The sequence below is a fragment of the Verrucomicrobiia bacterium genome, assembly GCA_035946615.1.
Taxonomy (GTDB): Bacteria; Verrucomicrobiota; Verrucomicrobiia; order Limisphaerales; family UBA8199; genus DASYZB01.
In genome coordinates this window covers 1-57,671 of the sequence record DASYZB010000114.1, presented here as the reverse complement: position 1 = coordinate 57,671, position 57,671 = coordinate 1, and the positions used below count along the sequence as shown (strand labels likewise).

Annotated in this window: 53 protein-coding genes and 1 tRNA gene (1 of these 54 running past the window's edge); 36 read left to right on the top strand and 18 right to left on the bottom strand. The window is 57.9% G+C overall.

From position 1 onward, the window contains the following. On the bottom strand, positions 1–416 hold the 5' portion of the coding sequence (locus VG146_16575; protein HEV2393969.1) for a gamma carbonic anhydrase family protein. 133 nt of this gene lie to the left of the window's left edge; 416 of the gene's 549 nt are visible here — the first part of the coding sequence; the start codon lies at positions 414–416; the stop codon falls past the left edge of the window. A 49-nt stretch (positions 417–465) separates the two neighbouring features. On the opposite strand from VG146_16575, the gene VG146_16570 reads away from it, so the two are divergent. The 5 genes from VG146_16570 (at position 466) to VG146_16550 (ending at position 5,844) form a co-directional block, all read left to right on the top strand. Further along, the gene (locus tag VG146_16570; protein ID HEV2393968.1) at positions 466–1,395 is read left to right on the top strand and encodes an MBL fold metallo-hydrolase; all 930 of its coding nucleotides are present in this window, start codon (positions 466–468) and stop codon (positions 1,393–1,395) included. 260 nt (positions 1,396–1,655) lie between these two features. Next, entirely contained in the window at positions 1,656–1,889 is a 234-nt protein-coding gene (locus VG146_16565; protein ID HEV2393967.1) for a hypothetical protein, read from the top strand. A gap of 260 nt (positions 1,890–2,149) precedes the next feature. Further along, positions 2,150–2,905 (top strand): 3-deoxy-manno-octulosonate cytidylyltransferase, encoded by a 756-nt coding sequence (kdsB, locus tag VG146_16560; GenBank protein ID HEV2393966.1) that lies wholly within the window; start codon positions 2,150–2,152, stop codon positions 2,903–2,905. Positions 2,906–2,908: 3 nt separating this feature from the next. Beyond that, a complete protein-coding gene (locus tag VG146_16555; protein HEV2393965.1) occupies positions 2,909–4,528 on the top strand; it encodes a CTP synthase in 1,620 nt (539 codons plus the stop codon). A gap of 20 nt (positions 4,529–4,548) precedes the next feature. Further along, positions 4,549–5,844, top strand: coding sequence for a folylpolyglutamate synthase/dihydrofolate synthase family protein (locus tag VG146_16550; GenBank protein HEV2393964.1), 1,296 nt, complete (start codon positions 4,549–4,551; stop codon positions 5,842–5,844). Between the two features lie 245 nt (positions 5,845–6,089). On the opposite strand, the gene VG146_16545 is transcribed toward VG146_16550, so the two are convergent. Both VG146_16545 and VG146_16540 read right to left on the bottom strand, forming a co-directional pair. Further along, positions 6,090–6,716 carry an aquaporin gene (locus VG146_16545; GenBank protein ID HEV2393963.1) on the bottom strand — a complete coding sequence of 209 codons (627 nt, stop codon included), beginning with the start codon at positions 6,714–6,716 and terminating at the stop codon, positions 6,090–6,092. A 26-nt stretch (positions 6,717–6,742) separates the two neighbouring features. Further along, complete coding sequence (locus VG146_16540) at positions 6,743–9,079, bottom strand: oligopeptide transporter, OPT family (protein ID HEV2393962.1); 2,337 nt, start codon at positions 9,077–9,079, stop codon at positions 6,743–6,745. A gap of 112 nt (positions 9,080–9,191) precedes the next feature. Here VG146_16540 and VG146_16535 point away from each other — a divergent pair, with 112 nt between their 5' ends. Next, positions 9,192–10,340: an alcohol dehydrogenase catalytic domain-containing protein gene (locus VG146_16535; protein ID HEV2393961.1), complete on the top strand. Its 1,149-nt coding sequence runs from the start codon at positions 9,192–9,194 to the stop codon at positions 10,338–10,340. Positions 10,341–10,367: 27 nt separating this feature from the next. Here the strand turns inward: VG146_16535 and VG146_16530 are convergent, their stop codons facing one another. Then, entirely contained in the window at positions 10,368–10,811 is a 444-nt protein-coding gene (locus tag VG146_16530; protein HEV2393960.1) for a DUF5069 domain-containing protein, read from the bottom strand. Between the two features lie 18 nt (positions 10,812–10,829). After that, a complete protein-coding gene (locus VG146_16525) occupies positions 10,830–11,306 on the bottom strand; it encodes an OsmC family protein (protein ID HEV2393959.1) in 477 nt (158 codons plus the stop codon). Between the two features lie 301 nt (positions 11,307–11,607). On the opposite strand from VG146_16525, the gene VG146_16520 reads away from it, so the two are divergent. The 4 genes from VG146_16520 (at position 11,608) to VG146_16505 (ending at position 13,812) form a co-directional block, all read left to right on the top strand. Next, complete coding sequence (locus VG146_16520) at positions 11,608–12,348, top strand: cytidylate kinase-like family protein (protein ID HEV2393958.1); 741 nt, start codon at positions 11,608–11,610, stop codon at positions 12,346–12,348. A gap of 71 nt (positions 12,349–12,419) precedes the next feature. After that, positions 12,420–12,872, top strand: a complete 453-nt coding sequence (locus VG146_16515) for a hypothetical protein (protein ID HEV2393957.1) — start codon at positions 12,420–12,422, stop codon at positions 12,870–12,872. Beyond that, positions 12,872–13,297, top strand: coding sequence for a TIM barrel protein (locus tag VG146_16510; GenBank protein HEV2393956.1), 426 nt, complete (start codon positions 12,872–12,874; stop codon positions 13,295–13,297). Before VG146_16515 ends, VG146_16510 begins: the two co-directional genes overlap by 1 nt. Before the next feature lie 206 nt (positions 13,298–13,503). Continuing rightward, positions 13,504–13,812, top strand: a complete 309-nt coding sequence (locus VG146_16505) for a Cyclin D1-binding domain-containing protein (protein ID HEV2393955.1) — start codon at positions 13,504–13,506, stop codon at positions 13,810–13,812. 8 nt (positions 13,813–13,820) lie between these two features. Here the strand turns inward: VG146_16505 and VG146_16500 are convergent, their stop codons facing one another. From VG146_16500 to VG146_16490, 3 genes are all read right to left on the bottom strand, one after another. Next, positions 13,821–14,744 carry a DUF6807 family protein gene (locus VG146_16500; GenBank protein ID HEV2393954.1) on the bottom strand — a complete coding sequence of 308 codons (924 nt, stop codon included), beginning with the start codon at positions 14,742–14,744 and terminating at the stop codon, positions 13,821–13,823. A gap of 276 nt (positions 14,745–15,020) precedes the next feature. Further along, positions 15,021–16,811, bottom strand: coding sequence for a hypothetical protein (locus tag VG146_16495; protein ID HEV2393953.1), 1,791 nt, complete (start codon positions 16,809–16,811; stop codon positions 15,021–15,023). 94 nt (positions 16,812–16,905) lie between these two features. Next, complete coding sequence (locus VG146_16490; protein HEV2393952.1) at positions 16,906–17,292, bottom strand: hypothetical protein; 387 nt, start codon at positions 17,290–17,292, stop codon at positions 16,906–16,908. 173 nt (positions 17,293–17,465) lie between these two features. Here VG146_16490 and VG146_16485 point away from each other — a divergent pair, with 173 nt between their 5' ends. Further along, entirely contained in the window at positions 17,466–17,903 is a 438-nt protein-coding gene (locus VG146_16485; GenBank protein ID HEV2393951.1) for a DoxX family protein, read from the top strand. Between the two features lie 34 nt (positions 17,904–17,937). Here VG146_16485 and VG146_16480 read toward each other — a convergent pair whose 3' ends face one another. Together VG146_16480 and VG146_16475 are read right to left on the bottom strand one after the other, a co-directional pair. Further along, positions 17,938–19,542 carry a serine hydrolase gene (locus VG146_16480; GenBank protein HEV2393950.1) on the bottom strand — a complete coding sequence of 535 codons (1,605 nt, stop codon included), beginning with the start codon at positions 19,540–19,542 and terminating at the stop codon, positions 17,938–17,940. After that, positions 19,527–20,273 (bottom strand): ERCC4 domain-containing protein, encoded by a 747-nt coding sequence (locus tag VG146_16475; GenBank protein HEV2393949.1) that lies wholly within the window; start codon positions 20,271–20,273, stop codon positions 19,527–19,529. Before VG146_16475 ends, VG146_16480 begins: the two co-directional genes overlap by 16 nt. Before the next feature lie 294 nt (positions 20,274–20,567). On the opposite strand from VG146_16475, the gene treS reads away from it, so the two are divergent. Further along, entirely contained in the window at positions 20,568–23,939 is a 3,372-nt protein-coding gene (gene treS, locus VG146_16470; GenBank protein ID HEV2393948.1) for a maltose alpha-D-glucosyltransferase, read from the top strand. Between the two features lie 113 nt (positions 23,940–24,052). On the opposite strand, the gene VG146_16465 is transcribed toward treS, so the two are convergent. After that, positions 24,053–24,217, bottom strand: a complete 165-nt coding sequence (locus VG146_16465) for a hypothetical protein (protein HEV2393947.1) — start codon at positions 24,215–24,217, stop codon at positions 24,053–24,055. A gap of 116 nt (positions 24,218–24,333) precedes the next feature. Here VG146_16465 and VG146_16460 point away from each other — a divergent pair, with 116 nt between their 5' ends. The 21 genes from VG146_16460 to VG146_16360 all read left to right on the top strand — a co-directional run bounded on the left by VG146_16460 (position 24,334) and on the right by VG146_16360 (position 48,611). Then, entirely contained in the window at positions 24,334–24,909 is a 576-nt protein-coding gene (locus VG146_16460; GenBank protein ID HEV2393946.1) for an RNA polymerase sigma factor, read from the top strand. A 677-nt stretch (positions 24,910–25,586) separates the two neighbouring features. Then, positions 25,587–26,717, top strand: a complete 1,131-nt coding sequence (locus tag VG146_16455; protein HEV2393945.1) for an efflux RND transporter periplasmic adaptor subunit — start codon at positions 25,587–25,589, stop codon at positions 26,715–26,717. Between the two features lie 166 nt (positions 26,718–26,883). Then, positions 26,884–30,039, top strand: a complete 3,156-nt coding sequence (locus tag VG146_16450) for an efflux RND transporter permease subunit (protein HEV2393944.1) — start codon at positions 26,884–26,886, stop codon at positions 30,037–30,039. A gap of 79 nt (positions 30,040–30,118) precedes the next feature. Continuing rightward, positions 30,119–30,328, top strand: a complete 210-nt coding sequence (locus VG146_16445) for a hypothetical protein (protein HEV2393943.1) — start codon at positions 30,119–30,121, stop codon at positions 30,326–30,328. A gap of 179 nt (positions 30,329–30,507) precedes the next feature. Beyond that, positions 30,508–32,388 carry a glycoside hydrolase family 15 protein gene (locus VG146_16440; GenBank protein HEV2393942.1) on the top strand — a complete coding sequence of 627 codons (1,881 nt, stop codon included), beginning with the start codon at positions 30,508–30,510 and terminating at the stop codon, positions 32,386–32,388. A gap of 66 nt (positions 32,389–32,454) precedes the next feature. Then, on the top strand, positions 32,455–32,679 hold the full coding sequence (locus VG146_16435; GenBank protein ID HEV2393941.1) for a hypothetical protein: 225 nt from the start codon (positions 32,455–32,457) through the stop codon (positions 32,677–32,679). 246 nt (positions 32,680–32,925) lie between these two features. Next, complete coding sequence (locus tag VG146_16430) at positions 32,926–33,591, top strand: cytochrome c3 family protein (GenBank protein HEV2393940.1); 666 nt, start codon at positions 32,926–32,928, stop codon at positions 33,589–33,591. A gap of 29 nt (positions 33,592–33,620) precedes the next feature. Then, on the top strand, positions 33,621–36,779 hold the full coding sequence (locus VG146_16425; protein ID HEV2393939.1) for a TAT-variant-translocated molybdopterin oxidoreductase: 3,159 nt from the start codon (positions 33,621–33,623) through the stop codon (positions 36,777–36,779). Positions 36,780–36,820: 41 nt separating this feature from the next. Beyond that, entirely contained in the window at positions 36,821–38,200 is a 1,380-nt protein-coding gene (nrfD, locus tag VG146_16420; GenBank protein HEV2393938.1) for an NrfD/PsrC family molybdoenzyme membrane anchor subunit, read from the top strand. Then, a complete protein-coding gene (locus tag VG146_16415; protein HEV2393937.1) occupies positions 38,197–38,793 on the top strand; it encodes a DUF3341 domain-containing protein in 597 nt (198 codons plus the stop codon). Before nrfD ends, VG146_16415 begins: the two co-directional genes overlap by 4 nt. A gap of 157 nt (positions 38,794–38,950) precedes the next feature. Beyond that, positions 38,951–39,400 carry a cytochrome c gene (locus tag VG146_16410; protein HEV2393936.1) on the top strand — a complete coding sequence of 150 codons (450 nt, stop codon included), beginning with the start codon at positions 38,951–38,953 and terminating at the stop codon, positions 39,398–39,400. Continuing rightward, the gene (locus tag VG146_16405) at positions 39,397–40,623 is read left to right on the top strand and encodes a hypothetical protein (protein HEV2393935.1); all 1,227 of its coding nucleotides are present in this window, start codon (positions 39,397–39,399) and stop codon (positions 40,621–40,623) included. Before VG146_16410 ends, VG146_16405 begins: the two co-directional genes overlap by 4 nt. After that, positions 40,613–41,275 (top strand): hypothetical protein, encoded by a 663-nt coding sequence (locus VG146_16400; protein ID HEV2393934.1) that lies wholly within the window; start codon positions 40,613–40,615, stop codon positions 41,273–41,275. Before VG146_16405 ends, VG146_16400 begins: the two co-directional genes overlap by 11 nt. After that, the gene (locus tag VG146_16395; protein HEV2393933.1) at positions 41,272–42,177 is read left to right on the top strand and encodes an SCO family protein; all 906 of its coding nucleotides are present in this window, start codon (positions 41,272–41,274) and stop codon (positions 42,175–42,177) included. The genes VG146_16400 and VG146_16395 overlap by 4 nt, the downstream gene beginning before the upstream one ends. Then, entirely contained in the window at positions 42,174–43,118 is a 945-nt protein-coding gene (gene coxB, locus VG146_16390) for a cytochrome c oxidase subunit II (protein ID HEV2393932.1), read from the top strand. Before VG146_16395 ends, coxB begins: the two co-directional genes overlap by 4 nt. Positions 43,119–43,127: 9 nt before the next feature. Next, positions 43,128–44,789: a cytochrome c oxidase subunit I gene (gene ctaD, locus VG146_16385; GenBank protein HEV2393931.1), complete on the top strand. Its 1,662-nt coding sequence runs from the start codon at positions 43,128–43,130 to the stop codon at positions 44,787–44,789. Beyond that, complete coding sequence (locus VG146_16380) at positions 44,782–45,420, top strand: cytochrome c oxidase subunit 3 (GenBank protein HEV2393930.1); 639 nt, start codon at positions 44,782–44,784, stop codon at positions 45,418–45,420. Before ctaD ends, VG146_16380 begins: the two co-directional genes overlap by 8 nt. A gap of 7 nt (positions 45,421–45,427) precedes the next feature. Further along, positions 45,428–45,820 carry a cytochrome C oxidase subunit IV family protein gene (locus tag VG146_16375; protein ID HEV2393929.1) on the top strand — a complete coding sequence of 131 codons (393 nt, stop codon included), beginning with the start codon at positions 45,428–45,430 and terminating at the stop codon, positions 45,818–45,820. Between the two features lie 123 nt (positions 45,821–45,943). Continuing rightward, positions 45,944–48,097 carry a prolyl oligopeptidase family serine peptidase gene (locus VG146_16370; GenBank protein HEV2393928.1) on the top strand — a complete coding sequence of 718 codons (2,154 nt, stop codon included), beginning with the start codon at positions 45,944–45,946 and terminating at the stop codon, positions 48,095–48,097. Positions 48,098–48,210: 113 nt separating this feature from the next. Then, on the top strand, positions 48,211–48,417 hold the full coding sequence (locus VG146_16365) for a type II toxin-antitoxin system HicB family antitoxin (GenBank protein HEV2393927.1): 207 nt from the start codon (positions 48,211–48,213) through the stop codon (positions 48,415–48,417). Next, on the top strand, positions 48,414–48,611 hold the full coding sequence (locus VG146_16360) for a type II toxin-antitoxin system HicA family toxin (GenBank protein HEV2393926.1): 198 nt from the start codon (positions 48,414–48,416) through the stop codon (positions 48,609–48,611). Before VG146_16365 ends, VG146_16360 begins: the two co-directional genes overlap by 4 nt. Positions 48,612–48,624: 13 nt before the next feature. Here VG146_16360 and VG146_16355 read toward each other — a convergent pair. The 4 genes from VG146_16355 to VG146_16340 form a co-directional block, all read right to left on the bottom strand. Further along, a tRNA-Met gene (locus VG146_16355) sits at positions 48,625–48,701 on the bottom strand. A gap of 194 nt (positions 48,702–48,895) precedes the next feature. Beyond that, the gene (locus VG146_16350) at positions 48,896–49,510 is read right to left on the bottom strand and encodes a MarC family protein (GenBank protein ID HEV2393925.1); all 615 of its coding nucleotides are present in this window, start codon (positions 49,508–49,510) and stop codon (positions 48,896–48,898) included. A gap of 54 nt (positions 49,511–49,564) precedes the next feature. Further along, complete coding sequence (locus VG146_16345) at positions 49,565–50,923, bottom strand: hypothetical protein (protein HEV2393924.1); 1,359 nt, start codon at positions 50,921–50,923, stop codon at positions 49,565–49,567. Positions 50,924–51,024: 101 nt separating this feature from the next. Further along, positions 51,025–52,308 (bottom strand): glutamate-5-semialdehyde dehydrogenase, encoded by a 1,284-nt coding sequence (locus VG146_16340; GenBank protein ID HEV2393923.1) that lies wholly within the window; start codon positions 52,306–52,308, stop codon positions 51,025–51,027. A 144-nt stretch (positions 52,309–52,452) separates the two neighbouring features. On the opposite strand from VG146_16340, the gene VG146_16335 reads away from it, so the two are divergent. The 3 genes from VG146_16335 to VG146_16325 are packed head-to-tail and all read left to right on the top strand — an operon-like array spanning position 52,453 to position 54,665. Further along, a complete protein-coding gene (locus tag VG146_16335; GenBank protein HEV2393922.1) occupies positions 52,453–53,004 on the top strand; it encodes a hypothetical protein in 552 nt (183 codons plus the stop codon). Continuing rightward, the gene (locus tag VG146_16330; protein HEV2393921.1) at positions 53,005–54,015 is read left to right on the top strand and encodes a glycosyltransferase family 9 protein; all 1,011 of its coding nucleotides are present in this window, start codon (positions 53,005–53,007) and stop codon (positions 54,013–54,015) included. Beyond that, the gene (locus VG146_16325) at positions 54,012–54,665 is read left to right on the top strand and encodes an HAD-IA family hydrolase (GenBank protein ID HEV2393920.1); all 654 of its coding nucleotides are present in this window, start codon (positions 54,012–54,014) and stop codon (positions 54,663–54,665) included. Before VG146_16330 ends, VG146_16325 begins: the two co-directional genes overlap by 4 nt. Positions 54,666–55,267: 602 nt before the next feature. On the opposite strand, the gene VG146_16320 is transcribed toward VG146_16325, so the two are convergent. The 3 genes from VG146_16320 to VG146_16310 are packed head-to-tail and all read right to left on the bottom strand — an operon-like array spanning position 55,268 to position 57,499. Beyond that, on the bottom strand, positions 55,268–56,488 hold the full coding sequence (locus VG146_16320; GenBank protein HEV2393919.1) for a hypothetical protein: 1,221 nt from the start codon (positions 56,486–56,488) through the stop codon (positions 55,268–55,270). Between the two features lie 14 nt (positions 56,489–56,502). Beyond that, positions 56,503–57,048: a prepilin-type N-terminal cleavage/methylation domain-containing protein gene (locus tag VG146_16315; protein HEV2393918.1), complete on the bottom strand. Its 546-nt coding sequence runs from the start codon at positions 57,046–57,048 to the stop codon at positions 56,503–56,505. Next, on the bottom strand, positions 57,035–57,499 hold the full coding sequence (locus tag VG146_16310) for a hypothetical protein (GenBank protein ID HEV2393917.1): 465 nt from the start codon (positions 57,497–57,499) through the stop codon (positions 57,035–57,037). Before VG146_16310 ends, VG146_16315 begins: the two co-directional genes overlap by 14 nt. Between the last annotated feature and the right edge of the window lie 172 nt (positions 57,500–57,671).

The following is a 57,671-nucleotide window of genomic DNA, read 5'->3' as shown; positions in this document are numbered from 1 at the left end:
AGCACGAGCGAGCCGGCAGGAATGCGCGCGCCCTGCGTAACGAGCGCCCGCGCCCCGATGATGCACTGCTCGCCGATAACCGCGCCGTCCAGGATGGTCGAGCCCATCCCAATGAGCGCTTCGTTGCCCACCGCGCACGCGTGCAGGATAGCGCTGTGGCCGACCGTGACGTAATCGCCCACAACGCAAGGGTAGTCGTCGGCGACGTGCATCACACAATTATCCTGGATGTTGGAATGATGGCCAATGACGATGCGATTGATGTCCCCGCGCAAGACGGCATTGTGCCAAACGCTCGAACCATCTCCAAGAGTGACATCGCCGCTGACAACCGCGCCGGTTGCGATAAACACGTTCTGTCCCAGGGTCGGGCGGCGGCGCAAGAAAGTGTCCAGTTGTTTATTAAGCTGTTCCATAAAGGTTTAGATTTTATTGGACGTGAAATGCGGGTACATTGATTTCGTAATGAACAAACCGACGCCATACCGGCCGCCGACTGTGCGCCAACCCTTGCCGCGCTCGTTCAAAGATTTCACGCCGGCCAAGCATTTCAATCCGCGCACCTTTTTTCATGAAATGGTCTGGAAGGCGTTGCTCACCCGGCGCACCGGCCAGCACAAGCGTCCGGCCTTCCCCAAGCTCAGCCGGGGCCAGGTGGCGTTGACCTGGATAGGCCACGCGTCATTCCTGGTGCAGTTCACGGATTTGAACATACTCATCGACCCCAATTTCGCCAATTGGCTCTTCCTGCTCAAGCGCATCAAACGTTCCGGGCTGCGCATCGAACATCTGCCCCCCATCGATGTGGTCCTGCTTACCCACGCTCATTTCGATCATTTCCACAAGCCCACCCTGCGGCGGTTGCCCCACCCCAAAATCGGCATCATGCCCTGGGGCGTCGGGGACCTGGCCTACAATCTGGGCTTTGGCCGGGTGGTCGAGCTGGACTGGTGGGAGAGTTTCTCGCATCGGGATTTGAAGGTGACCCTGACGCCCTCGAAACATTGGGGTGCGCGCGTGCTGCGGGATTGTTACCGGGGCTACGGCGGCTTTGTGCTCGAACACCAGGGCCGGCGCATTTATCACGCCGGCGACAGCGCCTATTTCGATGGCTTTAAAGACATCGGCAAAAATACCCGACCCGAGATCGCCTTGCTCCCGATTGGGGCTTATCACCCCGCTTCCTTCCGCCATCTGCACATGGGACCCGATGAAGCCATCCAAGTGTTCCGCGAATTGCGAGCCCGCTGGCTCATTCCGATGCATTACGGAAGTTTCCGCCTCAGCTTCGAAGATATTGACGAGCCGCCCCGCTGGCTGTGGCAATTGGCCCAGGAGCAGGGACTGACGAAAAAAGTCAAAATCCTCGAAGAAGGCGTGCCTCAGGTCTTTTGAGCCGGGCCCCGACGACCTCTCTCAAATGCACCCCCCCCTCACACCTCTGCGTCTTACCGTCTCTGCCTTGAACCCCTCCGCTCCCATCAGCGTTCATCAGCGTTCCCACCATCCCGGCCTTCCTCACCCCCAGCGACTGCGTCATGGGCCGTGAGGTGAGGCGGCTCTGATCAAAACGAATTCCTACGGAAAAGAATTCCCAAAAGAAAATGAAATAGATTGACTTTATTTGCCTCCTGTGCTAATCGTGCCTTATTGCCATGAGACACAGAATTGTGGATGAGTTTACGGACATGCCGATATCCCGGCAGCGCAAGTATCAATTACGCATGCAGCGCGACAAGCGCTGCACCGAATGCGGCCAACCTGCGGCCGAAGGGTCGCGGTGTGTGAAGCATTTGGTCAAAGCGCGCGAGCGCCAGAGGAAGAAGCGCGGCCTCAAACGCCGCTATTACAATACCCTCAGCTACAAGTTGCAGGGCAAGGCCGCGTAAGCAATTGAATTGAGGCGCGCGCGCCCCTTCGTTTTCGTCCTCGCCTCGTGCTCGTGCTCGAAACCCCTCTGGGCGGCGGGTCTTTTGGCCGGGGCCTTCGTTGGCTCGGCCCTTACAGCCCGCTTCGGGATGCTCGGGCCTCGCTGCCTCGGCCCCGGCCAAAAATCCCTCGCCGCAGGACTCCACGCAATTTTAAAACAGGCTCTAAAGCCCCTTTTCCTCCGTGCAATTCTCTCCCGCGCGGATGACAATGCGGGCCCATGAATGTGGTTGGCATTATCCCGGTCCGGTATGGGTCGAGCCGTTTCCCAGGCAAACCATTGGCGCTGATTGCCGGCAGGCCTTTGCTGGAACATGTGGTCGAGCGCTGCCGGCAGGCCAAAACCCTGGCCGAAGTCATTGTCGCCACCGATGATCAGCGCATAGCCGCCATGGCGCAGAGGCTTTGCCGGGTGGCCATGACGGGAGCCAGCCACCCGAGCGGGACGGACCGGGTTGCGGAGGTTGCCGCCGGGCTTTCTTGCGACGCCGTCGTGAACATCCAGGGAGATGAACCGTTGCTCGACCCCGCCGTGATAGACGGCGTGGCCCACGCGCTGGCAAACGCCCAGATGTCCACCGCCGCCACACCCCTGCGAAACCCGCAAGAATACGACAATCCCAACGTCGTAAAAGTCGTTGTCAATGCCGCCGGCCAGGCCCTATACTTTTCGCGGCGTACGGTTCCGTATCTGCGCGAGGCCGCCAGTCGTTCGGTGGACGAACAGTTGGCGGCGTTTCCATTTTTGAAGCACTTGGGGATTTATGGTTACCGGCGGGAAACCTTGCTGCGCCTGGTGCGCATGCCGGTCTCGCCGCTCGAAACGGCGGAGAAGCTCGAACAATTGCGCGCACTCGAGAACGGCATTTCAATCGCCGTGATCACTGTCGAGTATGACAGCGTTGGGGTGGATGTCCCCGCCGATATCATACGTGTCGAACAATTGCTGAGGGCGCGCCTGGCGGGTGTGATTTAGCCTATGAAATATATCTTTGTAACCGGAGGGGTGGTGAGTTCCCTGGGCAAGGGGCTGACGGCGGCGTCGCTGGGCACCTTGCTCGAGAACCGCGGTCTGAAGGTGACCCTGCAAAAGTTCGATCCCTACCTGAACGTCGATCCGGGCACCATGAACCCTTACCAGCACGGCGAGGTGTACGTTCTGGACGATGGGGCCGAGACAGACCTCGACTTAGGCCATTACGAGCGGTTTACCAACTGCAAGTTAACCCGTCTGAACAACCTCACCAGCGGGCAGGTGTACCAAACGGTACTGAATAATGAGCGTGAAGGGAAGTACCTGGGCAAAACGGTGCAGGTGATTCCGCATGTCACCAACGAAATCCAAAACCGCATCCAACTTTTGGCCGAACAGACCAAGGCCGATGTTGTCATTACCGAGATTGGCGGCACAACCGGAGACATCGAGGGCCTGCCTTTTCTGGAGGCCATCCGGGAATTCGCCTTGGAAGTGGGCACTCACAATGCCATGTTCGTTCACGTCACCTACGTTCCCTTCATCAAAGCCGCCGGGGAACTAAAGACCAAGCCGACCCAGCAATCGGTTGCCAAATTGCGCGAAATCGGCATTACGCCCCATATCCTGGTATGCCGCTGCGAGCGGCCGTTGGACAAAGATTTGCGCCAAAAGATTTCCCTATTCTGCAACGTGCCTTACGAGGCGGTGGTCGAGGAAAAGGACGTGGACCACAGCATCTATGAAGTGCCCCTGATGCTTCAGCGTGAGCGGGTCGATGACCTGGTCTGCCACCAGTTGCACCTGGACACCCCGGTCCCCAACATGGCGCATTGGCAGGAGATTCTGCGCAAGATCATTGCTCCGCAGAACCGGGTGCGCATCGGGGTGGTAGGCAAATACATCGAGCTGCAGGATGCCTATAAATCGGTCTATGAAGCGATTATCCATGGCGGGGTGGCCAACGATTGCGGGGTGGAAATCCAGAAGGTAGATGCCGAAATCATCGAACGCGAAGGGGCTGATAAGGTCCTCAAGGGCCTGGGCGGCGTCCTCGTTCCAGGGGGCTTCGGTGAGCGGGGCATCGAGGGCAAAATCCTCGCCGCGCGTTACGCACGCGAACACAACGTCCCCTACCTTGGCCTTTGCCTGGGAATGCAAATCGCCACAATTGAATTTGCCCGGAACGTGTTGAAATTGCCCAAGGCGCATTCAACGGAGTTCGATCCCAATACGCCGCATCCGGTCATTGCGATGCTGGACGACCAAACCCGAGTAACGAAGAAAGGGGGGACGATGCGGCTGGGAGCGCAGCCTTGCCAATTGGTGGTGGGGACCAAAGCGGCCCGGCTTTACGGCGCGTTCGTGGTCAACGAGCGCCATCGCCATCGCTATGAATTCAACAATACTTACCGCGAGCGTTTCCAGAAGGCCGATTTTGTCCTCAGCGGGTTCACACCGGACGGCAAGCTGGTTGAGGTCATCGAGCTGGCCAAGCATCCGTTCTTCATCGCCTCGCAATTCCATCCTGAGTTTCACAGCAAACCGCATCAACCGCACCCATTGTTCAAGGGCTTCATCGCGGCGGCGCACGCTTCGGCGCATGGCTTTAGCTGGTCGATCTGAACAAACCGTTTTTTTAAGCTCTGACCTATCCAGACGCCATCCAGTTCCTGTATAGCCTCCGCTGGTTTGGCGCCAAGTTCGGCCTCGCCAATAGCTTCAGGCTGGCTGCCCTTTCGGGCAATCCGCAACAAAGACTCCGGTTCATTCATGTGGCCGGCACCAACGGCAAGGGGTCAACCTGCGCGATGCTCGAGAGCATCTACCGCAAGGCAGGGCTGCGCGTGGGACTCTTTACCTCCCCGCACCTGGTTGCCTTCGGCGAGCGCATCCAGTTCGACAGGCGGCCTATTCCCGAAGCGGCCATCATAAGGTTGGTGGCTGAAATGCGCGCGTTGCTCGAAACGGAATGGGGGAAAACAGGCGCGGCCGAGGACCATCCCACATTTTTCGAGGTGGTCACCATCATGGCCTTGCGCTATTTCGCCGCCGAAAATTGCGACCTGGTCATCTGGGAGACCGGCCTGGGCGGGCGGCTCGACGCGACCAATATCGTGACGCCTCTGGCCAGCGTGATCACCAATATCCAATACGACCACCAGAAGTGGCTTGGTGAAACCTTGTCGAGTATTGGCGCAGAAAAGGCGGGCATCATCAAACCCGGCGTTCCGGTTATCACCGGAGCCGCCGCGCCGGAAGCGCTCGAAGTCATTGCTGAAGCCGCTCGAAGCAACCAGGCGCCGCTCACCGTTGTTGAAGCTTCGGCGGCCCACAAGCCCCCCCTGGATACCTTGCGATTAAGTCTTTTGGGAGAACACCAAAAGATGAATGCCGCCGTCGCGCTGGCGACCGTCCGCGCGCTGGCGCCGGTCATTCCCATTGCCGAAGCCACGAGCCGCGCCGGCCTGGAGCGCATTCATTGGCCGGGACGGCTGCAATTGGTCGAGAGGGATTCTGGTCAAAGGGTTCTGCTGGACGGGGCGCATAATATCGGCGGGGCTGAGAGCTTGGCTGCGGGGTTGCGGGAATACTTTCCAGGAGCCAAACCGGCTCTCATCCTGGGCATCTTGCGGGACAAAGACTGGGCAGGGATATGCGAAATCCTCGCGCCTCTGGCTGGCCGGATTCTGCTTGTGCCGGTCCATAGCGAGCGCACGGCCGAACCCCACGGCATGCTCGAGGTGTGCCTCCGAGCCAACCCCCAGGCCCCAGTGGGCGAATATCCGGCCCTGAGCGCCGCATTGGAAAACCTTGCCCAGGCGCGGTTCGTCGCTATCGCGGGTTCCCTTTATCTCATTGGAGAGGCAATGGAGCTGCTGCACCTTTCGCCAGTCGGTCCAAAGAATGAGCGCGGTCTCAATGAGTGGAATCTGAGGTGATTGTTATCTCCTGCGAAACGGGTTATTGGAAGCCTGCCCCCGGGCATCTTCCTGGAAGCGGCAGCCAGATTTGGCGACAGCCTGGAGACGGACGTACGCGCCGCTCGAAAGGCCGGGCTGCAAGCCCTTTGGCTCAGACGCAACGCAGCAACATGGGAGGGCCAAGTTCCACCAGGCCGCGCTCGGTCTTGTTGCGCAGAAATGCGGAGGCTCGCGGAACTCGCCTCTCCGGGCGTGACGGGTTACTAATTATCTGATTTATTCAGGAACTTAAACACAATCCCCGCAACCAATCCGCCACTAAAATTCGCCAGGAGATAAATCCAAAGATTGGCCCACGACGACAGGCCCATCATTGAAATCCCCAGGGCCACTGCGGGATTGAACGCGGCGCTCGAAATGCTGCCTACCGCAAACGCGCCCGAGAGCACCGTGAACCCGATGGCAAGCCCATAAAACGAATTGCCGGCGTTTGCCTTGGCTGTGGCGGTGTTGATAACAACATACACCAGCGCGAACGTGAAGAGAAACTCCGCAAGAAGCGCCGGCCCGGCCCGGAGGACCATCGGTTTGGCCACGGCCTCGCCGCGCAGATAATTGAGCGCCAAGGAGGCAATTACAGCCGCCAAAAACTGGGCGAGCCAGTAGGGCACAACGTCCCGTGTGGGACATCGCCCGCGGTACCAGACTCCCAACGTGACGGCCGGGTTGTAATGGCCGCCAGAAATGTGCCCCCCGGCGTAAATCATCACCATGAGGATCGAGCCGATGCCCAGCGGAGCGATTACCCCTGCCCCGCCTATCACGACGCAGCAGCCGACAGTTAAAACCAAAAAGAAGGTGCCGATGAATTCTGTAATGTATTTATTCATTGTTGCCTCAGTGAGTGTGCGGCATTTTACGAGACTTCGTCCAGCGGTTTGCCACGTGTTCCCGCCAGCAAAACCCCTGTGCCAACTAAATAGAGAAGTGTCACAAGGAGCATGAACGGTATCAGCGCCAGCCAGTCGGAGTTGGGTCCGCTATAAAGCGGGTTATGCGCTTCGGCCCAATTTGTCAAGGCGGTATCCACTTTTTCAAATCCGCCGGCTAAGATGGCAATGATAATGCCTGTGATGGCCCCGCCGGCGATGTAACCACTGGCCAGCAAGACGCCCGGGCTTTTATCGCTCTCGGCGGCTAGTTGGGCCTCGTCGAGATGGTGCTCGCGCAATTCATGTCTTCGCCGATTATCGACCAGCCAGCGCACCAATCCCCCTGCAAAAATGGGAGCAGAGGAGGAAATGGGCAGGTACACGCCCACGGCAAAGGCGAGCGAAGAGACGCCGCACAATTCCAGAACGACGGCGCTCATGATTCCAAACAGCACCAGGCCCCAGGGAAGTTTCCGGTCCAGCATCCCTTTGATGATGTAACTCATCAGCGTTGCCTTGGGCGCATCGAACTTCGTCACCTCGGTGCCATCGGGCCGTTTCTTGAAACTCCCGTTGATGCCGGGATCAACCAGCCAGACCGCAGCGCCGGAATCATTCACCAGATACCTGCCAGGCGGTCCGCCGGCATTATCCGTTTTCTGCCAAACGCGGTAGGGCCTCGTATCCTCGCCGGCCTGCGGTCCGCGCAATCGTTCGGGGCCGGCCAACTGCGCGTCAGCCGGGGCGCGCAAACCGGGCGCGACTTGCGCCGCCGGAACATAAACAGTAGCTGTATTGTTCAACAACAGTAGAATCGGCCCCAGGAGCAGCGCGCTGGCGGCGGCCCCGATCATAATTGCAATCTGCTGATACTTGGGGGTGGCCCCCACCAGGAACCCTGTTTTTAGGTCCTGCGAGGTTGCGCCCGCGTTCGAGGCAGCCACGCAGACGATGCCGCCCACCGAAAGGGCCGTGACGTAATAGGCGCCGCCTGTCCAGCCGGCGATTAAGAAGCACAGGCACGTCAGCAGCAGCGTCGCAACCGTCATCCCCGAAATGGGATTGGAAGAGGAGCCAATCTCACCGGTGAGTCGCGAGGAAACCGTGACAAAAAGAAAACCGAACACGACGATGAGGAGCGCCCCAAACCAATTCATGTGAAGGGAGGGCGCGGCGCGGATGGCGATAATGAGCGAGACAACGCCAATACCGACCAGTTTCATGGACAAGTCCCGGTCGGTGCGCAGCACCGCTGTGGTTGCAGAGGCAGCCCCTCTAAAATCAGCTAACCCGGACCGCATCCCGCGCCAGATAATGGGCAGCGAACGCAGCAAGCTGATGATCCCCCCAGCGGCGACTGCCCCTGCTCCGATATAGAGGATATAAGCGCCGCGGATTTCATCCGGGCTCATGAGGGCGATAGGGGTTTGCCCCGGTGGTAGCGCGCCTGGCAGTCCCTGGCCAAAGAAAACAATCAGCGGAGTCAGCAACAGGGCGCTGAGCACGCCGCCAGCCATCATGATCGAGCCGATGCGAGGGCCGATGATGTAGCCCACGCCCAGCAGTTCGGGGGATATCTCCGCAGCGATTGAGCCGCCTTTGAGAGGCGCGCCGAAGATTTTTTCAGGGGTGTCCTTCCACAATTTAAACGCGGACATGAGGCTTTTATACAGCAGTCCCACTCCGAACCCAGTGAAGATGGTGGCCGCGCCCAAGCCACCGGGACGCGATAGCACTGGAGTTGGTTGAAGGGTGGCGGAGGCCTCATTCCGAGGGGAAGGGGTGGCATTGGGGGTCACCACGGATTGGCCAGCCGCCCCGGCCTTCAGCACCTCAGCGCAGGCGGTGCCCTCGGGATATTTAAGCTGGCCATGTTGAGCGACAATTAAGGCGCGGCGCAGCGGGATCATCATGAGAATGCCCAGCAGGCTGCCCAGCAGCCCAACTAACATCACCCGCCCTATCTCGAGATCAAAGCCCAGAATCATGATGGCGGGCATCGTTACCCCAAGGCCAAACGCTATCGACTCCCCGGCAGAGCCGGCCGTTTGAACGATGTTATTCTCCAAAATGGTCGCGTCGCTCCCGCCTGTTTTCGACCAGAGCCGGAATAGGGTCAGCGAGATAACGGCCACGGGGATCGAGGCGCTCACCGTCAGCCCCACCTTCAAAACCAGGTAGAGCGAGGACGCGCCGAACACGACTCCCAGCAGCGTTCCCAGAATCGCCGCCCGCCAGCTCAACTCGCGCACGCGAGCCTGTGGTGGAATAAATGAGCCAGGAACAGGGGGGTCCTCGGAGTGTTGAAGTTCAACGGCCATTGTAAAATTTGATACTCGATCCGCAGCGCGCAGGGCAACTGCATTCCAGCAGCAGCAACGAAGAATCACCAAAAACAGTTCCTTCGCTGGCGGGCGCAGTTTAACATCCGGCGTGCTGACGATTCCCAAAACCATGCGCGCGGTGGTGTATCGAGGCGCCAATGACCTGCGAGTCGAGACGGTCCTGGTCCCTTCTATTGGTCCGCACGAACTGCTCGTCAGGGTCGCCGTCTGCGGCGTTTGCCCAACCGACATTAAAAAAATCCAATACGGCACCGTAGCGCCCCCGCGCATCTTCGGCCACGAAACGGCAGGGACCATCGTGCGGGCGGGGGCGCGGGTAAAGAAATTTCGGGTTGGTGATCGGGTGGCGCTGCACCATCACGTGCCATGTCTGGATTGTCATGCCTGCCGTCATCGGGCCTTTGCCCAATGCGCGCAGTACAAACGGACTGGCGTCACCGCGGGATTCGAGCCGGCGGGCGGCGGTTATGCCGAATACGTGCGCGTGCTGCCTTTTGTGTTGCCGGGAGTGGTCAAGATTCCCCGGAACAATTCATTTCTGGAAGGAGCGATGCTCGAACCAGTCAATACCGTGCTCAAGGCAGTGCGACGACTGGCTCTTCTCCCAGGTGATACTGTCCTGGTCGCCGGGCAGGGCCCCATTGGACTCATGTTTACCCGTTTATTGGCCTTGGAAGGCATCCGTGTGCTGGCTACTGATCTATTGGATTCCCGCCTGAAATTGGCCCGCCAGTTGGGCGCGCGGTGGAGTTTCCCTGTGGGTGGGCCAGGAAACGGCGTGCAGGAAATCCCAGCCAGCCGAAGATCCAAAGGCGTGACCGCATTCGATTCACCAGGCCATTCGGCTGGAGCCAAGAGCTTGGCGGAATTGGTCGAAAAGGTCACACACCGCTGCGGCTTGGACGCTGCGGTGATGGCCGTCCCCTCGACCGCCGCCCTGGCCCAGGCGCAAGAGCTTGTTCGCGGCGGCGGCCAGGTACTTTTGTTCTCGAACACCCGGCGGGGTGACAAATCCTCGCTGGACCTGGCGACGATCTGCGTGGATGAAAAAGACCTGATCGGCAGTTATTCGGCGGATTTCCTCCTCCAACCCGCTGTCGCGCGCTTGGTTTTTTCGCGGAAATTAGATGTGCGCCGCCTGATTACGCACCAATTTCCCCTCGAACAAACAGCCGCTGCCATCGAACGAGCAGCGAGGCCCGGCCCCGAGTCCCTGAAAATCGTGGTAAGCCAGTAACAACCCCGCTGAGAATCCAGTCTGAGGCTAAAGCTTACGGCCTTCATCAACTTCGTAATAATCGAAGAAGGTGAGAATATCGTTTCGATGGGCAAGGCCGCTGGATTCTTTGTAGCGTGCCAATTCCTGGGTCGAGCCATCATCCTCGTCCCTCCAGCCGCGCTTGAGCATGAACTTGTCCCAGACCAGAACCTGCTCTTTTGTTGGACGAGTCCCATGCTCAAAGCACCATGCCAGAATTTCGTCGTCCGTGCCGCCCGTCAAAACGCGATCCCTCAAAGCCGAATAATCGATGCCAAGGAATCGGCAGCAGCGGCCATCAAAGCCGGAGCCGAGGTTCGGATGAAAGTCACGACGCAAAGTACCCGCCGCGCGAAGGCGAATCTTATCGAGCATCCGGGCAAAATAGACAATGCCGCCGGTACGGTCATAGGCGCTGCGGGGAAGGGCATTTTGAGTGGCGGTTTGCACGGGTATGGATCGAGATAGTCAGGCGGCCTCTTTCTTGGCCTCCCCAAAAAGGACCTCAGTCTTTATGGAATTGGAGATATAGCATTGCTCGTGGGCAAGGTGATGAAGCCGGCGCTCATCCTCCGGCGCAGGCATTTTCTCGCCGCCATAGGCAATTATCGGATTGAGTTTAATCAAGCTTACCCACGGAGTGCCTTTTTCATTCTTTGCCATGGCCCCGATGGCCTCATCCTTATAGCTGTCCACCTGGAATCCCCGGCGCGAGGCCAGGTACAGAAAGGTGAGCATGTGGCAGCTCGAAACCGCCGCTACAAAGGCCTCCTCCGGATCGACGTGCGCCGGGTTTGAATAAGGCGCCGGCACTACAGCGGGTGCGGCTGAAGCCGGCACCGTCAGACCGCCGTCAAAGCTCCAGGTGTGCTCCCGGGAATACTTGCCCTTGAGGAAATCAGGGCTGGTGCGTTTCCAGCTAATCATGGCTTTGTGTTCTGACATACCCGAGCATCGCCCGGCGGGGGCGGCATAACAAGTTCAGAACACCTGGCTGATGCGCAAGTAATGGATGCCATTAGACGGGATCAATTCCGCAGCCAAGGGATTGAAACACGCCTTGACGCGGAGTAATTTTGGTTGAAGGGAATCGGCGGAATATGAAGTGGGTCGAGCTAATAGGCCGGTCGTTGGACGCAGCCCAGCCGAACCAGCCAGGCGGGCGCCGGAATCCAGACCTCATATCCCTCATGCCAGGCTGCGCTTCCCTGCTAGGGCGCTGCAAACCTTCCTGGAGGAACTCCCTATGAACCCTCAAATCGGACTCGATCAATGCCTGACGTTTATCAACTGCCAATTGCAGCCCCGTCATACCGCCGAGGCGGCTAATCAGACCCAGACACATTTCCGCGCGATCACCATTTCGCGCCAAAGCGGCGCAGGTGGCCACTCGGTCGCCGCCCGGCTGATTGAGTTGCTCGATGATCGCAGGCACAAGGGCGGCAGCCCCTGGACGGTTTTTGACCGGAATCTTGTGGAAAAGGTGCTCGAGGAGCATCACCTGCCTAGCCGGCTGGCTCGCTTTATGCCGGAGGACCGCATCTCCGAGGTCACCGATGCCATGGATGAACTCTTCGGCCTGCACCCGCCCTCCCGGAGCTTGGTCCACCAGAGCGCCGAAACCATTCTCAGGTTAGCCGATGCGGGGAATGTGATTCTCATCGGGCGCGGAGCCAATGTAATCACGAGCAAACTCGATTATGTCTTCCACGTGCGCCTGGTCGGTTCGGTGGAAAATCGGATTGGGACCATCCAGCGCCTCGAATCACTGACCCAGAGGGAAGCCAGCGCCTTCGTTTATAATGAAGACCTTGGCCGGAGCCGTTACCTCAAAAAGTACTTCGGCAAAGACATTGATGATCCATTGCTCTACCACCTGATCATCAATACAGATTTGGTTTCCTACGAGCAGGCTGCCCGGCTCATTGCCGATCAGGTGATGCCGGGAAGGCAGTGGGAGCGTGGAGCGTGGAGCGTGGGAGCGTGAGGGTCTTAAACGCTCCTGCGCTTCACGAGGTTCTGCTTCCCAACCGGTGGGTTTTTCTGTACTCCTGTTCCATGAAAATGAACTTCTCCCTCGTGCTTTCCACTGGTTTTTCGGCGCTTCTCCTTTTTAATAGCGGCCCTGCGGCCCGGGCTGCGGCTGGCATTGGCCCCAGTTTCAAGGGTCCTCTTGGCCTGCAGCTTTACAGCCTGCGCGCACAGTTTCAGAAGGATGTTCCGAGCACATTGGATGAGGTCAAGAATTGGCACATTAAATATGCCGAACTGGCCGGCACCTACGGTCTTTCGGCAGAACAATTCAAGTCGGAATTAGCCGCGCGTGGCATTAAGCCCATCGGCGCCCACTTCGCCTACGAGCGTTACCGGGATGATGCTGAAGGGGTGGCCCGAGAGGCCAACGCCCTGGGCTTGAAATACGCCGGCTGCGCCTGGATTCCGCATTCAGGCGATTTCGATGAGAAGACCGCCGTGAAGCCATTCAAGTATTTAACAATGCAGGCAAGGTGATGGCCAAACATGGGCTGAAGTTCTTCTATCATGTCCATGGCTACGAGTTTCAGCCTTATAACCAGGGCACATTGCTCGACCTGCTCATAACGCAAACCGATCCCAAACTCGTGAGCTATGAAATGGATATTTTCTGGATCGTGTTCCCCGGGCAGGACCCGGTCAAACTTCTCAATAAATATGGCAAGCGCTGGGAGTTGGCCCATCTGAAGGATATGCGGAAAGGCACAGAAACAGGCGCGCTGACCGGTTCCACAGACGTTAAGAACGACGCTGCCATCGGCACCGGGCTGATGGACATTCCCGCAATTCTGAAAGCAGCCCAAAAAGCCGGCGTGAAGTGGTACTTCATCGAGGATGAATCCCCTTGGTCAGAGCAGCAGATCCCTCGAAGCCTGCGGTACTTGGAGCAGGTACGGTTCTGAAAAGGTGGTAGAGGGCTACCACACCAGGATTAGGCATGGTGACCCGCAGAACTGCTGCCAATTCATCACCCTGCTTTGGAAAACCTCTGTTTTCTCCGTTTTCTCCTGTTCCTGTCTGCATGGTCCCTGCTTAGGGCAAACTGCCGCTGGAGTTTTGGGCAAAAGACCTAGTTGCCGCGGGCCGGACGCGGCATAACGTTAGAAAGATGGTTGAGACGATAGAGCTACAAGGAGAGTGGATCGGCCACTACCCCGGCCATTTCGATGAAGTCATCCGCATTGACCGGCACGGCGAAGAAGTCGAGGCAGTCAAAATTACCGGGGATGATTACGTGCCGGCGGGGGCGGTCACCTGGAAGGCAAACCTCAGGACCCTGCGCGGAAAAGGACAGATTGCTGAAAACGAATTCGTCCGCCCGCGTTTCATCCCTGGACGGCTGATCATTATCAATCCGGAGCGTATTATTTTCCGCTGGGAGAATTGCGGCGAAGTAGAATATCGCAAGGACGACTAACCGGGAAGCTAAGCGGGGTGTTCGGCAGTGTCGCCCAGGAAAAGAATAACGCGATATTTGAGCACGAGCGGCTTGCCGGGCTGGAGAGTTACCGGTTCGAGTCCAGGGTACGACACGTTCAGCAGAGCAAACCCGTGGCGCAAGAGCCAGCCGTTGTGCGGATAGCCTGGATTCGAGGGGTCATCCTCGATTCGGACCCCAGCTTCCTGGCCATTGAAACTGCCCGATAATTCGGCCCATGGATGCCGTGACAGCACGCCGTCCTTCTTCAAAATCCCCGTATCGGTTCGGATAATGGTCCCCGCCGCACCCCCATCTCGCGGCGCCGTGCGAAACGCAAATCCACCATAGCCCTTTTTGCTATCCGGAGTGCCGACGATTACCACTGGCTGATCAACCGCCTCGAAACGCAGTGTAAAATCCATGACACGTTGCCCCTTGGTTTCCGGGTGGGTGACAATATCGACATCCTCTTTCACGAATTTCCGGTCGCCGTCGTACCAGCCGTTCTCGACGGCCAGCCTGGCCAATGGACCGGCCGTTTCCCGCGCCTTCCATCGAACGAATTTCTGGCGGAAACCCTTGACCGTCCACACATCATCCGTTTTGCCGCCGACCGTCACTACCTCCCAAGCCCAAAAAATGCCCCGGTGATGGCGGTGGTCGGGATTGAAATCATCCGTTAAAACCGTTTTGCCGTCCGGCGCATAGACCGGGTGCAAATAACACGAGCGTCGCATTGACTCGGGCGCGCCGCGGGAAAGAATCATGCCATAGTTATAGACATAAACCGGTTTGCCGTTTTCAAAGAGCTCCAGACCGGTCGAGTCATTGACCTCACGAAACTCGAAAGAGGGTTCCGCTGCGGTGGAGGCGACCGCCGAAGCGGCCAGGAACAGTGTCAGGATGGGGAGCAAGGATTTAGAATTCATCGAAAATCAATTTAAGCGTAACACAGGCAAAAGCGTCGCTGAAACGAAGGCAAAACGCAACGAAATTGGCTTAGCCGTAGCGATCAACTTGAACAGGAGACAAGAGAGAAAACGGAGGCGTGAACAGGAAGCCAAAACTGTGTCTTGCATCCTTGTGGCTGGTCACTGAAGGGTGAGGGGCTGTTTGTGCCTCCGTTGCCCGCAAAAGTGCTTCAAAAATCTCCGTTCCCTCCGTTTCCTGCTGTTTCTTTTTGCATGTTGCCGGCTTACAGCCACTTACTGCGCCGGCAGCGGCATTCCAATGTCCCTTGAAAGTTTATTGGCTGCCTCGGGGCTGACCCACCTGATGAGCGCCAAAAAGGTTAATAGCGTCGGGCTGTCTGGCTTGACGTGAAAAATACCGCGGAGGCTGTTGACTACCTTGTGATAGGTGGTGGTATATTTTTCGTGGGTCAGCCGGGTAACATACGTATCGATGACCGTGCGGGCTATCGGATCGGTCTTCCCATTAGCCAGGTAAGGCAAATGGCAGATAATTCGAATCAGGGATATGGCATCGGCCTCAGTGAGAGTAATCCAGCTTTGGCGGATTTCCTCCGCATCATACCGGGCATTTAGCCGTTCGCGAATGGCGGCGGCCACCGTGCCCGCATCGGTTCTCTGGGCGATGAGGTCTTTGATGCGTCCCCAGGCCAATTGCCTCTCCATTTCGGCCGGAAGGGCAAGCTCGCTTTTCAATGGTTCGTCCAGCGCCTTGAGACCAAGCCGCTCGCCGATGGCCCGGCCCAGCGCCTCGGCCTGTTCCTTGCGCATCCGGTCAGAGGACATAATCCCCCTGACGACCACCCGCTGCATCTCGGGGCTTAGCAGGCGCAAGATGGCGGTCACCTCTTCGGGAGCAGGTGGTTTCTGCCTCGATGGTGGGATGAGATGCCGCACAAAATCCGTGATGGTCTGGTCGGCTTCGAGCACTCGCTCAGCCCGCAGCCGAAAGACATATTTCAGGGTTCCGCCGGTTCCGCCGCCTTTGCCGATGTTATTGATAATCATCTGCCGATGGTCGGGGCTGATGACGAAGGCCAGCAGAGATTCAGCCTGATTTATCAGTTTTTCATCCAGCGGCTCCTGCGGCCCGCTCAGAGCCAGTTGTTCGATGAGCGCGGGCAAACGCTGGGCGAAAATGACATCCGGCGCTTCCGTGTTCTGATGGTCGTAGAAGTGGAGCAGTTCAACCAGGAATGAGAGCTTTTGGAACGCGCTCCTTTGCGCGCGCGCTTGGTCGGTCGATGCTTTGCTCCGCTGAACACAGTGATACAAAGACAGCAGTGCCTGGCTTTTCTCAGGGATGATGGAACCCTGCTGCTGCAGCAGGGTTTCGAAATCACTCTTGAAACCCAATACAATTTCGTCGCGTTTGGGGTTCGGGTTAAGCCTGGTATCCGTGGTCAGGTCATTGAAAAAAATCAAAGCCTTTTCCCCATACTCCTTTGCAATCCGTTCCCGTGCGACCTGGCCTTTAATGAAACAACGGTTGGCCCGGATGAAACGTGGTGAGAAGAACAGCTCGGGGTTTGATGGAAGGGCCTGGAGGAGTTCCTTTTCGATAGGCGAATCGAGGCGTATCAACTCGTCAATCACCGGCTTCAAGGCCGCTGCCAGGTCGCGACGAGTGTCCTCCAGTGTCTTGAGCACCGCTGGCTTTGGCAATTCCCCATCGGCTGCTCCTTTGCCGATGGCCGAGAGAAAGTCTCCCACATGGGTGTTGTGCTCAACTAATCTCGAGACAATGATGCCGACATCGTTAATGGGCAGTTTGCTCACCAGCGAAGTCAGCAGCAGGATCAATTCACTGTGCGATTTCTGCCGGTGCTCGATGACCCTCTCGATGAGTGCGCGCAGGCTTTTGTTTTCCTGTTCAAGGGCGCTCCGTTCGGCCTCCAGTTGGCCAACGCGCAACACCAACTCGTGCCATCCTTTTTGGATTTCTTCGGCCGAGGCGGTTGTCTCCGCCACATGCTGTGTCAGCGCCATCGGGCTAATTTCCTCGATACGGCCCGGTTTTTCCATCCCTTTTTATCCCCCCTCGCAACCGCCGGCGCCGTAAGGAAGTGTCGCGCACAATCTCTTCCGCCCCGCCGCTTAAAGAAAAAGGGTGCCGGCGCTACTTTGTCAGGCACGTAATGTGAGGGCCATCCGGCTCAGGTGCCGAGGGCCGCCGCTGGAAAAAGGCGAAGTGCCCGAGGGCCTGCCGCGCCCGGGCGGTCAAGCGCTTCTGGCGTGGACACAAATTGGGGCGGCCCTGAAGTTCATGGAGATAATTCTTGCGGAGTTTGCTAATCCGGGGCGCGACAGCACTGGTATTAAAACCGCTATGCACGAACTCCGGCGAGGTTTCTCCTGGCGTTTCGTCATCGGATTCGGTTTTCCCCGTTGGCGCTTCGTCCCGGCGCTCTGGGCCAATATTCCTGGCCATCCGAAGGTAGGCGATCACCAACAGCCCAAGCAAGACACCCGGCACACAAATCGTGAATACCAGCAAAATATCCATATTTGTTGGGAAGCAAGATAATCCCTACCTATGGAAAAAGAAAGGCTCTTCAATGGAGCCGGCCATGACGCGCTGCCTGCCGCCGAAGCCCTCATAGGCGCAGTCAAGGGGCCAAGCATCGGCTTGTCAAAAATTGACGAACAAGCAATCCTGCCCGGCAACAGCTACCAATTATGTTTAAAAAAATATTCGCTCCTGGAACCCATTCGTTTTACACAAACCTGGCTTTGTTGATTCTAAGGATTTGGTTGGGCGCCACGATTCTGCTGAACCATGGGATCAGCAAGGTCGTTGGCTTCCATACGCTTTCCGGAGGGTTTCCGGACACACTTGGATTGGGCCACCTGGGCAGTTTAGTGCTGGTGATATTCGCCGAGGTTGTGGCCGCGGGATTGCTAGTCGTCGGCCTGGTAACTCGATTCGCCGGCCTGGTGCTCGCTTTCGAGATGGCCGTGGCTTTCTTTGCCGTACATAGAGGCGCCTTGAGTGGCAATCATAGCGGGGAACTGGCCTTCATTTACCTGGCAGGATTCCTAGCCCTCATGATTGCCGGCCCGGGAGCGATTTCAGCCGATAAGGCTTTGTTTAAGGTTGGCGCTGGCAAAAGCTGAGCGCGTTTTGAACCGCAGATGGGAACGAGAATCCCTACAAACCAGCGTAAATCCCTTCTAAGGCTGGGCGTCTCTCCTGGTGACTGCTCGACATCCGCGTGATGCTGTTCAGAAACTCGACTCGAACATCATCTCCCTGGAACCGGCACGTGACCGTGTCGTGGTGAGGAGTCTCGTAATAGCGCCAGGTCATTTCAAAGGTATTGTCGTCCTTCCATGTCCCGCTGGCAGCCACCTTCGTCCCTAATCCCGTGGTGCTGTTGGTAAGCGTTGGAGGGGTGCCGGGCATGGCCGTTTCCCCTTCGCTCCATCGCTCGATGCCGCAGCGAATGGGGTAGATGCCTTTGTCGTCCGTCAGGCTGAAAACGCAACCGGTCTCCTGAAATTCAAATGATACATTGTTGGCCTGGAGGCTGTTTTTCTTCAGTTTGAATTGCTTGCCGGAGACTTTTGAAGCCACCGGCGAAGAGCCTTGCGCCCGGGGCGGCAATAAGGCAAGCGTGGAAAGTCTTTGCTTCAAGCTGCCCTGTAATGGAGCGTCGGTGGCCAGGGCGCCCTCCTTCATCGCGGGCAGCAAATGGTCCCAAACGAGGTTTAGCTCCCCCTGCATGTCAGGAGTTTCGCTGGTAATTACGACAACCGCGTCCTGCTCGGGCATCACGATAGTAAACTGCCCGAAGGCGCCATCGCCGCGAAAGGCCTTATGCCGGCAACGCCAGAACTGATAGCAGTAACCCTGATGCCAGTCGCTTTGGCGTTTCATCCGCTCGAGGTCAGGCGCCGGTTGTTGGATTTTAAATGTGGTCGCCTCCGCGATCCAGGCTGCGGGCAAAAACTGCTTTTGATTCCAAAGCCCTTTCTGCAAGTAGAACTGCCCGAACCTGGCCAGCCCTTCCGTTTGAATGCTCAGACCCCAACCCCCCGTGTTGATGCCTCGAGGGCAGGTTTCCCACGTCATTCCATCAATACCAAGCGGCTCGAATAAGCGCGGCCTCAAATAATCCAGCACCTTCTGGCCGGTCACCTTTTGAACGATACCCGAAAGCATATAACTGGCGCCGCTATTATAGAGGAACGCGGTGCCGGGCGGGTTCTGGATGGGCAACGCAAGAAAGGCCCTCACCCAGTTCTCCTGCTCCCGGATTGGACCCGTCGAATCGTGCGCATGGCCGACCGACATGGTGAGCAGATGTTTGACGCGCAACGCCGCCAGGTTTTCACTGATTCTTTCGGGTAGATCATCCGGGAAAAACTGCGTCACCTTGTCCTCGACTTTCAGGCGGCCTTCCGTAACGGCGAATCCGACCGCCGTCGAGGTAAAGCTTTTGCTGAGCGAATAGAGCATGTGATTGGCGCTGGCACGGTAAGGAGACCACCACCCTTCGGCGACGACATGGCCGTGGCGGAGCATCATGAAGCCGTGGAACTCGTGTTTGCTGGCAGCTACAGCATCCAGGAATGCCAATATCCCAGCCGATGAAACGCCCTGCTCTTCAGGCGCGCTGCGGGGCAGCCGGTCCGTGTTTGTAATCTGAGCGCCCCTGGCATAGCGAAAGGCAGGAACCCAGAAAGCGATGGCCGTTCCAAGGCCCAGTTGTTTCAGGAATGTTCTGCGATGGGAGGTCATAGTTTTGTGCATAAAAGGGCTGGATAGCCTGGCATTAGAGTTCCAGTCTCTCGTTCGGTTTTTGTGTGGTAAAGCGCCGCCGGTTCCTGCAGGACCTCACGAATCCCTTGGGCCGTTTTCGAGCCGATTCCTTCTATCTGCTCAAGCTGGTCCAGGCTGGCGCGCATCACCGCTTCCACGCTGCCGAAACTTTCCAACAGTTGGCCGGCCCGCTCGGGACCGATACCTGGCAATCCTTGAAGTATCTGCAATTGGATTCGGTGTTTGCGCTTGGGACGCCGGAGGTGCCGCCAGCCTGCGGCCCCCTCGTGGCGGCGCAACTGGTGCGCGGCGTAGAGCATCAAGCGGGCGCTTTCAGAGGCCTCCAACGCGCGCAGCACAGGGAGATGAAAAACAAGGCTCAACGATACCATGGCTCCTTGAAGCGCCTCACGGCGCATCCGAACGGCTCCCAAATCCGAGAAGCGGCCCTCCAGAATAATGGCCGCCGGCTCGTGTGTGCGGGCCAGTTTTTGCGCCTGTTGGAATAGCCGCCCATCAGCGATCGAAGCCGCAAAGTCCGCCACCGTTTTGCGTTCGAAAAGGCAAGTGCCGTTCACGATATAATCTCCGATTTTCAGCCGGTCGAAGCGCAATTCCACCTCGGGGAATTGCCGGAGCGCCGCGGGCACGGGGCTGCCCTCTTCGCGGTCGTCGGCCACGATGCGGATCGGGACCAAAGCAGGACTGTCCTGCGGTTTCATCGTTTCAATTAAACCGCAATGCTCTTGTGCGAGCAAATCCGAAGTCAAAACCCGCGGCGCGCCGATTAGCGAAGACCAGAGGTTTTGAAGCGAATGATGGGTTTAGGCCCGCGAGGCCACGGTAACGCCTCAGTGACTACGGGGCTGCCGGCTGAAGCCGGCGTTCCGGACGCGCGGAACGCCGCCTTTTAGGCGGCAGCGCCCGCCGTCACTAACCGATTACAGGCCACGCGTTGTTCGCTCTTGCTGCGGCGCGGCGTCCAGTAGAGGTTATGACCTGTTTATTGCACCGTTATGACGACAGCCGAGCCAGCAAAAAGCCCGAACCGCGAGGGTTTGGACCAGGACCCCTATTGGTACAAGACCGGTGTCATTTACGAGGTGCATGTGCGCGCCTTTTGCGACAGCGATGGCAATGGGGTTGGTGATTTCAAGGGCCTGGCCGGCAAACTCGATTACCTCAAGGACCTGGGAGTGACGGCGCTTTGGTTGCTGCCATTCTACCCCTCTCCATTGCGAGATGACGGATACGACATCGCCGATTATTACGGCGTTCACCCAATCTATGGAACGCTGGAGGATTTCAAGGTCTTCTTGCAAGAAGCCCATCTGCGCGGGCTGCGGGTGATCACCGAACTGGTGCTCAATCACACCTCCGACCAGCATCCGTGGTTCCAGCGCGCCCGCCGCGCCAAGCCCGGCAGCGGCTGTCGCGACTTTTACGTCTGGAGCGACACCCCGAAGAGATACAAAGAGACCCGCATCATTTTCAAAGACGTTGAAGTCTCAAACTGGACTTGGGACCATGTCGCCAACGCCTACTACTGGCACAGGTTCTTCTCGCACCAGCCCGATCTCAATTATGATAACCCGGAGGTGTTCGATGAGATGATCAAGGTGCTGGACTTCTGGCTGGACCTGGGCGTTGATGGGGTGCGCCTGGATGCAGTCCCCTACCTGTACGAGCGCGAAGGCACCAGTTGCGAGAACTTGCCCGAAACCCACAATGCGCTGAAGAAACTCCGCGCCCATGTCGATGCCAAATACACGGACCGGATGTTGCTGGCCGAAGCCAACCAATGGCCGGAAGACGCCGTGGCTTACTTCGGCCAGGGCACAGGCGACGAGTGCCACATGGCGTTTCACTTCCCTCTCATGCCGCGGCTGTTCATGGCCTTGCGTCTGGAAGACCGCACCCCGATTATCGATATCCTCGAACAGACACCTCCTATCCCAGAGACTGCTCAATGGGCCTTGTTTTTGCGCAATCATGACGAACTGACCCTCGAAATGGTCACCGACGAGGAGCGGGACTATATGTATCGGATGTATGCCCACGTCCACCAGGCGCGGCTGAATATCGGCATCCGGCGCCGCCTTGCCCCGCTGCTGGGCAACGACCGGCGCCGTATCGAGTTGCTCAATGCCCTGCTCTTTTCCTTGCCCGGGACGCCAGTGCTCTATTACGGGGACGAAATCGGCATGGGTGAGAACATCTATCTGGGCGACCGTAACGGCGTGCGCACACCGATGCACTGGAGTTCCGACAAGAACGCCGGTTTCTCCCACGCCAACCCGCAGGCGCTGTACCTCCCCATCATCTACGATCCGGAATACCACTACGAAGCGGTCAATGTCGAGGCGCAGTTGGGTAATCCTCATTCGCTGCTCTGGTGGATGCGCCGACTGCTGGCGCTGCGCAAGAAGTGGCGGGCCCTGGGCGAAGGCCAGTGCCAGTTCCTGCAGCCGGAAAACCGCAGCATTCTCAGTTACGTGCTCCGCGACGAGGCGGAAACGTTGCTTGTGGTGGCCAATCTCTCCCGCTTTGTGCAGCCCGTCGAGTTGGACCTCTCCGACTTCAAAGAAAAGGTTCCCGTCGAACTGTTTGGCCGCACGTCTTTCCAGGCCGTCATGGATAAGCCTTATCCTCTAACGTTGGGACCCCACGCGTTCTATTGGTTCTCACTGGAATTTAAACCTGCACCCGCGCGAGTCTCTCCTTTGAAGGGCGCTGCGCCGCCAACGTTGACTGTCGCAGGCGACTGGATTCAGGTCTTCAGCGGCAGGGCCAGGCAGGCATTAGGGACGAGGCTTCCTGATTTCATCCGCGCGCAATCCTGGTTCGGCGGCAAGACCAGGACTATCAAAGAAGTCACCATCAAACAGACCGTTCCTGTGCCGGCTGAAGGGCAGGGAATAGCGGGTCTCCTGGCGCTGGCGCAAGTTGATTACACGCAAGGCGAGCCGGAACTTTACTCGATGCCTTTGGCCTTCTCCTCGGGTGTTGAGGCCCAACGTCTTCGCGAAACCGCGCCACGTATGATGATCGCCGAATTGGACCTGCTCGGGGGCGCCTCGGGCGTGGTGCATGATGCCTTGGAAAGCGCACCATTCTGCCGCGCCCTGCTGGAGATGGTTCTCCGCTCGAAGCGCAGTCAAGGCCGAGACGGTCAAATCCAGGGTTCACATACCCCTGCCCTGGAGCGCATCCTGGGCCAGGAGGTTCCATCGACTCCGCGCCCATGGAAAGGCAGCCAACGCAATTCCTCCGTGTTGTTTGGCGATAAACTCCTGTTAAAGCTCTTTCGACGGCTGGACCCCGGCATCAACCCCGACCTGGAAATCGGACGGTTCCTTACCGAACGGGAATTTCCAAACGCGCCCCCGCTGTCCGGTGCGCTGGAGTATATCGAGCAGGATGGCAATTGTCTGAGCCTTGCGATTGTGTCTGGCTACGTCAACGATTCCAAGGAGGCCTGGTTGCTGACACTGGACGCACTGGGGCGCTATTACGACCGCGTGGGCGCGCTCGACGCCAAAGGTCAGAAACCGCCGCCGGAGGGCAAGGGTATGTTTGGTTTGGGCGGCGAGGAGCCCTCTGCCGCCGTGCAGGAACTCATCGGCACTTTCCTCGAGTTGGCGCGCCTGCTAGGCCATCGCACCGCCGCCATGCACCTGGCCTTGGCCTCAGAGCCAGAGGACGCGGCCTTTGCCCCCGAGCCGTTCACACCCCATGAGGTCCGCGGCCTGTTCCAATCCATGCGCACTTTGGCCACGCACAACCTGCGTCTGTTGCGAAAACAGCTCAAAGCACTGCCTCCCGATTTGGCGCCCATGGCCGAGCGCGCGCTTTTGCTCGAAAGCGAGATCATCGCTCGCTACCGCCCGCTCTTCGAACGCTCCCTCAGCGCCAAACGCATTCGCATTCACGGCGATTACCACCTCGGCCAGGTGCTTTGGACCGGAAAAGATTTCATCATTTTCGACTTCGAAGGCGAGCCAGGGCTGGCCCTGAGTGAGCGGCGCATCAAGCGCTCCCCATTGCGGGACGTGGCGGGGATGGTCCGCTCGTTCCATTATGCAGCCCATGAGGGGCTGCAACAGCACGTGGCGCGCGGCAGCCTGCCGCCGGAAAACCTGGCTGCTTTTGAGCCGTGGGCGGGTTTTTGGAATCAAGCGGTTAGTGCCTCCTTCGTGCGGGCTTATCTCCAGGCTCTCGGGGCCTCTGACCTGCTGCCCAACGCAGCCGACGATCTTCAGGTCATGTTGAAGGCTTACCTGCTCAACCAAGCCATGCACGAACTGGGTGACGACCTCTGCGATCGCCCGACGTTGCTCAAGGTTCCACTTCAAGGCATCCTGCGCCTGTTGGATGAGTCCCGGTGAGTAGCTCGTCCCGAACGGCCAGCGCGAGTGGGCCGCCTTCATCGGGCAAAAGACAGCTAAGCGTCATCGAGGCATCTATCACCAGACGGCTCATCGCTTGCGTCCGCCCTCAATCAGGTCGCGATAAGAGAGTTTTTCAACAGCGGATGTTTGGAGCCAAACGCGTCCAGGTCGTTAAAGAGCTTTGCGAGTTCAACCCGGCTGGGTTTTTCAAAAGGCACCAGGCGCGCGACCGGCTTTTCGTGTTTGGTAATGGTAATCTCTTCAGCCCTTGCCAACCCGCTCCAAGAGTTCCGAGAATTTGGTTTTGGCCTCGCAGGCATTGCTAAGTGCAGGTTCAAGAGCTTTACAATATTTTAGCCTCTGGTCCGTCTCCACTATTGGAATGGAAGCCATGGCACAGCCTGCTGAATTCATGAGCGACGAGCGGAGCAACGACATCGGCCAGATTGTCACCCGCGCCGGCGAGCGGGTGATGGGCTTCATCCGCGCCCGGGTTGGGAGCCAGGCCGATGCCGAGGACATTTTGCAGGACGTGTGGCGACAACTGATTACCGCTCTCGAGGATGGGCCCATCGAACACGTCCTCTCCTGGCTTTATACCACCGCGCGGAATCGAATTATCGACCAGTATCGCAAGCCCAAGATGGCGTCTTTGGAGGCCATGGCTGCCGAATCCGAATTGGAAGACGACGCGTTCGAGGTGCCTGAATTTCTCCTGCGCGAAGCATCAACGCCCGAAAGCGAGAATCTGCGCAATCTGTTCTGGGAACAACTACAGGCCGCTCTGGCGGAACTGCCTCAGGAACAACGCCAGGTGTTTGTGTGGCATGAGCTCGATGGCCTGTCATTCCAGCAAATCGCCGCACTCACCGGCGAGAACCTCAATACGCTGCTGTCGCGCAAGCGGTATGCGGTGCTGCACTTGCGACAACGATTTCAACGTCTCCATGATGAATTTCTTTCTTAACCTTCACACGCATTTACTATGACAAAACCATTCTGCAAATTTCGTTTTCTCATCCCACTGTTCGTGCTCGGGATTGTGGCATTGGTAGCACTCGCTGTTTACGGCTTGTGGAATGGAGTCCTCACCGAAGTGGCCGGCGTGAAAACGGTCACTTATTGGCAGGCTGCGGGCATCCTCGTTTTAGCGAGGATTCTCTTTGGAGGTTTTCCAGGCCGAGGTGGAGGGCCCTTTGGCCCACCCTGGCGCCGTCGCATGATGATGAAACGGTGGGAATCACTGACACCAGAACAACGCGAAAAAATGCGACAGGAAATGCGCCAACGTTTCGGTGACTGGCCAAAGTCACCCTGGTGCGACTCCGGTCACGAGGAGGAACAAGGGCCTGACGCTCCAGCGCAAACTTGAGCAAAGCACGAGGTCTTACCCGGAGAGCTGGCTTGGAGCGATAAGAATCCGCGGAAAAAATGTCCCGAATGACTCAGCTCATTCGTCATAAGAACGGAAAAGAGAAATTAAAACGCAAGAGTTACTCTCGATGGATTTGACGCGACCCAAGCCTTTAATTACGATTCTCAGGATTAATTAGCCGAGATGCAAAGAAGGCAGAGGTTACGCCTCTGAACCGTTATTTGTTTGGCCGAAAGACTCAGAAATTGAAAAAATAGTGCTGGAATGTCATGGCGCGCAAAATAACTATAGCGATTTGCCTCGTGTTGCTCATCGCCGGAGGACTGGCTGGGTTGAAAATGCTCCAAATTCAGACCCTCATGGCTGCTGGGAAATCCTTTGTCCAGCCACCTGAGGCGGTCTCCTCGACAACCGTCCGCCAGGAGAAATGGCAAAATACACTGTCGGCCATCGGCACCTTGACGGCCTTCCAGGGAGTAATTATCACGCCGGAACTGCCCGGAACAATCACTGAAATTGATTTCGAGTCCGGCGCGCTGGTGGCCAAAGGCGATTTGCTGCTGCGCCTGGATACTTCAGCCGAGGACGCCCAGCTTCGCGCACTCGATGCCCAGGCCGAATTGGCCCGCATCAATCTGGCTCGCGAGCGGACCTTGCGCGAGCAAAACATGATTTCACAATCCGAATTGGACGGAGCGGAGGCGACTTTGAAGCAAAACCAGGCTAATGCCGACGCGATCCGGGCCGCGATCGAGAAAAAAACCATCCGCGCCCCATTTGCCGGACGTTTGGGCATCCGCATGGTCAACCTGGGTCAGTACCTTGACACGGGTAAACCCATCGTTTCGCTGCAATCGCTCACGCCGATTTATGTGGATTTCTCGCTGCCGCAGCAGGAACTGGGGCGTCTAAAAGAAGGAATGAAGGTTAGGATAACAACCGATGCGTACCCAGGCCGCAAGTTCGACGGAGCCATTAGCGCCATCAACCCGGACCTTGATCAATCGACTCGGAGCATATCCCTGCAAGCCACGTTCCAAAACGCCGAAAAACTTCTCCGGCCCGGGATGTTCTCTCGGGTTGAAGTCCTGCTGCCTGAAGAGCAGGATGTCCTGGTCATCCCTGCCACCGCGGTGCTCAGCGCCACCTACGGTGACTCGGTTTTTATTATCGAATCCGCCCCGGATAAGACCAGCGGGACGAGCGCCCTGATTGTCCGCCAGCAATTTATCCGGCCCGGGGCGGCGCGGGGGGATTTTGTGAGTGTGCAGGCGGGTCTCAAGCCGGGCGAACGGGTTGTGAAGGCCGGCGCCTTCAAGCTGCGCAATGGGATGAGCGTCATTGAGAATAATCAGGTGGCGCCGAAGCTTTCCGAAACGCCGAACCCGCCCGATAGCTGAGCTTGTTATTCCCAATCGCTTTCAAGATGAGACTAATTCGCTTGTCCTTTGGGCCGTTGGCTTCGCTGCTCGCTCGTTACAGGCCGCTGCGGGTATGCGCCTCGCCAGCGGCCCCGAAATCCTGCGCGCCTTGGTCTCCTTTTGAAAGCTCACTGGAATTAGCGGCATGAAGTCGTTTACTGACATCTTCATCCGGCGGCCCGTCTTGGCCATTGTCGTCAACCTCCTCATCCTTATCGCCGGGGTCCAGGCCATCCACACACTGACGGTTCGGCAATACCCACGCAGCGATAATGCGGCGGTGACGGTCACCACGGTTTATGTGGGCGCCAGCGCCGCGTTGGTGCGCGGATTCATCACCACCCCTCTGGAACGGGCCATCGCCGCTGCCGATGGCATCGATTACATTGAATCCAGCAGTGCGCTGGGGCTTTCGACCATTACTGTGCGGCTCAAGCTCAACTACGACCCGACCAAGGCGCTGGCCGAAATCGGCTCGAAGGTGGACCAAATCCGCGGTGACCTCCCTCCCGACGCCCAGGTGCCGGTCATCAATATCACCTCAGTCGATTCCCAATTTGCCGCCGCTTACCTGAGCTTCTCGTCGGACATCCTCGAAGCGAACCAAATTACCGATTACCTGGTGCGCATCGTCCAGCCTCGCCTCTCGGCGCTCGAAGGCGTGCAGCGCGCCGACATCCTTGGCGGGCGCACATTCGCCATGCGTATCTGGCTCAAACCGGACCGCATGGCGGCGTTGAACCTCAACCCGGCCCAAATCCGGGATGCGCTGGCGGCCAACAACTTTCTCTCAGCCGCCGGCCAGACCAAAGGGGCCCTGGTGCAAGTCAACCTCACAGCCAATACTGACCTGCGCTCGATCGATGAATTTCGCAAGCTGGTGGTTCGGCAATCGGGCGATACCCTGGTTCGTTTGGGTGACGTAGCCGACGTGGTGTTGGGGGCGGAGGATTATGATTCCGAAGTGCGTTTTGGCGGCCAGCGCGCGGTCTTTATGGGCGTCTGGGCGCTCCCTAATGCCAATTCCCTGGATGTGATGAAACGCGTGCGGGCCGAAATGGCGCTCATCCAAAGCGAGCTGCCCAGCGGATTGCGAGGCGGCATCGCTTACGACGCCACCAAGTACATCGATGATGCCATCCGCGAGGTGCTCAGGACACTGACCGAAACGCTCCTGATCGTTGCCATCGTCATCTTCCTATTCCTGGGTTCGCTGCGGTCGGTCCTGGTGCCGCTGGTTGCCATTCCCATCTCGCTCATTGGCGGGGTTTTCCTGATGCAGATATTCGGATTTACGCTAAATTTGCTGACTCTCTTGGCGATCGTCCTTTCGGTGGGCCTGGTGGTCGATGACGCGATCGTCATTGTCGAGAATGTCGAGCGGCACGTGCGCGAGGGGCAAACCCCGCTCAATGCGGCGCTGCTGGGCGCCCGCGAGCTGGTCAGCCCGGTCATCGCCATGACCATCACGCTGGCGGCGGTTTATGTCCCCATCGGGCTTCAAGGCGGCCTCACCGGTTCGCTCTTTCGTGAGTTTGCATTCACTCTGGCAGGCGCGGTGTTCATTTCGGGCATCGTCGCCCTGACGCTTTCGCCGGTAATGTCTTCGAGGTTGCTGAATGCCCGGCGTGAGGAACGCGGTTTGGCAGGGCGCGTCAACCATGGGTTTGATCAACTCCGGCGCATTTACGGCAGGGTACTCGATGCCACCCTTTCGGCGCGCCCGGCAGTCTATACCGTCTGGCTGGTCCTGAGCCTGCTGATGCTCCCCATGTTTATGATGGTGTGGCAAACCAAAGAACTTGCCCCACCCGAAGACCAGGGCTTTATCATGGGCATTATCGAGGCGCCGGCCGACGCGACAATTGATCAGACAACGTTCTACACCGACGCCGTGAATCGTGAGCTGCTGAGTGTGCCGGAGGGAAGCCAAACCTTCCAGGTAACCTCCCCCAATAGCGGCTTTGCCGGCGTGGTGCTCAAGCCCTGGGGCGAGCGGAAGCGGACTGTGTTCCAGCTTCTGCCCGAGGTTCAAAAAAAGGTGAGCCAAATCCCGGGGGTCCGCACCATGCTGGCGACTCCGCCGGCGCTGCCCGGCGGGGGCAATTTCCCGGTCGAAATCGTGATCGGGGCGACGGCTGAGCCTGATGAGATTCTCAAATTTGCCCAGCAACTCCAACAGAAAGCTGCTGCCAGCGGTATGTTCGCCTTTCCGCCGATTATCGACACGAAAATGGACCAACCCGAGGTGGAACTGGTGATAGATCGGGACAAAGTTGCTTCGCTGGGCCTGAATATGGCCGATGTGGGCGCGGACCTCGGCACACTCACCAGCGGCAATTTCGTGAATCGCTTTAACCTGGATGGGCGCAGCTATAAAGTCATTCCGAAACTCAAACGCATCGAGCGGCTCAACGCTAGCCAGCTTGAAGACACGTATGTCAAAGGGCCTAACGGCCAGTTGGTCCCATTCAGCACTTTCGCCACTCTCAAGAAAACAACCGGCCCGCGTTCCCTCTCCCGGTTCCAACAATTCAACGCCGTGAAGATCAGCGGGGTGGCCATCTGCCCGATCGACCAGGCCCTGCGTTTCCTGGAGGGCGAGGCAGGTAAAATCCTGCCCAAAGGCTACAAGCTTGATTACACGGGCGAATCACGCCAGTTGCGAGTGGAAGGAAACAAGTTTCTGCCGTCTTTTCTCTTGGCGTTGACATTGATTTTTCTCGTGCTTGCGGCGCAATTCAACAGCTTCCGTGACCCACTGATTATCCTGGTCGGTTCGGTGCCGCTGGCCATGTTCGGCGCGCTGATCTTCAGCTTCCTCAAAATGCCGGGCCAGGGTGTCCCATTCTTCACCAACGGCTGGACCACCACCATGAACATCTATTCTGAAGTCGGCCTGGTGACTTTGATTGGGTTGGTCTCGAAAAACGGCATCTTGATTGTGCAATTCGCCAATGAACTCCAGCGCCGGGGGCTTGCCAAACTCCACGCCGTCCGCGAAGCGGCCCTGATTCGCCTGCGCCCTGTCCTGATGACCAGCGCTGCCACTGTCTGCGGACATTTGCCTCTGACACTGGTGACCGGGGCGGGGGCTGCCGCGCGAAATTCCATCGGCATTACGCTGGTCGCCGGCATGGCTCTGGGCACTCTGTTCACACTGTTGGTTATTCCCTCGATCTATGTTCTGATTGCCAAACAGCACGTGGGTGAAGCCCCGGGAGCTATTGGCCGGGATTTGCACCTGCCCGGCTCCCGTCAGTCAGACCTGCTGCAACCGGCTGAAATACTCGCTAAATGAACGGGTTTGCAATTGAGCAGCGAGGCAGTAGGCTTTTCACCCACTTGGGATTTCGCCAGGCATATTCTATCGTGTTCCGATGAAAGAAAGCATCGCTTCAGCACCAGCGGAAACCTGGAATCAAAAGAATCTGCATTCGGATATTGAGCAATTTGAGCAATCACCGAGGGACGCGATCAAGCATCTGCCCTCCGCGACAATGGGATTGGCTCGTCGCCGTCCTGGTGTTTTCATCCTGGCGCTCATTGGCATCCTGGGCTTGGTCTGGTACTTCACAAAACGCGACTAGGACTGGTCGGCAAGAGGTAACCCAAGAAAGGGGAGGAGGACCTGGCTGTACCCCTCTTCACATGAGGAATATACCTCCTTTTTCAACTCCGCAAATAGGGCGTACGCTGTAGGACTTTAAATTCTCCGGCGACCTGTCCGGGACTGATTCAAAATGATGAAAGCAAAAGCGGGATGTCTATGAACGAGACCAATGTTATTGCGGCTCCGGAACCCGTGGCCGAAGCGCCGCCTGGATTGACGGAACGCGCTCGCGTTGTTCCGTATCCCGCCATCGAACGACACGGGATTATCGGTGACCGGCGGACGGCCGCGTTGGTTGCCGCGGACGGAACGCTGGATTGGTTGTGCCTGCCGGATTTTGACAGCGCGCCGGTGTTCGGGGCGCTGTTGGATTGGTCGAAAGGGGGCCACTGGCGTCTCGGCCCGGCGCGAATGGCCACCGGCGCGCAACACTATCTCGAGAACAGCGCCGTTCTCGAAACGCGCTGGGAACTAAGCGAAGGAACCTTGGTGCTGCACGACGCGATGCTCTGGCCCGAGGGCCGGCGGCCACCTGAACAAACCGGCGTGCGCGTGGTGGTGCGCGCGTTGCGTTGCGAGCGCGGCACGGTGCGCTGCCAATTGGGCTTTCAGCCGGGCTGTCGTTTTCAGCAAAACCCCGCGATGATTACCGCGCACAGCACCGGTTACACCATTCAATTGCCGGAATTTTCTTTGCGCCTGTGGACAAGCCGTCCGCTCACGGCGGAACAGTCCCGTTTGCGGCAGGTGTTTGAATTGAAGCAAGGCGAGGAACTCTGGACGGTGCTTGAGTGCGGCGCGGCGGGCCATGGTTGGACGGTTGAATCCGCCCGCGGCGCGATGGAAAAGACGCGCGGTTATTGGCAGGACTGGGTCGGAGCGCTTCGCCCCGGCAGCATCGGAGAAAAGGAAATCCGGCGCGCCGCGATGATGGTGCATCTGCTGACGTACGCGCCCGAAGGTTCGGCCGTCGCCGCGCCCACCACTTCGGTCCCGGAACGCATCGGCGGCGATTGGAACGCCGATTACCGTTTCTGCTGGGTGCGCGACGCTTCGCTGGCAGTGTCCATTCTTGCGCGCCTGGGCAATCTCCAAGAAACGCGGCAATACCTGCACTGGCTGGTTCAGCGCCTCTCGCGTTTTGGCGCGCCGCTGCAGGTGTTGTATGACATTCGCGGCTCAAAAAGGCCCGGTCAGAAAAACCTTTCAAACGTGGCCGGCTACCGCGAGTCCCAGCCGGTGCGTACCGGCAATCACGCCTACAAGCAACACCAGCTCGGTTCCTACGGCTATTTGGCGGATTGCGTCTGGACCTACCTCAACGAAGGCGGCCAGTGGCGCGAGGAATACTGGAAGCTCATTATTCGCGTCGCCAAACACACAATCAAACATTGGCAAGACCCGGAAAACGGCATTTGGGAATTGCCTGAACGGCGTCATTACCTCAACAGCAAAGTCCTGAGTTGGGTCACTCTGGACCGCGCCATTCGCATCGCGCAAAAGGTCGATGTCTCCTTCGACACGAGCGAGTGGCAGACGACTCGCGAGACCATTCATGCCGAGGTCATGGAAAAGGGCTGGAGCGAAAGGCTTGGCGCATTTCGCCAGCATTATGACGGCGACGATCTCGACGCAGCGGCGTTGCTCATTCCGGTGCTGGAGTTCCTGCCCGCCGATCATCCGCGCGTGCTCGCAACGCTGGAGCGCATTTCGGAATCTCTCACCATTGATGATTTTGTTTTTCGCTTTGACCCGATGCAGACTCCCTGCCTGGGGCAGCTTCCGTTGGGCGAATTGGAAGGCGCTTTTTTTCCTTCGACTTTCTGGCTGGCGACCACTTATGCCAAGGCGGGCCACCTGGAACGCGCAGAACGAATCCTGGAACGGGCCGAGAAACTCGCCGGTCCGGCGGGCTTGTTTTCCGAAGCCGCCGATCCTCGGACCCGCACCTTGCTGGGCAATACGCCGCTGCTATTCTCCCTTGCCGAGTACGTCCGGGCCATGCTGGAAATTGCGCGCGGCAAGCCCGACAAATAGAATCCATAAGTAATTCTGGGGTGTAATCCCCAGTTGAAAAAATGTTGCGAAGGTGGAGCATCAACCATGTTAAAATGGGTGATGATGTTGCTGGCCTTCGGACTAGTGGCTGGATGCCTGGGAGCAATGGGTGTGGGCGCAACGACCATGGGGAAACTGCTGCTGGCTTTATGCTCGATGACCATCGTCTCACTGCTGATTGCCTGGCCATTCCTCAGAGAAACAGGCCGGCGGCAAAACTACATTGGAAAAGGGCAGGAAGCAGCCACCGCGTATCTCTCCAAGCCTTAGGTGAGGCGCGGGGGTTTGCAGGCGCCCGTTAGGCTAAGAGCGGCAAGGGAACAATTCTCGGGTCTTAGGGCTTTTATTCGCAGTTCATCCGTCAGTGTTGTTGCGAGCATTGCGGGTTCGAATTTCCTGGGTCGAGGTGTGGTGAAAGGGGCAATGGATAGCCAGCCTCAACAGAAAGAATAAACAAGAGACAATGAAGCGAGGAGGTCGGGAGTTCTACCTGGCAAAACTCTTCCTCGTTCGGCAATGGCGCAAATATTTGGAAAGAGCAGCAATAGCTTTGCCCGAGTGTCGCTGGTAGGCGGCTTTTTGAGCTTCTTCGCCTTTTGGGGCCTGGTGTATCTGATCTATTGGTCGCCTTATACCACCAGCCAGAATGTGCCGCGCGAGCAGGAAGTTCCTTTCAGCCATCAGCACCACGTTGCCGGCCTGGGGCTGGATTGCCGCTACTGCCACACCTCCGTCGAGAAGTCCTCGTTCGCAGGAATCCCGCCGACCGAGACCTGCATGACGTGTCATTCGCGAGTGTGGACCGATGCCCCAATGCTGGCCCCCGAGCGCCAAAGCCTGGCCACCCGGCAACCACTCCACTGGAAGCGGGTGAATGATCTGCCGGACTTCGTTTTTTTTAACCACTCCATCCACGTGCAGAAGGGCATCGGCTGCTCGACCTGCCACGGGCCTGTCGATCAAATGCCTCTAACCTGGAAGGCGCACTCGCTTTATATGCGCTGGTGCCTGAATTGTCATGAAGCCCCCGAGAAAGAACTTCGGCCCAAAGACCAGATTTACAATATGGAATGGAAGCCGCCAGCCGACCAAGCCCAGCGCGGGGCGCAGCTCCTCAAGGAGTATCACATCAGCCGGGTGCGCCTGAACCAACTGCGGGATTGCAGCATGTGCCATAGATGAAAACCCAAGAAGCAGCATCCATTGGCCCGATGAATCCGAAACCGCCTGTCGATCTTTCTGCCATTCGGGCCAAATTGAATGGTTTGCGCGGCCAGGATTACTGGCGCAGCCTGGAAGAAATCGCCGAAACAAAGGAATTCCAGCAACTGCTCCACCGCGAGTTTCCTCCTGGGGCATCCGAATGGTGGGATGGGTTGAGTCGGAGGAATTTTCTGAGGATGGCGGCAGCCACCATGGCGCTGGCGGGACTGACAGCCTGCACCAAGCAACCGACGCGCGAGATTTTCCCCTATATCAAGCAGCCCGAGGAGATGGTCCTGGGCGAGCCGCTCTATTATGCGACCTCGATGGTGCTGGGTGGGTTCGCTACAGGGGTGCTAGCCAAAAGCCGTGAAGGCCACCCGATCAAGGTGGACGGAAATCCCGAACACCCCGCCAGCCTGGGCGGTTCGAGCGTTTGGATTCAAACCTCCATTCTTGACCTTTATGACCCGGACCGGTCGCAAACCGTAACGCGTGCCGGCGACATCAGCACCTGGGCGCTTTTTCTTTCTGACCTCAACGACCTTCTGAAAGAGCAGGAAGCTAAAAAAGGAACCGGACTGCATTTTCTCACGGAGACAATTACTTCGCCAACGCTGGCGGCCCAACTCCAGCAAGTGCGGCTACGATTCCCCCGCGCTCAATGGCGCCAATACGACCCGATTACCCGGGATAATGTGCGCGAGGGCGCGCATCTGGCTTTTGGTGAATTTGTCGAGACGCATTATCGGTTCGACAAGGCAGCCGTTATTCTTTCATTGGAGGCAGATTTTCTCTACACGCATCCACAGAGGCTGCTTTATACGCGCCATTTCATTGATGGCCGGCGGGTCAGCGCTGGAAAACTGGAGATGAGCCGGATGTACCTGGCGGAAAGCACCCCAACGGTGACCGGCACAATGGCCGACCACCGCCTTCCCATCGAAAGCGGGGCCATTGAGGATTTGGCGCGGCACGTGGCTCAACAACTCAGCGCGCCAGTCCAATCGCCGAAAAGGACCTTGTCCGCTCATCACAAGGATTGGGTGAGCGCGCTGGTCAAGGACCTGGAGCGGCATCGCGGAGCTAGCGTTGTGATTGCCGGTGAATGGCAGCCGCCGATCGTGCATGCCCTGGCCCATCTGCTCAATGAAACCTTGGGGAACATCGGCAACACGGTTTTCTATACAGAAACCGCCGAGGCCAATCCGGTTAACCAGCAGCAATCCTTGCGCGCGTTGGCCGCTGAAATGAAATCCGGGTCAGTGGATACGCTATTCATCCTGAGTGGAAACCCGGTTTATACGGCCCCCGCGGACCTGGAGTTTGGGCGGCAATTGGCCCAGGTCAACCGGAGCATTCATTTGGGGCTGGACCTGGATGAAACAGCGGCTCTTTGCAGTTGGCACATTCCACAGGCGCATTACCTGGAATCCTGGGGCGACGCCCGCTCCTTCGACGGCACGGTCTCGCTGATGCAGCCGCTGATCGCTCCGCTCTACGGTGGCAAGTCGGCTTATGAACTGCTCGGAGCCATGTTCCAGCAGCAGCCGATTCGGAGCGATCACGAAATCGTGCGTGAATTCTGGGAAAAGCAGAATCTCTGGCCCGAGTTCGAGAAGGGGTGGCGCAAGGCGCTCCATGATGGATTCATTCAGGGAACGCAGGCCCGAAGAAAGGAAGTGCAAGTCAGACCAGGATTCGAACGCAATGCCGCGCCAGGAGGAGCATTCGGCCTCGAGACGATGCCCGGCGCCGCGGGAGCTGGTCCTTCTGAAAACTTTTCTGAACCATTGAAGTCAGTCACTATTCAGAGGGTTACTCCAGCCCAGCCGGCAAACCAACTGGAAGACCCCTTTGGGCGCGCGGCTAAAAAGCGGGTGCGGATTGAGAACCTCGAGATTTGTTTTCGTCCCGACCCAAGCCTGTGGGATGGGCGTTTCGCCAACAATGGCTGGCTGCAGGAATGTCCGAAACCCGCAAATAACATGACTTGGGACAACGCCGTTTTGGTCAGCCCCGCGTTAGCAGAACGTTCAGGACTGGCGACCGGGGATGTGGTGGAAATCGGCTATCACGACCGAACGGTGCGTGGCCCGGTGTGGATCATGCCGGGCCAGGCTCAGGGCTCGATAACCCTGCATTTGGGTTATGGACGCTCCCGCGTAGGACGCGTGGGAGAGCAGGTGGGATTCAACGCCTATCCCTTGAGGACAAGTCAGGCGCCATGGACCGGTTCAGGAGCCAGGCTCGTTTCCACTGGCGAAACTCACCTGTTAGTCGCCACTCAGACCCACTTCAATCTCCACAGTCCGGACCGCCAGATTTACCGCGCCGCTACATTGGAGGAATTTCGCGCGCATCAGGATGTAATTAAGAAATCACTCAAGGTTCCCGAAGAGGACAAAACGCTCTATTACCCTGAGGAGTACCCGTACAATGGCTACAAATGGGGGATGTCAATTGACCTGAGCGCGTGCATCGGCTGCAACGCCTGTGTGGTCGCGTGTGAGGTGGAAAACAACATTCCGGTGGTGGGCAAGGACCAGGTGCACAAAGCGCGGGAAATGCTTTGGCTGCGCGTGGACACCTATTACAAGGGGGACCTGGACAACCCGGGGTTCAATCATGCGCCGGTGCCTTGCATGCATTGCGAACACGCCCCCTGCGAATTGGTTTGCCCAGTCGAAGCGACTGTCCATGACAGCGAAGGATTGAACCTGCAGATTTATCAGCGCTGTGTCGGCACGCGCTTCTGCTCGAATAACTGTCCCTACAAAGTCCGGCGTTTCAATTTCCTACGCTATACGGACTATCACACGCCCAATTTCAAGCCGATGTACAACCCCGAGGTGACCGTCCGCTGGCGCGGTGTAATGGAAAAGTGCACCTACTGTATTCAGCGGATAGCGGCGGGCCGGATTCGCGCTGAAAAACAGGACCGCCGGATTTGCGATGGAGAGGTCAGGCCCGCTTGCCAGGTGGCCTGTCCCGCCGAGGCGATCGTTTTCGGCGACCTCAACACCCCCGGCAGCCAGGTCAGCCGGCTCAAGAACCTGCCTTTGGACTACGCAATGCTTGGGGAATTGAACGTACGCCCGCGGACCACCTATCTGGCCAAAATCGAAAACCGGAATCCGGCAATCCAACACGAAAGTCCCGTCTGAGAGATATGGAGACTATCCAGGGATCAGAACCACAGTTGAGAGTGCCCGGCAAACCCTACCCGGTTACCCTGTTGGGTTACCCGGCAGAAATGATCGGGCCGGAGACCACCTACGATCAGGTCAGCGACCGGATAGTGGACGAACCACTCCACCACCCGCACCAAAAGGCCTGGCTGGTTGGATTCTCGATCGCATTTGCGATGCTCATGATGTTTGGAATTGCCATCGGTTATTTGCTATTCAACGGACCCGGCATTTGGGGCATCAACATCCCTGTCGCCTGGGGTTTTGCCATCGTCAACTTCGTTTGGTGGATCGGCATTGGACATGCCGGCACATTCATCTCAGCCATTCTATTGCTCCTGCTCCAGAAGTGGCGCACCACGATCAATCGATTCACCGAGGCGATGACCCTCTTTGCCGTCATTTGCGCCGGGATGTTTCCCTTATTGCACCTGGGCCGGCCCTGGACCTTCTATTTCATTCTTCCCTACCCCGACACGATGGCGCTGTGGCCTCAGTTCCGCAGCCCGCTGGTTTGGGACCTGTTCGCCGTCAGCACCTATTTTACCGTGTCATTGATTTTCTGGTACATCGGGGTGGTGCCGGACCTGGCGACGGTGCGCGACAAGGCGCGAACGAAATGGAAACGGATTCTTTACGGGATTGGCGCTTTGGGCTGGCGCGGCTCGGCTATCCACTGGCAAAACCATCAATCGGCGTACTTGCTCCTGGCCGGACTGGCGACCCCTCTGGTGCTCTCGGTGCATAGCGTTGTGAGTTTCGATTTCTCGATAGCCCAACTACCCGGGTGGCACTCGACCATCTTTCCCCCTTATTTCGTTGCCGGAGCAATCTTTTCCGGTTTCGCAATGGTCCTGAATCTGGTGATTCCAATCCGGCGCATCTACGGGCTACAGGACCTGATCACCACCCGCACGCTCAACAACATGGCCTGTGTCACCCTGGTCACCTGCTGGATGGTGGCTTACGGCTACATCATGGAGGCTTTTATGGCCTGGTACAGCGGCGACCCTTTCGACCGCTGCATGATGCAGGACCGGGCATTCGGTCCGTATGGCTGGGTGTTTTGGACGTTGATGGCCCTCAACGTCGTCATCCCGCAACTGCTCTGGTCCCGCTGGGTTCGCACTCACGACATCGCCCTTTGGTTCGTCGCGCTCTCGGCCAATTTCGGGATGTGGGTGGAACGTTTTGTCATCGTCGTCCAAAGCCTGCACCGGGATTTTCTGCCCCGGAGTTGGCAGATGTTCACCCCGACGGCGTGGGATTGGGCCACCTTGTTGGGCAGCGTCGGTCTGTTCCTGACATTGCAGTTCCTCTTCATCCGGTACATCCCCATGATTTCCATTTCTGAATCCCGCGAGCTGATCGCTCAACGAAAGGAAGGGAAACTATGAACCCGGAACAACGCAGCGCCATCCTGGGATTCCCTTCCGAGACCCCAATCACAACCGAGGAGAAAGCACTCTACGGTTTGATGGCTGAGTTCGAAGAGCATGATGAATTGTTGGAGGCGGCCAAACGCGCTTATGCCGCCGGTTACCGGGAAATGGACGCCTATTCTCCTTTCCCGGTTGAGGGGCTGGCCGAGGCCCTTGGACACGAGCACAGCATTGTGCCCTTGTTCACGCTGGTGGGGGGGATGGCCGGGGGGCTGGGGGGCTACTTTATGGAATGGTACTCGATGGCTCGCCTCTACCCGCTCAATGTGGGCGGACGTCCTCACAATAGCTGGCCCAATTTCATTCCGGTGACGTTCGAGTTGACCGTGCTCATCGCTTCGTTGACGGCGCTGGTGACCATGCTCGTCCTCAACCGGCTCCCTCAGCCGCATCATCCGGTGTTCAACGTTCCGGAGTTCCGGCGCGCCTCAATCGACCGCTTCTTTCTGTGCATTGAAACCGAAGACCCGAGATTTGAGCGGGAGGGGACCTGGAGATTTCTCGAGGGCTTAGGACCGATGAAGGTTTCGGAGGTATGGGATGAGTGACAGATTCCAGACTCCCAGGTTTCTTTTCAAGCCTGATTGGCTGAGACTCCTGGGGTTAATCACAGTCATCGGACTGACTGCTGGTTGCCGGAGGGATATGTTTCACCAGCCATTCAGCAAACCACTCGAACCGAGTGATTTTTTCCAGGACAATCATATGGCCTCACGCCCCCTGGTAGCTCACACGGTGGCTCGCGGGCATTTGGACGCAGACGAGGCGTTTTACACAGGCAAGATTGGCACCAACCTGGTCGAAACCTTTCCCTATCCAATCACCCGGCAAGTGCTTGAACGGGGCCGGGAGCGATTTGACATCTATTGCTCGCCTTGTCATGGGCGCACGGGTGATGGCAACGGCATAGTTGTTCAGCGCGGGTTTCCCGCGCCCCCCTCCTATCATATCGATCGGCTCAGACAGGCGCCGGTTGGTCATTTTTTCGATGTCATCACTCAAGGCTACGGCATCATGTACTCCTACGCGGCGCGAGTCGAACCGGCCGATCGCTGGGCCATTGCCGCTTATATCCGCGCCTTGCAGAAGAGCCATGACGCAACCCTGGCCGAGGTGCCGCCTCAGCAACGGGCTGGACTGAAGGAGGTAAAATGACCGAAGGACTCGCCGCGGATCTCAAAATCGAGGGAGCAAAGTTCCCCGTTGCCATGGACCAGCTCCTGGAAGCGCGCCTCAGCGGCATTCAACTCACCGCGCTGATTGCCGGCCTGGTGGCGCTTGGGGCTACTGCTTACGGGGCCTTTTCCGATCGGTCCCAGTTTTTCTTTTCCTATCTCTTTGGATACCTGTTCTGGCTGGGCTTGTCATTGGGTTGCTTTCTCGTAACGATGATCCACACCCTCACCGGAGGCCGCTGGGGTTATCCAGCTCGCCGCTTTTTGGAAGCCGGTTTTATGGTCCTGCCGCTGATGCTGGTGCTTTTCGTTCCGATCTTTTTTGGGTTGCACACGCTCTACCCCTGGGCGCGCCCGGAGCAAGTGGCGGTGGAAAAAGTGCTGCGCCAAAGGCACGTCTATGAAAACTGGTGGGCTTATATTGCGCGGACGGTTTTCTTCCTTGGTGTTTGGATTTGCATGAGCCAACTCTTGCGCCGGTGGTCGCTCCAGCAGGATGCCACCACCGATGCCGCCCCAACCCGCAGGGCGCGCATCCTCAGCGGTCCCGGCATTGTCATCTATGGCCTGCTGGGGACCTTTGCGTGTGTGGATTGGGTCATGTCCCTGGAAATCCACTGGTACTCCACCATGTTCGCCGTGATTATCATTATCGGCCAAATCCTGGTTGCCTACGCCTTCTCTGTCCTCCTGCTGACCCTTTGCAGCCCGTACGCGCCCCTGAGCCAAGTGGTTAACAAAAGCCAATATCATCAATTGGGCAACCTGCTTCTGGCCTTTGTCATGTTTTGGACCTACGTCTCCTTCGGCCAGCTCTTGATTGTCTATTCCGGCGATAAACCGGACGAGTTGGATTGGTACCTGCACCGGATTGCGGGTAATTGGAAACTGATTGTGGTTGCTTTGGGCCTTTTTCATTTTTTCCTGCCCTTCTACCTCCTCTTGTTCCGAGCCGTCAAAAAGCATGTCGTGCCTATTACCAGTCTGGCCGCCGTTCTGTTTTTGGCGCATATCGTTGCGATTTATTGGCTGGTGGTGCCCGCCTTTCACCAGGGCGGGCTGGAGATTAGTTGGCTGGACTTCACGGCCCCCATTGGAATAGGGGGCCTTTGGATTGCCTTCTTTATCTCACGGTTGAGAGCCGCGCCACTGCTGCCGCAACGTGATCCGGGACTCCAATTTGCCTTCAAATATGGCCACTGATCCAGAGCCTCAATCTCATTCCGAGCACAACCCGCCCAAGAAGGCGACCGGCGAAAGCGGAGGTAAATGGCTTCTCGGGCTGGCTGGATTGGCGGCCATCCTTGGCGCTGTGGTGAGACGGTTGCTCTCCAACAGAACAAAGGCTGTTACGTCCCAATCCGCCCTGGCCGCAGGAGAAAAAGCTGCCCCCGCCGTGCCCATTAGAGACCACGAGCGGCGGGATGCAAATGCCAAATGGATTTTCGCCGTCGTCCTCTTCCTTTTGGTGTGCGGGCTGGGGATGCACGGGATTCTCGCCTGGTTTTTGAGCATGCTCAAGCAGGGGCCGCCGCCCACGGACCGTTGGAGTCCTATTGCGCGCGTAGCGCTCACCGCCCCGGCTCTGCCGGCCTTTCCTACGCTTCAGGTTTCGCCGCCGGCTGACCTGAAAATGTTTTGGGCGGCTGAGGATGCGGAGCTTCACAGTTACGGCTGGATCAATCGCACCTCGGGAATCGTGCGCATTCCCATTGAACGGGCCATGGACCTGGTATTGCAGGAAGGCCTGCCGGCGCGGGCCAGCAACAATCAGAGCCAGCTCGGTCCATCCACTTATCAGTTAATGCAACAACGCGCCAATCACCACCAGCCGGAAATCCAAGGAGAGAAATGAAAAACAGAACGCAACGCCCGAAACTCGCTTTTCTGCTTGTAATCCTGGCGTTATTTTCCGCTGCCGCTTGGGCTAAAACACTCTCCGATGATGATCTGGCTCAAATCCGTTTCGACCAAAAGCTGGACGCTCGCATTTCCTTGAACCTGCCCTTCCGCGACGAGCAAGGAACCCCTATTCAGTTGGGTCAATACTTCGGCCAAAAACCGGTGCTGCTCGTTCTAGGTTATTACAAGTGCCCGATGCTCTGCACCTTGGTGCTGAACGGGATGGTGGAAAGCGCAGCCGATATGCGTTGGAGCATTGGTCGCGAGTTTGAGGTGGTGGATGTGAGCATTAACCCAAGCGAGACCCCAGCGCTTGCCGCCGCCAAAAAACGCACCTATACCAAGCGTTATGGCCGTTCCGGCGCAGCCCTGGGCTGGCATTTTTTAACGGGAAACGAACCCGCCATCCGGCAATTGGCCGGCGAGGTCGGATTCCGGTATGTCTATGATCCCGTCTCGAAAGAATTCGCGCATCCAAGCGGATTGGTAATCCTGACACCCGACGGCACTATCTCGAAGTACTTATTCGGAGTCACCTTTGCGCCGAAGGACCTCTATGGCGCCTTGAAGGATGCCTCTTACAAGCAGGTCGGTTCGCCTATTCAACAGTTGATTCTGCTGTGCTTTCATTACAACCCAATCACCGGCAAGTACAGCCGCTCGATCATCGTCATTCTGCGCGTGCTCGGCATCGCAACGATCCTGGGTCTTTTTGCGTTGGTTGTCCTCCTGATCTGTCGCGCGCCGGTTGGCAAAACAAATTCGGTGGCGACTGCGCCTCTGCCAGCCGTTTCAGCCCATTTAAGGCACACATCAGAATCTCCGCACACCACCGCCGCCGAAGGCTCCCCATGACATTCCCCATCTTCCCAGAGCAGGCCTCGAAAGTGGCCGAGCGCACCGACAATCTCTACTGGGGCTTGCTTTGCCTCAGCGCCGCTGTGTGTCTGGTCGTGTTTGTCCCGATGATCTATTTCATCATTAAGTACCGCAATGGCAAACCGGCAGACCGGCGGCAACTCCACTTGCCCGAGGTCAAAATGGAAGTTACCTGGACGATTATTCCGATGCTCGTTTTTATGTGCTTTTATACCTGGGGCGCGCGGAACTACTTCCTTATCGAGCGCCCGCCGCCTAACTCGATGCCAATCTACGTCGTTGGCAAGCAATGGATGTGGAAAATCCAGCATCCGGAGGGCAAACGCGAGATAGATCAGTTGCATGTCCCGGTGGGGCGCATGGTGAAGCTGACGATGACGTCGCAGGATGTGATTCACAGTTTCTTTTTACCCGAGTTTCGTGTCAAACAGGATGTTGTGCCGGGACGCTATACCACCGAATGGTTCCAGCCGGATAAGATCGGCACCTACCATATCTTCTGTTCCGAGTATTGCGGCACCTCACACTCGCACATGGTGGGCCAGGTCATCGTCATGAGCCCTGCCGATTACCAGGACTGGCTGACCCGAGGCCGGCCGCAAAGCTCTATGGTTCAGTCGGGCGGGCAGTTGTTTCGCGAGTTGGGCTGCAGCGGTTGTCATATGGGCCAGTCCCTTGTTCGCGCCCCGCCTCTCGAGGGGCTTTTCGGAAAACCCGTCCCTTTAAATGACCGCGAGGTGGTGACAGCGGATGAGGGGTATATCCGCGATTCGATTTTGTTTCCGGCAAAACAGATCGTAGGGGGCTACACCAACGACATGCCTTCGTTTAACAAGAAAGTCAGTGAGGAACAACTGCTGCAACTCATCGCCTATATCAAGAGTCTCGGGACTCAAAGCCCCAGCATCAAACCGTGAGGACCATCCATGAGCGCCACGCTGCCGCAAACCGACACGCTTGAAATTCCAAAACCGCCGCAGCGCCTCCTCACCTACTTCGAGGAGGGCGGGCGGACGCTTGGTTCCTGGCTGCTGACGACCGATCACAAGCGCATCGGGATTCTCTATCTCTACTCGATTGTGTTCTTTTTTACGATCGCCGCCGTTGCCGCCGCCATGATGCGCATGGAACTGGTCACCCCGCCAGGGGACATGGTCTCTTCCGAAACCTACAACAAGCTTTTTACCATCCACGGCGTCACGATGGTGTGGTTCTTTCTCATCCCCTCCATCCCCTCGGTTCTTGGGAACTTCGTTGTTCCGATGATGATTGGGGCGCGGGACCTGGCGTTTCCACGGTTGAATCTGCTGAGTTGGTATCTATTTATCATCGGCGGTTTGCTTGCCATCTATTCCATCGCTTTCGGCGGAGTCGATACCGGATGGACATTTTACGAGCCCTATAGCAGCGCCTTCTCCAACACCCACGTCGTCACGATGGTTGCCGGGATATTCGTCGCTGGATTCAGTTCGATCCTCACCGGTTTGAATTTCATCGTCAGCATCCACAAGCTGCGCGCCCCCGGATTGACCTGGTTCAGGCTGCCGCTTTTCCTTTGGTCCACGTATGCCACCAGCGTCATTCTCGTTATGGCCACGCCGGTGCTGGCGATGACATTGGTGCTGGTTGCGGCGGAAAGAATCTGGGGCGTGGGCATCTTTGACCCCAAGCTCGGGGGAGACCCAGTGCTGTTTCAACACCTGTTCTGGTTCTATTCGCACCCAGCGGTCTATATCATGATTCTGCCGGGCATGGGCGTTGTGAGCGAGGTGATCGCTTGTTTTGCGCGCAAACCGATTTTCGGCTACCACTTTGTTGCCTTCTCCAGCGTCGCCATCGCCCTGATTGGCTTTTTTGTTTGGGGCCATCACATGTTTGTCAGCAGCCAGTCGGTTTATGCGGGGCTGGTTTTTTCGCTCCTGAGCTATTTGGTGGCGGCGCCATCAGCTATCAAGGTCTTCAATTGGACAATGACTCTCTACCGTGGGCGGATTTATCTCGACACACCGATGCTTTATGCCTTTGCATTTATCGGCCTGTTCACGATAGGCGGATTGACCGGCCTGTTCCTGGCCGCGCTCGGGTTTGATGTCCATGTAACCGATACATACTTTGTCGTAGCCCATTTCCATTACATTATGGTCGGAGGAATGGTAACCGGGTTCCTGGCTGGACTTCATTACTGGTGGCCAAAAATCACCGGGCGTCTCTACCCGGAAAATTTGGGCCGGCTGGCTGCCCTCATCATTTTTATAGGGTTCAATGTCACATTCCTCCCCCAGTACGTCGTCGGATACCTTGGGATGCCTCGCCGCTACCATGCCTATGCTCCGGAGTTTCAGGTGTTCAATGTCATGTCGAGTGCCGGGGCCTCGATCCTGGGGGTCGGTTACCTGCTGCCGCTGATCTATCTGATTTGGTCGTTGAAACACGGCAAAAAAGCGCCACCCAATCCGTGGAGAGCGACCGGCCTCGAGTGGCAGACACCCTCGCCGCCGCCGAAGCATAATTTTGCTCAAACGCCCATTGTTACCCGTGATCCATATCAATATTCGCCGGAGATTGAGGAGGAACTGGTCCATGGGTGACGCGCACGCGACTGTAGCCGAGCAATTCGACGACTTGCCCCAGCAGTTGGAGGCCTCCACGCTCGGCATGTGGACCTTCCTGGCGACCGAAATCCTTTTCTTTGGCGCGTTGTTCCTGAGCTACATCATCTATCGGCACACCTACTTCGAGGCCTTTGCCGAGGCCGGCCGGCATGCAAAGATAATTCATGGCACCATCAACACGGCTTTGTTATTGACCAGTAGTTTCACCATGTCACTCGCCATCCACGCCGCCCAACGCGGACGTAACCGGCCCCTCATCGGGTTGTTGCTCTTAACGATGTTCCTGGGCTGCTGCTTTTTGGCCGTTAAGGGGCTCGAATACAAAAGTGACATTCACGAACACCTGGTTCCGGGCCGGCACTTCACCCATGAATTGCCGGCGCAAGCGCAAATCTTTTGGTTCCTTTACTGGATGATGACGGGCGTTCACTCGCTGCATTTGGCTGTTGGCATTGGCGTGCTGGCGGTGGTCGCCTGGATGGCATGGCGGGAGAAATTCTCCGCAGCTTATCATAATCCGGTCATCATTTCGGGGCTCTACTGGCATTTTGTAGATGTGATCTGGGTCTGGTTATACGCGCTATTCTACTTAATCAATCGTCACTGAAGAGAATATGACACCGCTCAATCCGCCGATCGTTTCGCCCAAAACCTATGTTTGGGTTTGGATAGTTTTGTTGTTGTTGCTGCTGCTCAACTGGGGCCTGGCGCAACTTGACCTCGGCCCCTTTAACCTGGTTGCCACCCTGGCCATACCCGTTGTCCAAATGCTCCTGATGCTGCTATTCCTCATGCACGTGCGCTTTAATCCGCCCTTAACGTGGGTTTTCGCGGCCGCCGGTTTTATCTGGCTGATCATTATGTTCGATCTGACCTTGAGCGATTATCTCACGCGCGGCAGTGTCCCTGGCATGCTGCGCAAAAGTTGGGAACACGGCGCCTGGCCGGCGCCCACAAAAGAACAGCCAGCCCTTGGCCAGCCTTCGCCTCCGGGACCGGCAAAATAAAATCGCGCGTGCGTTCACTTGCGTTCCGCGCGCATGAGGGTTAATACTGCATATAGTGACGGAGCCGGCAGAAGCGTCCGCCTCCGCCAGCCTTCACCATCCATGTCATAGGGACTCTGGCAAATGAGAGACTTTTGTGAGTTGCTTGTGGTTTTGGGAGTTGCCTGCCGAATCATCGCCGCGGCCGAAGCGCCTGCGTCTGCGCCAAACCAGCCGCCCGCTACAAAGAAGGATGACACTGTCGAAACTTACTGGGGAGTGAACGTGCCCGACCCGTACCGTTGGCTGGAGTCTGCCGATGCTCCCGACGTGAAGCAGTGGATCGAAGCTCAGAACACTTACACCGAGCGCGCCCTCTCAAGCTTTCCCCAGGGCGCAGCGATCGCCAAGCGGGTTCAGGCTCTGTCACTAACCTCCACACAGCGTTCGCAACCGGAGTTGGTTGCTGGCCGGCTGCTCTTTTTCCAACAGACCCCCCCGCAGCCACAGCCAGTGCTCGTTTCCCAAAGCTGGCCCAAGGGTGAGGCGAAGGTCCTGGTGGACCCGAACCAAACGCCCGGTGTTGCCATCACCGGCTACTGGCCCTCGCCAGACGGGCAGTTCGTTGCCTTCGGCACTGCCGAGGGAGGAAGCGAGGCGACCACGCTCCACGTCGTTGAGGTCGCCACGGGCAAGCCCCTCTCCGACAGCCTGCCGTACGCTGGGGGCGGCACTACCCCTCAGGGCGTGGCTTGGGACGCCGACAGCAAGGGCTTTGTCTATGTGCGCCTGCCTTTGCCCGGCACGGTTCCAGCCAAAGACGAGCAGTTTTACGCCGCGCTCTTTCATCACGCGCTTGGCGCTCCATCCAGCGATGACGCCCTCTCCTTCGGAAAGGACCTCTCTCCGGTCGCAGAATATTCCTTTACGCTCTCCAGTCTGGGCCACCATACCGCGATGATGGTGCATTTCGGAGATGGCAATCCCGCCCTTGTGTATCTGCGCACACCTGGCGCATGGCAGGAAGTGCTCGGCCCCGAGGCCAACGTGCGCGCAGCCGAGGACGCCGTTACGGAGGGCGGCGCAGCGACCTGGTTGGAGGACCGCCTCCTCGTCATCTCTTACCAGGATGCGCCGCGGGGCAAACTCCTTGCCATTAACCCTGGGGGTGGCGTGACCACTTTGGTGCCACAAGGCGGGGAGGCGATGCATGCCGTTTATGCCGTCAAAGGCGGCTTTCTAATCGTGTGGGTAGCCGGACCAGACTGGCGGCTCGACCAGTATAATGCCGACGGCAGCTTCGTGCGCCGTGTTCCGCTGCCAAGGAACGGTATCGGGATCGGCGCCATAGCCGCTTCGAGCCAATCGCCCGTTGCCCTGGTTTCCTATTCGGGTTGGAAATTTCCAAACCGCTGGGGCCAATTCGACACCCGGCACGGCACGCTCAGAACCATCTTCTCCGTCCAACCCGCAGCCGACTACTCGCGCCTTCGCACCTTCCGGCTGACGGCCCTTTCCAAGGACGGCACCCGCATCCCGGTCACCGTCGTCGCAATGGCGGGGATAAAACCGGATGGAAGGCGTCCGGCAATTCTCTATGGTTATGGTGGTTATGGCATCGTGGTGCCGCCGCATTTCATGGGGCCTGATCTAGCCTGGCTCGAGAGAGGCGGGGTGTACGCGCTGGCTAACATCCGCGGCGGCAGTGCCTACGGCGAGGGTTGGCACGAGGCCGGCATGCTGGGCAACAAGCAGAACGATTTCGACGATTTCTACGCCGCAGCGCGCGCGTTGGTTCAAAAGCACTGGACCGACCCTGCTCATCTCGGCATCCTCGGCGGCTCGAATGGCGGCCTCCTGATGGGGGCCGAACTCACCCAGCACCCGGACGCATATCGCGCCGTGGTAAGCTTTGTCGGGATTTACGACATGCTCCGGGCCGAGCTCTGGCCCAATGGCCGCTACAACATCAGCGAGTATGGCACCGTGACGAAGAACCAGGATTTCGAATGGCTCTATGCCTACTCTCCCTTGCAGCATGTCAGACCAGGTGTTGCCTACCCGGCTGTCCTGCTCGTCACGGGTGTGAACGACCCGCGTGTGGCGCCGTGGCAGTCCCGCAAGTTTGCCGCCGCCCTTCAAGCTGCGACCTCCTCCGATCAGCCGATCCTTCTGCTGACGCGCATGAACGAAGGCCATGGCGTCACTGCTTCGTTCAGCCAACGTGTTGGCAACACCGCCGATGCCCTCCTCTTTTTCGCTCACGAGCTCGATCTGAACGGCAATCTGCCAAAGTGAGCCGAGGAGCATGGGCTTGTGATTCTTGAAACGACCCGTAAGGCCGGGAGACTCACCGGCACAGGCTTGAGATAGGGTTTGATGCCGTGCTGGAAAACCGTTAGATTAACCCTATGACATTCAAAGCTGTCATCCATCCTGAACCAACCGGCGGCTACTGGGGGGAAGTGCCTGCCCTGCCAGGCTGTTACTCCCAAGGCGAGACAGTGGAGGAACTGCTCGCCAACTTACGCGAGGCCGCCGCCGGCTGTCTCGAAGTCCTGACTGAGGAAGGCCGCTCACCTGACCCCGAAGTGGAAGTCGCCGAACTTGCCCTATGAGGCCGATCACCGGCAAGGAACTCTGCCGGCTGTTGAACGAGGCGGGCTGGACGCTCAAGCGCATCAAAGGCAGCCATCACATTTTCGGTAAACCCGGCGAGCGCAAAATCATCGCCGTGCCCGTTCACGGAAATCAGACCATCAAACCAGGATTGGCCCTCCGCATCGGCAAAGACGCCGGGATTTCATGGTAAGTTCATTTTAAGATGGTTGCGGGGGCTGGATTTGAACCAGCGACCTTCAGGTTATGAGCCTGACGAGCTACCGGGCTGCTCCACCCCGCGGTCCTTGCGCAATTCATGATGCCTCAGGTTTGGCGCGGCGCAAGTGGTTTTTTATGAAATCTCCAACGACTGTGTATCCCTTTTAGCCCGACTTTAGCAACTCGACGCAAAAAACGGCAATTTTTGAGGCCCAGTTGCTAAAGTCGGGTTAGTTATGTGGACTCACAGGAGCCCCCTCCCAGGTTAAACGCAGATCAGCCTTTCGACCAAAGTGGCCTGAGTTCCTCGATGGCGTTAATCATGAATTGAATCGCCACCGCCGAAAGCAGCAGGCCCATAATCCGCACGGTGATATTCATGGCTATGGGGCTGAGCCATTGGGCCCCGCGCGCCGAGATGCGGAAGATGAGATAACAGGCGAAAGCGACCAGGAGAATGCACCCGTAGAGCCCGAGGCGCTGGACCAGATTGGCAGCCTGGTTGTGCAGCAGGATGGCCGTTGAAATCGCCCCCGGGCCGGCCAGCATGGGGATGGCCAAAGGCGCCACGGCGATGTCAGTCTTTTCCACACCGGCTGCCGTTTCTTCGTGGGTCTCCTGCACGCGCGAACGTTGAGCGCGCAGCATATCCAGGGCAACCAGCAGCAGGATGAGGCTGGCGGCCACTTGAAAGGCCGGCATGGTGATGCCGAGGAATTTGAAAATCCATTTGCCGGCAATTGAGAAGGCAATCAGCACACCGGCCATGACGCAACAGGCCAGGCGCGCCATCTTGATCCGCGCCTGGGGTGTGTCAGTGGGAGTCATGGCCAGGAAAGCCGGCACCGTCGCCAGCGGATCGACGATGACGAACAGCGAGCTGGCCGCCAGCAGCAGGTATTCAGGTAGATTCAGCGCAGGTCCCTTCTCAAGAAAGCCATTTGATTACACAGCGGCCTCTCTAGCCGGGCCTGGCGCCGAACAGGGCGCAAAGATGGCCTCGGTCATGCCATGGATAATCTTTTTATCGGCCGGGCAAACGGTCGCCAGCACGCCCCCGAGTTGCGCCCGCGCCGCATCGGCCTCGCCCACTACGAAATAATAAGGACAAAGCCGCGCTCGTCCTTTCATCGGCACGACGCGGTTGGAATCAAAATCGAACCACTGCGCATCGACCAGCCCCGGTTTGTGATAGCGCTGGAGCACATAAGGCGACCGGCCAAAGCCGGCGATGGCCTTCTGGACCGCCGCCGCCCAGTCGCTATGGGCCAGGTCGCTGCCCAGATACACCCCGCGCGCGCCCCAGGCGTGAGCCGAGAATCCGGACACCTTCAAGATGAGTTCGCGCTCCTTGTGTGAGAGGGTTTCGAGTTGGCGCCAATCCGTCAGGTTTAATTCCGGAACCGCGGCCTGCGGTGGCATTGGACTCGGATCGACAACCCATGTGTAAGGCGCCAGGCGCCGCATCCGCTGGAAAAAACTCTCCCCCAATTCCTGACGCCAGAAGCCTTCGAGATGCCGGTTCCAAAGCAACGCAAAAAGCATCTTCTCCTCAAACAGCGGCTTGGGCGGCGGGGTAAGGCGGATTCTCTTTTGAGCGGCGAGTTCGAAGATTCTTTGTGAATTGGGGACTTGGTCGAGATCGAATAACTCGAAAAACCGGTAAACGGCGTCCCCCTCAGCGAAATCCTCGAAACGAGTGTTTTGAACCTTAAACCTCGCCGGCTCCAATTGGCCGGCCATCCATTCCATTTCTGGCCGGTAAGTGGCCGCCTCCTCAGAAACAACGAGGTGCACGTTGCGAGCGGGGCCGAAAATTGCTGTGAAGCCGCGCAACATGCCGTTGGCGCCGCCGATAACCTGGTTGCTGATTTGGGAATAGACCTGATTAAGCCAGGCGGTCAGCCCAATGCCCCCGGGCACCGAATCCAGTTCGGTAACGCGCAGGCCCTGCTCTGTCAGGAGTAAATCGGGGCGGATGACCCGCGGGACATCGTTCTTGAATGCAGCCGACCGCTGAAGCGCGATGAGGTCTGTGGGTTTCCCCTGGTCCAGCCAGCCGGCCACCCACTCTGGTTGCTTGCCCTCAGCGCTCTTCCTATAGAGCAAATTGACAGCCCGGTAAAACTGAAGCAACACCCGCCCCAGCGATTCCAACTCGCCCGCGAGAGGCGCGTCGAGCGGGAAAGGGCCGGGCGAAATGCGCCACTCATGTCCGGCGAACAGACCTTCCGACGGAAGCGCCTTGCGGACCGACCAGGCGGCGTCGGCCTCCGAGGGTTGATTTGATATCTCGGTCTGCACGGTTTCCTGGTGTGGAATCCTGAGTAATCTTTGCGTTCTTTGCGTTCTCTCGCGGCTGATCGTTTTGGCTGCGGCTTGCCCGTGCTGCGAAATATCAGTCCCTACGTCCGCACCTGTCCGGTCCCGATACCCAGCCATTTATAGCTGGTCAATTCTTCAAGGCCCATCGGCCCGCGGGCCCCGATCTTGTCGGTGCTAATGCCGATCTCGGCGCCCATGCCGAACTCGCCCCCATCCGTAAAGCGCGTCGAGGCGTTCCAATACACCGCAGCCGAATCGACTTCGCCCAGGAACTGCCGGGCGCGCCCTTCGTTGCGGGTCACGATGCTGTCGGAATGCGCCGAACCATAATGGTTGACGTGCTCGATGGCCTGTTTGACGCCAGTTACCACGCGCACATTGAGAATAAAATCATTGTACTCGGTGAAAAAATCCTGCTCGGCCGCAAGCTTGAGTTTTGAATTGCCGTTGAATGCCGGTTTAAGGATTTCAAGCGCGCCAGCATCGCAGCGCAGCTCGACCTTTTTATCGACCAGCCTCCTGGCAATGGCGGGCAGGAAACTCGGCGCGATGGCCTTATCGACCAGCAGGGTCTCCATCGCGTTGCATACAGCCGGCCGCTGGACTTTGGCATTGAGCGCAATCTCCTCAGCCATCTCCGGGTCGGCATCGCCATCCACATAAACGTGGCAGACCCCTTTGTAATGCTTAATCACCGGCACTTTCGAACACTCGGCCACGGCCCGAATCAACCCTTCACCCCCTCGCGGGATGCACAAATCAACGTATTGTGTCAGGGCGAGCAATTCGGGGATGGCCTCTCGGTCGGCTATTGGCACCACCTGGATGGCTGCCTGAGGGAAATCGCGCAACGTTTGGGCGCCGGCCTCGTTCAAAATGTGAGCAATGGTTTGGTTGGAGTTCAGGGCTTCTTTGCCTCCGCGCAGGATGGTGGCGTTGCCGGCCTTGAAGCAAAGGCTGGCCGCATCAGCGGTCACATTGGGGCGCGATTCGTAGATGATGACCACCACGCCAATCGGGGTGCTCACCTTCTCCAAGCGCAGGCCGTTTGGCCTGACCCGTTCGTCCAGGACCCGCCCCACCGGGTCAGGCAACGCCGCCACCTCGCGCAGACCCCTGGCCATCGACCGGACCCGCCTCTCATCGAGCCTGAGCCGATCGAGCATGGCTTCCGCTAAACCACCCCGGCGGGCGGCCTCCATATCGAGCGAGTTGGCCTGCTGGATTGCGCTCTCGTTCCGTTCGAGCGCCGCCGCCATGGCCTGCAAACAGGCATTCTTCTGCTGGGTGGTCAACCCCGCTGCCTGCCGCGAGGCGGCCTTGGCCTGGCTGGCCAACTGCCGCATTTGTTCGCTCAAAGTCATCGGCCAACAGTAAGCCATCGGAATTCATTTGAACAGCGCAGAACAGGACGCATGCCTCGGCCAATCAAAACGTTCTGTGAAGGTTTTGGGGTTTAACTTGCGTGTTGGGTTGTGATTATCCATGTTATGGGGCCAATTGGCTGAATGACATTGAATCTCTCGATACTTGCCCTGGTGCTTGGCTTAGGGATGGGGCTTCCCCAAATCTATGGAATCGTTAATCCCTCAGGGTGGTCTGCAGCCGTGCGGCGCTTTCCCCGGTCCCTGCCGTGGGGCTATTTCTTAATGCTGCTGGGGACGGCCTGGTTTGTCTGGAACCTCAGCCAGGAATCAATAGCGGATTTTGCAACATACAAGAACCTGTTGCTGGCCGGTTTTGCGGCCGTGGGTATCGGGAGCTGTCTATTCGTGCAGGACTTCCTGGCCGTGCGCGGCCTGGCGGTGGTGCTGTTGTTGCTGGGCAAGTTGATGGTGGACTCGGGCAGGCCGTATTTGACGCAGACGCCCTGGGTGCTGGTCATTCAGTGCTGGGCGTATGTGCTGGTCGGGGTTGGGATGTGGCTAACGGTGGCGCCGTGGCGCCTGCGGGACTTGCTCGAGTGGGGCACGGCCAACGAGAAGCGGGTCAAGGTCGGGTGCGGAGTGCGCCTGGTTTTTGGTCTGCTTGTGGCGGTGCTGGGATTGACTGTATTTTGAGTGACCACTTTTCGCGGCAAGATACTGGTCATACGCGGGGGAGCGATAGGGGATTTTATATTAACGTTGCCGGCCATCGCGGCGCTGAGGCGCAATTTTCCAGAGGCATACATCGAGGTCCTGGGCTATCCGCACATTATCCAGTTGGCGGTGGCCGGCGGGCTGGTCGATTGCGCCCGCTCGATCGAGGCGCGGGCGCTGGCCGGTTTTTTTGCCAGGAACGGCCCCCTGGCTGAGGACCTGGCGTATTATTTTTCCGAGTTCGACATCATTGTCTCCTATTTGTACGACCCGGACAGCATTTTCCGCGCGAATATCGCGCGATGTTCGCCCGCCCAATTCATCTGGGGCCCGCACCGGCCAGATGAGAAATCCCGTATGCACGCGGTGAAGGTGTTTTTGAAACCGCTCGAGAGGCTGGCGATTTTTGACGCCGATTCCGTTCCGCATCTGCATGTCCGCGAGGGGCGCGGGGTGGGGGTTGGCGCAGGTGGAACAGAGGCGGAACAGCACAAGGCTGGGTGTGGTTTGGAGGTTGCCGGGCCGAAACGGCGGCCAGTATTGGCCTTGCACCCGGGCAGCGGCGCAGAGCGCAAGAACTGGCCCGAATCCAAATGGGCGGAGCTGTTGGAACAAGTGGTGCATGGGACAGATTTTGATTTGTATTTGGTGGGCGGTGAGGCGGAAGGAGAGCGATTGCAGCGGTTGGGGGCCGCGCTGCCCCCGCTCAGGACGCGTGTGGCGCAAAGCCTGCCACTGGCCGAATTGGCAGGGCTGCTGGCCGCGAGCACCGGCTTTATCGGACATGATTCCGGGATTTCCCATCTGGCGGCAGCGGTGGGGTTGCCGGCAATTATTTTGTGGGGAGAGACGGCCGAAGAGGTCTGGCGCCCGCCCAGTGAGAAAGCCGTGCTGGTGCGGGACCCGGGCGGGCTAGGCCGGCTCTCCACGCGAAAGGTGTTCGAAACAATGCAGCGCCTCTGGGCCGTGCGCTTCAACCAAATCCGATGAACAGAGCAATTCGTGCCGTGGTGTTCGACATGGACGGTGTCCTGGCCGATTCCGAACCGCTCATCAAAAGCGCCGCGATGTCCATGTTTCGCGAGTTGGGCCTCGTGGTGCAGCCGGATGATTTCCTGCCCTTCGTTGGCGCGGGCGAGGACCGGTTTATTGGAGGGGTGGCAGAGAGATACCATTTTGCGCTAAACCTGCCGGCAGCCAAGAAACGGACCTATCAGATTTACCTGGGGCTCGTGCCGGGGCAACTGCGGCCTTTTCCGGGAGCAGCGGAATTAGTGCGGGAATGCCGAGGGGCGGGGTTGCAAGTGGCCGTGGCGTCAAGCGCCGACCGCATAAAGGTATCCGCAAACCTCGACCAGATTGGCTTGCCGATGACGTGGTGGGACGCCGTGGTGACCGGGGAGGGGATTGCGGCAAAAAAACCTGCGCCTGACATTTTCCTGCTGGCCGCGCGCAAGCTGGACCGGGCGCCTGTGGAATGTGTGGTTATCGAAGACGCTGTGAACGGAGTCGAGGCCGCCAAGGCGGCTGGAATGCGTTGTGTTGCGGTGGCGCACACGTTTCCCGCAGAGCGCTTGCGCGCCGCGGATGTAGTCTGTGAAAAAATCGGGGATGTCTCAATTGAGGTTCTTAGCTGGTAAGGATTCAGTTTGAACAGGAGATAACAGAGAAAACAGAGGCGTGAACACGAAGCCAAAACTGTGTCTTGCATCCTTGTGGCTGCTCACTGAATGGTGAGGCGCTGTTTTTGCCTCCGTTGCCACAAAAGTGCTTCAAAAATCTCCGTTCCCTCCGTTTCCTCCTGTTTCTTTCTGCATGTTTCCGGCTCAGCAATGACGAAGGATGGAGCCGAAAAGGGGTTCTTTTTCCATGTGCGCACTTAAGGGGACTTGCGGCGCCTGGTCCCAAAACCCCCGCTAGGGGGTGGCCCGTTTATAGTAACGCCCCTGCCCTGAAAACACCAAACCCCGTAGGGGTGACCTCCCGAAATCACGTTTTCTTCGAGGAAGCTTGAGGACTTGTAATCGCAGGTGGTTTTCGGTGGCTTGGACCCAGAGCCAGCCGCGGGTTGGCTTCGCATTGAGCCCGGAATTCAAAACAGGCTGTTCTGACCCCAGCGGTTTTCTACGTGCTACAGCTCCCGCCAGGAACTCACGGTGTACTTCGGGTAGGGCGTCCCGCCGAGGTGTTCATCGTAATGAAAGTTCATTCCGCCGCTTAGGGTGACGCTATTGGCAACTAATTACCCCACGCCCATGGCGCTGCCGCTCAGCGTCGTGCTGGCTTCGGGCGCATCGCTGGTGCCAATAAACGCTGCGCTTCCCGAGTAGGTGGCTGTCTTAACCGATGGCAGACCGAAAACGGCGAAGCTGGATGCCACGCCAGTGCCATTAGCGACTCCGCCACCCGAGATAGTGATCGAGTCATTCCCGCTGACATTGGTGGTGCCGACGTAGAGACTAAAAGTCGAGCCGGGGGCCAGATAAACGAAACCGCTCCCGCTGAGGGTGAAACTTCCAGGCACATATAATGTCGCATTGCCGGTCACGACCATGCTCCCGCCGCCGGGGATGGTGAGGCTGGCGAGATTGTTATAGGTGCCGTTGCCGAGGGCATAGGTATAATTGGTGCCATTGACCCAGTGGGTTCCGGGCAGCGGCGGGGATAGCGCATTGGTCAGGATACCCGATGGCAAACTCACATCCACGACGTCCTTGTTGTAATTCGTCAGAGCGTGATAGACGGGGGACATTTGGATTGTCCCCGCATTCAACGAATTGCTGGCGTAATTGTTGTCGCCGACCACCCCGCTCGAGCCGACGGTCACCGTCCCGGCGCTTGTCTCAACATACCCAAATATTTTGCCCGTGCCCACCTGCACCGCTTTCGAGGCGCCCGACTGGCTGGCGACGTAGATGTTGTCCTTATGGCGGAGGGGAGTGTACATGCCATTAATACTGTAGTTCGTATCCGAAGAGTCGAAACTATCCAATATCGAGCTGCCGCTGATGGTGATAGTGCCCTTTGCGCGGATGCCATAGGGGAACTGATTGGTGCCCTTCACCGTCGTGACCCGCACGACGCGTTTGATGTAGCCGCTGAGCAACGGCGCCCGCACGTACCCTGTCGAAGTGATCACGGGGGGATCGGCCGAGGTAAAGTTGACTGCGAAATGGCTGTTGGTTCCGCCGAATGGGCTGTTCCTGGCGAGCGAATAGACCCCGCCTGCTCCGCTCCAGCCATTTGTCGGCGTAATGCTGTATTGGATTTGGGCCAAACCCTCCTCGACTCCAGCCTCGGCGACGGCCATTGCCTGGTTCCACGCCATCGAGTGCATGGCCACTTTGTTCCGATTCAGGGCTAGCCCCACGTAACTGCCTACAACCACGAACGAGATGCCGACAATGATCAACGCTAGAACCAATGTGCTGCCGGACTCCTTTTGGGATGGCTCTGTAATCATAGATTTTAGTTATTTTAGTTTGAGCGGATAGCGACCTTGGAAGACTGCACGCTTTGGGTGTTGGCCTTGTCTCCTTGCAAAACGTTCCTCGAGCAGCTCCAGGTCACCTCGACCAGTTTGCAGTTGGTCACCACCGAGGTGGTGATGGCATCGAACGTGTACGGTTGCGGCGTCCGCTGATAGATGTTGAACTGGAGCGAATCGCACCCGGTCAGCAGAACATTGGTTACACCCGATTTAATCCGGTAGAGTTCTTTACTTGACGGATTGTAGGTAAAGGTCAATGGGTTGCCGTCATAATCGTTGAAGGTCAGGCTATTGATGACGCCATTGTTGGTGGTGCAGGAGGTGACCCCAAGCACCTGGCGAATCTGTTGGGTGAACTCATCGAGAGCGAGTTGGCCCTTCTCATCCAGGTCCGCGTAGTTGGTCATGGCAACATACGAGCGGCTGGCATAGAGCGAAAAGACCACCGCTGCCAGGATCACTAGCGAGCCGAGTCCAACGGCCACCATCATCTCGACGAGCGTAAAGCCGGCTTGAGTCTTAATATGGGACATACCAGAGGAGTCCTTCCTTTGCAACGTACGTGCTCATCGACCGGGTGCGCGGGATGCTGTTATCGGTCCAGGATGCCTGGATTGTGACCAACCTTAAGTCATTGGAATAAACCTCAGTGATGTTCGGCGCGTTGGCAATTGTGACGTTTACCTGGTAAACCAGGCTCGTCGAACCCGAGTTGTCATACGGGACTGTGAAGGAAGTGGGCAGAATACCCGTATTGGGGTCGCTTTGCGACCAGGTACAAAGCCGGAGCACCTCCATCGTCTGCACCAGAACCTGCGTGGCCCGCAAATCCTCGCGAGTCAACTGCACGTTCTGAAAAGAGAGTGAAATGCCCCCATAAAGCCCTGCGCAGACCAGGCCCAGGACCATCATCGCAATGACCGTCTCGGCGAGCGTAAAGGCTTGCATCGCCGCGGTTCCTGTAGCTTTATCAGCAACCCTCATACGCGATTCTTCCAGTTCTCTCTTTATTAGGTACTCACATTTTGGCGCTAATTTAGGCCCCGAACGGGCTCACAAATAGCCTAGCTCTTCGGCTCTCAGTTGAACGGCGACTGCGTGCGGGCTGATTTGCAGGGCGTCACTGAGGAAGCTCTCCACGGTCTGATCAATGGCG

Coding starts and splice junctions, on each gene's coding strand:
- VG146_16485 (HEV2393951.1), top strand. CDS start 17,466: ATGTTTAAAAAAATATTCGCTCCTGGAACCCATTCGTTTTACACAAAC.
- VG146_16395 (HEV2393933.1), top strand. CDS start 41,272: ATGAAAAACAGAACGCAACGCCCGAAACTCGCTTTTCTGCTTGTAATC.
- VG146_16520 (HEV2393958.1), top strand. CDS start 11,608: ATGAACCCTCAAATCGGACTCGATCAATGCCTGACGTTTATCAACTGC.
- VG146_16450 (HEV2393944.1), top strand. CDS start 26,884: ATGAAGTCGTTTACTGACATCTTCATCCGGCGGCCCGTCTTGGCCATT.
- VG146_16365 (HEV2393927.1), top strand. CDS start 48,211: ATGACATTCAAAGCTGTCATCCATCCTGAACCAACCGGCGGCTACTGG.
- VG146_16515 (HEV2393957.1), top strand. CDS start 12,420: ATGAAAATGAACTTCTCCCTCGTGCTTTCCACTGGTTTTTCGGCGCTT.
- VG146_16375 (HEV2393929.1), top strand. CDS start 45,428: ATGACACCGCTCAATCCGCCGATCGTTTCGCCCAAAACCTATGTTTGG.
- VG146_16340 (HEV2393923.1), bottom strand. CDS start 52,308: ATGACTTTGAGCGAACAAATGCGGCAGTTGGCCAGCCAGGCCAAGGCC.
- VG146_16320 (HEV2393919.1), bottom strand. CDS start 56,488: ATGATTACAGAGCCATCCCAAAAGGAGTCCGGCAGCACATTGGTTCTA.
- VG146_16415 (HEV2393937.1), top strand. CDS start 38,197: ATGAACCCGGAACAACGCAGCGCCATCCTGGGATTCCCTTCCGAGACC.
- VG146_16570 (HEV2393968.1), top strand. CDS start 466: ATGAACAAACCGACGCCATACCGGCCGCCGACTGTGCGCCAACCCTTG.
- VG146_16325 (HEV2393920.1), top strand. CDS start 54,012: ATGAACAGAGCAATTCGTGCCGTGGTGTTCGACATGGACGGTGTCCTG.
- kdsB (HEV2393966.1), top strand. CDS start 2,150: ATGAATGTGGTTGGCATTATCCCGGTCCGGTATGGGTCGAGCCGTTTC.
- VG146_16475 (HEV2393949.1), bottom strand. CDS start 20,273: ATGAAACCGCAGGACAGTCCTGCTTTGGTCCCGATCCGCATCGTGGCC.
- VG146_16440 (HEV2393942.1), top strand. CDS start 30,508: ATGAACGAGACCAATGTTATTGCGGCTCCGGAACCCGTGGCCGAAGCG.
- VG146_16380 (HEV2393930.1), top strand. CDS start 44,782: ATGGGTGACGCGCACGCGACTGTAGCCGAGCAATTCGACGACTTGCCC.
- VG146_16545 (HEV2393963.1), bottom strand. CDS start 6,716: ATGAATAAATACATTACAGAATTCATCGGCACCTTCTTTTTGGTTTTA.
- VG146_16460 (HEV2393946.1), top strand. CDS start 24,334: ATGGCACAGCCTGCTGAATTCATGAGCGACGAGCGGAGCAACGACATC.
- VG146_16500 (HEV2393954.1), bottom strand. CDS start 14,744: ATGAATTCTAAATCCTTGCTCCCCATCCTGACACTGTTCCTGGCCGCT.
- coxB (HEV2393932.1), top strand. CDS start 42,174: ATGACATTCCCCATCTTCCCAGAGCAGGCCTCGAAAGTGGCCGAGCGC.
- VG146_16435 (HEV2393941.1), top strand. CDS start 32,455: ATGTTAAAATGGGTGATGATGTTGCTGGCCTTCGGACTAGTGGCTGGA.
- VG146_16495 (HEV2393953.1), bottom strand. CDS start 16,811: ATGGAAAAACCGGGCCGTATCGAGGAAATTAGCCCGATGGCGCTGACA.
- VG146_16525 (HEV2393959.1), bottom strand. CDS start 11,306: ATGTCAGAACACAAAGCCATGATTAGCTGGAAACGCACCAGCCCTGAT.
- VG146_16405 (HEV2393935.1), top strand. CDS start 39,397: ATGACCGAAGGACTCGCCGCGGATCTCAAAATCGAGGGAGCAAAGTTC.
- VG146_16565 (HEV2393967.1), top strand. CDS start 1,656: ATGAGACACAGAATTGTGGATGAGTTTACGGACATGCCGATATCCCGG.
- VG146_16430 (HEV2393940.1), top strand. CDS start 32,926: ATGGCGCAAATATTTGGAAAGAGCAGCAATAGCTTTGCCCGAGTGTCG.
- VG146_16510 (HEV2393956.1), top strand. CDS start 12,872: ATGGCCAAACATGGGCTGAAGTTCTTCTATCATGTCCATGGCTACGAG.
- treS (HEV2393948.1), top strand. CDS start 20,568: ATGACGACAGCCGAGCCAGCAAAAAGCCCGAACCGCGAGGGTTTGGAC.
- VG146_16425 (HEV2393939.1), top strand. CDS start 33,621: ATGAATCCGAAACCGCCTGTCGATCTTTCTGCCATTCGGGCCAAATTG.
- VG146_16490 (HEV2393952.1), bottom strand. CDS start 17,292: ATGGATATTTTGCTGGTATTCACGATTTGTGTGCCGGGTGTCTTGCTT.
- VG146_16315 (HEV2393918.1), bottom strand. CDS start 57,048: ATGTCCCATATTAAGACTCAAGCCGGCTTTACGCTCGTCGAGATGATG.
- VG146_16555 (HEV2393965.1), top strand. CDS start 2,909: ATGAAATATATCTTTGTAACCGGAGGGGTGGTGAGTTCCCTGGGCAAG.
- VG146_16540 (HEV2393962.1), bottom strand. CDS start 9,079: ATGGCCGTTGAACTTCAACACTCCGAGGACCCCCCTGTTCCTGGCTCA.
- VG146_16370 (HEV2393928.1), top strand. CDS start 45,944: ATGAGAGACTTTTGTGAGTTGCTTGTGGTTTTGGGAGTTGCCTGCCGA.
- VG146_16310 (HEV2393917.1), bottom strand. CDS start 57,499: ATGAGGGTTGCTGATAAAGCTACAGGAACCGCGGCGATGCAAGCCTTT.
- VG146_16360 (HEV2393926.1), top strand. CDS start 48,414: ATGAGGCCGATCACCGGCAAGGAACTCTGCCGGCTGTTGAACGAGGCG.
- VG146_16455 (HEV2393945.1), top strand. CDS start 25,587: ATGGCGCGCAAAATAACTATAGCGATTTGCCTCGTGTTGCTCATCGCC.
- VG146_16410 (HEV2393936.1), top strand. CDS start 38,951: ATGGCCTCACGCCCCCTGGTAGCTCACACGGTGGCTCGCGGGCATTTG.
- ctaD (HEV2393931.1), top strand. CDS start 43,128: ATGAGCGCCACGCTGCCGCAAACCGACACGCTTGAAATTCCAAAACCG.
- VG146_16505 (HEV2393955.1), top strand. CDS start 13,504: ATGGTTGAGACGATAGAGCTACAAGGAGAGTGGATCGGCCACTACCCC.
- VG146_16400 (HEV2393934.1), top strand. CDS start 40,613: ATGGCCACTGATCCAGAGCCTCAATCTCATTCCGAGCACAACCCGCCC.
- VG146_16335 (HEV2393922.1), top strand. CDS start 52,453: ATGACATTGAATCTCTCGATACTTGCCCTGGTGCTTGGCTTAGGGATG.
- VG146_16445 (HEV2393943.1), top strand. CDS start 30,119: ATGAAAGAAAGCATCGCTTCAGCACCAGCGGAAACCTGGAATCAAAAG.
- VG146_16480 (HEV2393950.1), bottom strand. CDS start 19,542: ATGCACAAAACTATGACCTCCCATCGCAGAACATTCCTGAAACAACTG.